The 55,696-nt window shown below is 60.7% G+C and carries 53 protein-coding genes and 9 tRNA genes (2 of these 62 only partly in view); 33 read left to right on the forward strand and 29 right to left on the reverse strand.

Annotation, left to right across the window (positions count from 1 at the left end):
• From aroK to AB5Y93_RS01805, 14 genes are all read left to right on the forward strand, one after another.
• Positions 1–517, forward strand: the 3' portion of a protein-coding gene (gene aroK, locus AB5Y93_RS01740; protein ID WP_010673824.1) for a shikimate kinase AroK. It extends 2 nt beyond the left edge of the window; 517 of the gene's 519 nt are visible here — the last part of the coding sequence; the start codon is cut by the window's left edge — 1 of its three bases falls inside, at position 1; it ends in the stop codon at positions 515–517.
• Positions 518–534: 17 nt separating this feature from the next.
• Complete coding sequence (gene aroB / locus AB5Y93_RS01745) at positions 535–1,617, forward strand: 3-dehydroquinate synthase (protein ID WP_182935372.1); 1,083 nt, start codon at positions 535–537, stop codon at positions 1,615–1,617.
• The gene (locus tag AB5Y93_RS01750; protein ID WP_319859105.1) at positions 1,607–3,163 is read left to right on the forward strand and encodes an SPOR domain-containing protein; all 1,557 of its coding nucleotides are present in this window, start codon (positions 1,607–1,609) and stop codon (positions 3,161–3,163) included. Before aroB ends, AB5Y93_RS01750 begins: the two co-directional genes overlap by 11 nt.
• Before the next feature lie 70 nt (positions 3,164–3,233).
• A complete protein-coding gene (locus AB5Y93_RS01755; RefSeq protein WP_029314124.1) occupies positions 3,234–4,106 on the forward strand; it encodes a Dam family site-specific DNA-(adenine-N6)-methyltransferase in 873 nt (290 codons plus the stop codon).
• A 190-nt stretch (positions 4,107–4,296) separates the two neighbouring features.
• Positions 4,297–4,971: a ribulose-phosphate 3-epimerase gene (gene rpe, locus AB5Y93_RS01760; protein WP_041212569.1), complete on the forward strand. Its 675-nt coding sequence runs from the start codon at positions 4,297–4,299 to the stop codon at positions 4,969–4,971.
• Entirely contained in the window at positions 4,958–5,623 is a 666-nt protein-coding gene (locus AB5Y93_RS01765) for a phosphoglycolate phosphatase (protein WP_049636543.1), read from the forward strand. The genes rpe and AB5Y93_RS01765 overlap by 14 nt, the downstream gene beginning before the upstream one ends.
• A gap of 39 nt (positions 5,624–5,662) precedes the next feature.
• On the forward strand, positions 5,663–6,667 hold the full coding sequence (gene trpS / locus AB5Y93_RS01770) for a tryptophan--tRNA ligase (RefSeq protein ID WP_010673830.1): 1,005 nt from the start codon (positions 5,663–5,665) through the stop codon (positions 6,665–6,667).
• Positions 6,668–6,787: 120 nt separating this feature from the next.
• Positions 6,788–7,003 (forward strand): hypothetical protein, encoded by a 216-nt coding sequence (locus AB5Y93_RS01775; RefSeq protein ID WP_368228710.1) that lies wholly within the window; start codon positions 6,788–6,790, stop codon positions 7,001–7,003.
• Between the two features lie 321 nt (positions 7,004–7,324).
• Positions 7,325–7,906: an aminodeoxychorismate synthase component II gene (locus AB5Y93_RS01780; RefSeq protein ID WP_214004433.1), complete on the forward strand. Its 582-nt coding sequence runs from the start codon at positions 7,325–7,327 to the stop codon at positions 7,904–7,906.
• Positions 7,907–8,185: 279 nt separating this feature from the next.
• The gene (locus AB5Y93_RS01785; protein ID WP_039039586.1) at positions 8,186–9,403 is read left to right on the forward strand and encodes an aspartate aminotransferase family protein; all 1,218 of its coding nucleotides are present in this window, start codon (positions 8,186–8,188) and stop codon (positions 9,401–9,403) included.
• A gap of 75 nt (positions 9,404–9,478) precedes the next feature.
• Positions 9,479–10,498, forward strand: coding sequence for an arginine N-succinyltransferase (astA, locus tag AB5Y93_RS01790; RefSeq protein ID WP_039039587.1), 1,020 nt, complete (start codon positions 9,479–9,481; stop codon positions 10,496–10,498).
• Positions 10,499–10,565: 67 nt separating this feature from the next.
• Positions 10,566–12,035 carry a succinylglutamate-semialdehyde dehydrogenase gene (astD, locus tag AB5Y93_RS01795; protein ID WP_368228711.1) on the forward strand — a complete coding sequence of 490 codons (1,470 nt, stop codon included), beginning with the start codon at positions 10,566–10,568 and terminating at the stop codon, positions 12,033–12,035.
• A gap of 69 nt (positions 12,036–12,104) precedes the next feature.
• Positions 12,105–12,902 carry a DUF1338 domain-containing protein gene (locus tag AB5Y93_RS01800; protein ID WP_202044043.1) on the forward strand — a complete coding sequence of 266 codons (798 nt, stop codon included), beginning with the start codon at positions 12,105–12,107 and terminating at the stop codon, positions 12,900–12,902.
• 181 nt (positions 12,903–13,083) lie between these two features.
• The gene (locus AB5Y93_RS01805) at positions 13,084–13,335 is read left to right on the forward strand and encodes a hypothetical protein (RefSeq protein WP_045525571.1); all 252 of its coding nucleotides are present in this window, start codon (positions 13,084–13,086) and stop codon (positions 13,333–13,335) included.
• Positions 13,336–13,374: 39 nt separating this feature from the next.
• Here the strand turns inward: AB5Y93_RS01805 and AB5Y93_RS01810 are convergent, their stop codons facing one another.
• The gene (locus AB5Y93_RS01810) at positions 13,375–14,001 is read right to left on the reverse strand and encodes an HAD family hydrolase (RefSeq protein WP_368228712.1); all 627 of its coding nucleotides are present in this window, start codon (positions 13,999–14,001) and stop codon (positions 13,375–13,377) included.
• Positions 14,002–14,165: 164 nt separating this feature from the next.
• On the opposite strand from AB5Y93_RS01810, the gene AB5Y93_RS01815 reads away from it, so the two are divergent.
• Positions 14,166–15,530, forward strand: a complete 1,365-nt coding sequence (locus AB5Y93_RS01815) for an MDR family MFS transporter (RefSeq protein ID WP_368228713.1) — start codon at positions 14,166–14,168, stop codon at positions 15,528–15,530.
• Positions 15,531–15,634: 104 nt separating this feature from the next.
• On the opposite strand, the gene AB5Y93_RS01820 is transcribed toward AB5Y93_RS01815, so the two are convergent.
• The 3 genes from AB5Y93_RS01820 to yqfB form a co-directional block, all read right to left on the reverse strand.
• Positions 15,635–16,021: a DUF1622 domain-containing protein gene (locus AB5Y93_RS01820; protein ID WP_010673839.1), complete on the reverse strand. Its 387-nt coding sequence runs from the start codon at positions 16,019–16,021 to the stop codon at positions 15,635–15,637.
• A gap of 61 nt (positions 16,022–16,082) precedes the next feature.
• A complete protein-coding gene (locus tag AB5Y93_RS01825) occupies positions 16,083–17,003 on the reverse strand; it encodes an alpha/beta hydrolase (protein WP_368228714.1) in 921 nt (306 codons plus the stop codon).
• A gap of 87 nt (positions 17,004–17,090) precedes the next feature.
• The gene (gene yqfB / locus AB5Y93_RS01830) at positions 17,091–17,423 is read right to left on the reverse strand and encodes a N(4)-acetylcytidine aminohydrolase (RefSeq protein WP_041215617.1); all 333 of its coding nucleotides are present in this window, start codon (positions 17,421–17,423) and stop codon (positions 17,091–17,093) included.
• A 270-nt stretch (positions 17,424–17,693) separates the two neighbouring features.
• On the opposite strand from yqfB, the gene AB5Y93_RS01835 reads away from it, so the two are divergent.
• Entirely contained in the window at positions 17,694–19,526 is a 1,833-nt protein-coding gene (locus AB5Y93_RS01835; RefSeq protein WP_042878180.1) for an SLC13 family permease, read from the forward strand.
• Positions 19,527–19,788: 262 nt separating this feature from the next.
• Here the strand turns inward: AB5Y93_RS01835 and AB5Y93_RS01840 are convergent.
• The 14 genes from AB5Y93_RS01840 to lolB form a co-directional block, all read right to left on the reverse strand.
• A tRNA-Leu gene (locus AB5Y93_RS01840) sits at positions 19,789–19,872 on the reverse strand.
• Positions 19,873–19,880: 8 nt separating this feature from the next.
• Positions 19,881–19,957, reverse strand: a tRNA-Met gene (locus AB5Y93_RS01845).
• Positions 19,958–19,993: 36 nt separating this feature from the next.
• Positions 19,994–20,068: transfer RNA gene (locus tag AB5Y93_RS01850), tRNA-Gln, on the reverse strand.
• 46 nt (positions 20,069–20,114) lie between these two features.
• Positions 20,115–20,191 (reverse strand) — tRNA-Met (locus AB5Y93_RS01855).
• 39 nt (positions 20,192–20,230) lie between these two features.
• Positions 20,231–20,305, reverse strand: a tRNA-Gln gene (locus AB5Y93_RS01860).
• Between the two features lie 41 nt (positions 20,306–20,346).
• Positions 20,347–20,421: transfer RNA gene (locus AB5Y93_RS01865), tRNA-Gln, on the reverse strand.
• Between the two features lie 42 nt (positions 20,422–20,463).
• A tRNA-Gln gene (locus tag AB5Y93_RS01870) sits at positions 20,464–20,538 on the reverse strand.
• An 8-nt stretch (positions 20,539–20,546) separates the two neighbouring features.
• A tRNA-Met gene (locus AB5Y93_RS01875) sits at positions 20,547–20,623 on the reverse strand.
• A gap of 235 nt (positions 20,624–20,858) precedes the next feature.
• On the reverse strand, positions 20,859–21,950 hold the full coding sequence (gene ychF, locus AB5Y93_RS01880) for a redox-regulated ATPase YchF (RefSeq protein WP_010673843.1): 1,092 nt from the start codon (positions 21,948–21,950) through the stop codon (positions 20,859–20,861).
• A 131-nt stretch (positions 21,951–22,081) separates the two neighbouring features.
• The gene (pth, locus tag AB5Y93_RS01885; protein ID WP_041215615.1) at positions 22,082–22,678 is read right to left on the reverse strand and encodes an aminoacyl-tRNA hydrolase; all 597 of its coding nucleotides are present in this window, start codon (positions 22,676–22,678) and stop codon (positions 22,082–22,084) included.
• A 248-nt stretch (positions 22,679–22,926) separates the two neighbouring features.
• Complete coding sequence (locus AB5Y93_RS01890) at positions 22,927–23,874, reverse strand: ribose-phosphate pyrophosphokinase (RefSeq protein ID WP_010673845.1); 948 nt, start codon at positions 23,872–23,874, stop codon at positions 22,927–22,929.
• Positions 23,875–24,113: 239 nt separating this feature from the next.
• A tRNA-Gln gene (locus AB5Y93_RS01895) sits at positions 24,114–24,188 on the reverse strand.
• Positions 24,168–25,046, reverse strand: a complete 879-nt coding sequence (gene ispE / locus AB5Y93_RS01900) for a 4-(cytidine 5'-diphospho)-2-C-methyl-D-erythritol kinase (protein WP_368228809.1) — start codon at positions 25,044–25,046, stop codon at positions 24,168–24,170. The genes AB5Y93_RS01895 and ispE overlap by 21 nt, the downstream gene beginning before the upstream one ends.
• A complete protein-coding gene (gene lolB / locus AB5Y93_RS01905) occupies positions 25,046–25,624 on the reverse strand; it encodes a lipoprotein insertase outer membrane protein LolB (RefSeq protein ID WP_039039599.1) in 579 nt (192 codons plus the stop codon). The genes ispE and lolB overlap by 1 nt, the downstream gene beginning before the upstream one ends.
• 125 nt (positions 25,625–25,749) lie before the next feature.
• On the opposite strand from lolB, the gene hemA reads away from it, so the two are divergent.
• From hemA to AB5Y93_RS01940, 7 genes are all read left to right on the forward strand, one after another.
• Complete coding sequence (hemA, locus tag AB5Y93_RS01910; protein ID WP_041212583.1) at positions 25,750–27,009, forward strand: glutamyl-tRNA reductase; 1,260 nt, start codon at positions 25,750–25,752, stop codon at positions 27,007–27,009.
• A gap of 50 nt (positions 27,010–27,059) precedes the next feature.
• Positions 27,060–28,148, forward strand: a complete 1,089-nt coding sequence (gene prfA, locus AB5Y93_RS01915; protein WP_039039601.1) for a peptide chain release factor 1 — start codon at positions 27,060–27,062, stop codon at positions 28,146–28,148.
• Positions 28,148–28,981, forward strand: coding sequence for a peptide chain release factor N(5)-glutamine methyltransferase (prmC, locus tag AB5Y93_RS01920; RefSeq protein WP_368228715.1), 834 nt, complete (start codon positions 28,148–28,150; stop codon positions 28,979–28,981). The genes prfA and prmC overlap by 1 nt, the downstream gene beginning before the upstream one ends.
• Before the next feature lie 42 nt (positions 28,982–29,023).
• Positions 29,024–29,407, forward strand: coding sequence for a SirB2 family protein (locus AB5Y93_RS01925; protein WP_042880800.1), 384 nt, complete (start codon positions 29,024–29,026; stop codon positions 29,405–29,407).
• Positions 29,408–29,418: 11 nt separating this feature from the next.
• Positions 29,419–30,219, forward strand: coding sequence for a SirB1 family protein (locus tag AB5Y93_RS01930; RefSeq protein WP_042015581.1), 801 nt, complete (start codon positions 29,419–29,421; stop codon positions 30,217–30,219).
• An 11-nt stretch (positions 30,220–30,230) separates the two neighbouring features.
• Entirely contained in the window at positions 30,231–31,085 is an 855-nt protein-coding gene (gene kdsA, locus AB5Y93_RS01935) for a 3-deoxy-8-phosphooctulonate synthase (protein ID WP_039039605.1), read from the forward strand.
• A gap of 289 nt (positions 31,086–31,374) precedes the next feature.
• A complete protein-coding gene (locus AB5Y93_RS01940; RefSeq protein WP_368228716.1) occupies positions 31,375–32,658 on the forward strand; it encodes a dicarboxylate/amino acid:cation symporter in 1,284 nt (427 codons plus the stop codon).
• A gap of 77 nt (positions 32,659–32,735) precedes the next feature.
• Here the strand turns inward: AB5Y93_RS01940 and grcA are convergent, their stop codons facing one another.
• A complete protein-coding gene (gene grcA / locus AB5Y93_RS01945; protein WP_010673855.1) occupies positions 32,736–33,116 on the reverse strand; it encodes an autonomous glycyl radical cofactor GrcA in 381 nt (126 codons plus the stop codon).
• A gap of 607 nt (positions 33,117–33,723) precedes the next feature.
• On the opposite strand from grcA, the gene ung reads away from it, so the two are divergent.
• Together ung and AB5Y93_RS01955 are read left to right on the forward strand one after the other, a co-directional pair.
• Positions 33,724–34,404: a uracil-DNA glycosylase gene (ung, locus tag AB5Y93_RS01950; RefSeq protein WP_368228810.1), complete on the forward strand. Its 681-nt coding sequence runs from the start codon at positions 33,724–33,726 to the stop codon at positions 34,402–34,404.
• 160 nt (positions 34,405–34,564) lie between these two features.
• Positions 34,565–35,110 carry a hemerythrin domain-containing protein gene (locus AB5Y93_RS01955; protein ID WP_041212588.1) on the forward strand — a complete coding sequence of 182 codons (546 nt, stop codon included), beginning with the start codon at positions 34,565–34,567 and terminating at the stop codon, positions 35,108–35,110.
• A 96-nt stretch (positions 35,111–35,206) separates the two neighbouring features.
• On the opposite strand, the gene AB5Y93_RS01960 is transcribed toward AB5Y93_RS01955, so the two are convergent.
• Complete coding sequence (locus tag AB5Y93_RS01960) at positions 35,207–35,386, reverse strand: DUF3545 family protein (RefSeq protein ID WP_010673858.1); 180 nt, start codon at positions 35,384–35,386, stop codon at positions 35,207–35,209.
• 180 nt (positions 35,387–35,566) lie between these two features.
• Positions 35,567–36,517 carry a transaldolase gene (gene tal / locus AB5Y93_RS01965; RefSeq protein WP_010673859.1) on the reverse strand — a complete coding sequence of 317 codons (951 nt, stop codon included), beginning with the start codon at positions 36,515–36,517 and terminating at the stop codon, positions 35,567–35,569.
• A 724-nt stretch (positions 36,518–37,241) separates the two neighbouring features.
• Here tal and AB5Y93_RS01970 point away from each other — a divergent pair.
• From AB5Y93_RS01970 to yidZ, 4 genes are all read left to right on the forward strand, one after another.
• Positions 37,242–38,672, forward strand: coding sequence for a sodium:alanine symporter family protein (locus AB5Y93_RS01970; protein ID WP_043155782.1), 1,431 nt, complete (start codon positions 37,242–37,244; stop codon positions 38,670–38,672).
• A 179-nt stretch (positions 38,673–38,851) separates the two neighbouring features.
• Positions 38,852–40,003, forward strand: a complete 1,152-nt coding sequence (gene blaMOX, locus AB5Y93_RS01975) for a CMY-1/MOX family class C beta-lactamase (RefSeq protein ID WP_368228717.1) — start codon at positions 38,852–38,854, stop codon at positions 40,001–40,003.
• A gap of 292 nt (positions 40,004–40,295) precedes the next feature.
• A complete protein-coding gene (locus AB5Y93_RS01980; RefSeq protein ID WP_323933479.1) occupies positions 40,296–41,462 on the forward strand; it encodes an MdtL family multidrug efflux MFS transporter in 1,167 nt (388 codons plus the stop codon).
• 10 nt (positions 41,463–41,472) lie between these two features.
• Positions 41,473–42,513, forward strand: coding sequence for an HTH-type transcriptional regulator YidZ (gene yidZ / locus AB5Y93_RS01985; protein WP_368228718.1), 1,041 nt, complete (start codon positions 41,473–41,475; stop codon positions 42,511–42,513).
• Here the strand turns inward: yidZ and ruvX are convergent.
• From ruvX to metK, 7 genes are all read right to left on the reverse strand, one after another.
• Positions 42,510–42,932, reverse strand: coding sequence for a Holliday junction resolvase RuvX (ruvX, locus tag AB5Y93_RS01990; protein WP_010673863.1), 423 nt, complete (start codon positions 42,930–42,932; stop codon positions 42,510–42,512). The two genes, yidZ and ruvX, sit on opposite strands and share 4 nt — an antisense overlap.
• A 112-nt stretch (positions 42,933–43,044) precedes the next feature.
• Complete coding sequence (locus AB5Y93_RS01995) at positions 43,045–43,599, reverse strand: YqgE/AlgH family protein (RefSeq protein WP_103261728.1); 555 nt, start codon at positions 43,597–43,599, stop codon at positions 43,045–43,047.
• Positions 43,600–43,753: 154 nt separating this feature from the next.
• Positions 43,754–44,704 carry a glutathione synthase gene (gene gshB, locus AB5Y93_RS02000; RefSeq protein ID WP_368228719.1) on the reverse strand — a complete coding sequence of 317 codons (951 nt, stop codon included), beginning with the start codon at positions 44,702–44,704 and terminating at the stop codon, positions 43,754–43,756.
• Positions 44,705–44,827: 123 nt separating this feature from the next.
• Complete coding sequence (gene rsmE, locus AB5Y93_RS02005) at positions 44,828–45,559, reverse strand: 16S rRNA (uracil(1498)-N(3))-methyltransferase (RefSeq protein WP_104455513.1); 732 nt, start codon at positions 45,557–45,559, stop codon at positions 44,828–44,830.
• Positions 45,560–45,688: 129 nt separating this feature from the next.
• Entirely contained in the window at positions 45,689–46,381 is a 693-nt protein-coding gene (locus AB5Y93_RS02010) for an endonuclease (RefSeq protein ID WP_039040144.1), read from the reverse strand.
• Between the two features lie 73 nt (positions 46,382–46,454).
• Positions 46,455–46,994, reverse strand: a complete 540-nt coding sequence (locus AB5Y93_RS02015) for a SprT family zinc-dependent metalloprotease (protein WP_368228720.1) — start codon at positions 46,992–46,994, stop codon at positions 46,455–46,457.
• A gap of 67 nt (positions 46,995–47,061) precedes the next feature.
• On the reverse strand, positions 47,062–48,213 hold the full coding sequence (metK, locus tag AB5Y93_RS02020) for a methionine adenosyltransferase (RefSeq protein ID WP_010673869.1): 1,152 nt from the start codon (positions 48,211–48,213) through the stop codon (positions 47,062–47,064).
• Between the two features lie 340 nt (positions 48,214–48,553).
• Between metK and tkt the strand changes: the two genes are divergently transcribed.
• The gene (gene tkt, locus AB5Y93_RS02025; RefSeq protein ID WP_368228721.1) at positions 48,554–50,545 is read left to right on the forward strand and encodes a transketolase; all 1,992 of its coding nucleotides are present in this window, start codon (positions 48,554–48,556) and stop codon (positions 50,543–50,545) included.
• Between the two features lie 208 nt (positions 50,546–50,753).
• The gene (locus tag AB5Y93_RS02030) at positions 50,754–51,587 is read left to right on the forward strand and encodes a hypothetical protein (RefSeq protein ID WP_368228722.1); all 834 of its coding nucleotides are present in this window, start codon (positions 50,754–50,756) and stop codon (positions 51,585–51,587) included.
• 141 nt (positions 51,588–51,728) lie between these two features.
• Here the strand turns inward: AB5Y93_RS02030 and AB5Y93_RS02035 are convergent, their stop codons facing one another.
• Positions 51,729–52,994, reverse strand: coding sequence for a Rid family detoxifying hydrolase (locus tag AB5Y93_RS02035; protein ID WP_368228723.1), 1,266 nt, complete (start codon positions 52,992–52,994; stop codon positions 51,729–51,731).
• A gap of 1,070 nt (positions 52,995–54,064) precedes the next feature.
• On the opposite strand from AB5Y93_RS02035, the gene AB5Y93_RS02040 reads away from it, so the two are divergent.
• Both AB5Y93_RS02040 and AB5Y93_RS02045 read left to right on the forward strand, forming a co-directional pair.
• On the forward strand, positions 54,065–54,937 hold the full coding sequence (locus tag AB5Y93_RS02040; protein WP_368228724.1) for a hypothetical protein: 873 nt from the start codon (positions 54,065–54,067) through the stop codon (positions 54,935–54,937).
• 374 nt (positions 54,938–55,311) lie between these two features.
• Positions 55,312–55,696: the 5' portion of a hypothetical protein gene (locus tag AB5Y93_RS02045; RefSeq protein WP_223929890.1), read on the forward strand. Its footprint extends 17 nt past the window's final position; only the first 385 of its 402 coding nucleotides appear in the window; it begins with the start codon at positions 55,312–55,314; its stop codon lies beyond the right edge, outside the window.

Genomic DNA, 55,696 nt, shown 5'->3' on the forward strand with positions numbered 1-55,696 from the left:
GGCTGAGAAACGCAATATTTTCCTGATAGGTCCCATGGGTGCGGGCAAGAGCACCATAGGTAGACATCTGGCAGAACAACTGCACATGGAGTTTTTCGACTCAGATCATGAGATTGAGCGCCGCAGTGGTGCCGATATCGGCTGGGTGTTCGATGTTGAAGGCGAAGAAGGCTTCCGGATCCGCGAAGAGAAGGTGATCGGTGAGCTCGCCGAACAGCAGGGTATCGTGCTGGCAACGGGTGGCGGTGCCATCAAGAGCCGTGAAACCCGCAACAAACTCTCCGCACGCGGCATCGTGGTCTACCTCGAAACCACCATTGAAAAGCAATTGGCGCGAACCCAGAGAGACAAGCGTCGTCCCTTGCTGCAAACCGAAGAGCCGCCCCGTGAAGTGCTTGAGCGTCTTGCGCAAGAGCGCAACGCCCTGTACGAAGAGGTTGCTGATTTTGTCATCCAGACGGATGACCAGAGTGCCAAAGTTGTCGCTAATCAAATCGTCAAGTTGATTGGTATGTAATTCATTAGAGGACGTCCATGGAAAGGTTGAAGGTCGAACTGGGTGAACGCAGCTACCCGATAGAGATAGCTGCCGGTCTGCTGCAACGCCCCGAGGTACTGGCGCAGACGATCAAGGGCAAGCGGGTCATGATTGTGACCAATACCGTGGTCGCGCCCCTGTATCTTGAACAGATCATTCAGTTGCTGTCCGGTTTTCAGGTGGAACACCTGATCCTGCCCGATGGCGAGGCCTACAAAACCCTGGCGACCTTCGAGCGGATCATGTCTGCTCTGCTGGAAACCAGCCATGGTCGTGATACCACTCTGATCGCTCTGGGGGGCGGTGTGATAGGTGATGTTGTCGGCTTTGCTGCGGCAAGCTACCAACGAGGCATTCCGTTTATTCAGGTGCCTACCACGCTGCTCTCCCAGGTTGACTCTTCCGTCGGCGGCAAGACCGCCGTCAACCATCCCCTCGGCAAGAACATGGTGGGTGCCTTCTATCAGCCCAAGCATGTGATCATCGATACCGACTGTCTCAAGACCCTGCCTGCCCGGGAATTTGCCGCCGGCATGGCCGAGGTGATCAAATACGGCATCATCTGGGATGCCGCCTTCTTCTCCTGGCTTGAAACCAACATGACCCGCCTGCAGCGCCTCGACGGTAATGCACTCTCCTATGCCATTCGCCGCTGCTGCGAGATCAAGGCCGATGTGGTCGGTCAGGACGAGACCGAGCACGGCGTGCGCGCCTTGCTGAACCTGGGACATACCTTCGGCCATGCCATCGAGGCGGAGAAGGGTTATGGCAACTGGCTGCACGGTGAAGCCGTGGCGGCGGGAACCATGCTGGCGGCCGAGACGGCCCTGGCCCGTGGCGACATGACGGCGCAAGAGGTGGCACGAGTCCGCGATCTGCTGTTGGCCGCCGATTTGCCGGTCAAGGCACCGTCCGATATGGATTTTGCCGCCTTCATTCGCCATATGCGCCGTGACAAGAAGGTGCTGGAAGGCAAACTGAGGCTGGTGCTGCCGATCGGGATCGGACAGGCCCAGGTCGTGGCCGATGTGACAGACGAGCAATTGATGGCGGTGATCGAGTCTGGTCGTGACCACTAATAAATTGCTCAAACTGCCTTCTCAGCGGCAGTTGGTTGACCGGCTGCTGCACCTGATCGAGTTCAACCACCCCTTTGTTTTTCTCTCCGGCAAGCCAGGCAGTGGCCGTGGCACACTGTGCGAGTCGCTGCTTGCCCAACTGCCCGATGCGGTGCGGGTGGCCAGCCTCATCGGCAGCCCGTCCATGAAGATGGCGGATGTGCGCCAGTTGCTGTTGCAGCAGGTGGTGGCACGTCCCCTGTTCAACGCGCAGGATGCCCTGGCGGACAGCTTCTTTCGCATGGTGGGTGACAAGCCTGCCAGACTGCTGCTCATCATCGAACGTGCCGATACCTTGCCTGCCGAGCTGGTGGGGGAGTTGTGGGCGCTCTGTCGTCACAACGATACCCTGGCATCTCCTCATAAACTGGCCATCCTGCTCTCGGGTGATGACGCCTGGTGTCGCAACCAGAAGGCGCTCCTCAAGGGACGGGCCATGCCAGCCCTCGAGCTGGAAGTCGCGCCACTGAGCGCTCCTGAGCAACGTATCTTCTTGTATGAGAAGGCCAAAGAGCTCAAGATCCCGACTGCCCTCTTGCCCAAGCCGAAAGTGGAAGAGATCCTGAATGGGGCGGGCGGACATCCGTCAGCCATCATGCAGTTACTGGAGGATACCATGACCGACAGAAGGCCCAAGAAACGTCAGGCCGAGTTGCCCGTCAAGAAGATAGCGATCGTGCTTGCCCTGGTGGCGGGCGGGTTGCTGGCCCTGAGCTATCTGCCCCTGTTCGACAGTGCAGGCCAGGACCCCGCCCAGGCTCCGTCCCAGGGGACGGCGTTGCCCGATCCCGTCTCAAGCGATCCTGTGAGTGTCGGTGCGGCGAGCGGGGCTTTGGGTACTCAGGCGAGCAGTGGCGCCGCTGCCATCCCCTCAGGTAATCAGGTTGCCCGCGATTGGCAGTCCGATGCCAAGCCCTTGCCCAAGAAGGTCGAGAGCGAGACGGTCACCACGGAGTCAACCAACTATGAGGGGCGCCGGGTCGTCATCTCCGACGAAGTGGTCGAGAAATTGATGAACCAGCCGAACGTCAGCGGCGCCTTGCCCACGGCCGTGGTGGATGAGCTGGTGGGGAGCGGTTCCCGTGCGGTCCCGACCGGAACGACGGCCCAGGTCAAGAATCCGGCCCCGAACAGTGTCCCGGCCCGGACAGAGGCTCAACCGGCCAGTGGTGCGCAGACAGCGCCGGTCGCGGCCCCGGCGGCCAAGGTGGCGTTGACGCCGGTGGCGACTCTCAACAAGAAGCCGAAGAATCACTACAGCATCCAGTTGATGGGGGCGAGCAACACCAAGGCGGTAGACAGCTTTGTGGCCGAGCATGGCTTGGCGGGCAAGGTGTGGGTTTACAAGACCCGCTTCCGTGGCAGTCCCTGGTATGTGGTGGTGCAGGGAGACTACGCCAGCAGTGCCCAGGCCAAGGCGGCCATTCGCAAGCTGTCACCTGCCTTGCTCAAGGGACAACCCTGGCCCAAGTCATTCGCCCAGATACAAAAAGAATTGAAGCAATAGCCAGCCACCCGAAGAAGGGGGTAGAATCACCCCCCTTTTTTGGGCATAGCCTTGTCAACACCGGACTTCCATGAAAAAAACACGCGCGTTTTTAAAATGGGCCGGGGGAAAATACTCCCTGGTCGAAGAGATCGCCGAGCGTTTGCCGGCCGGGCGTGTGTTGCTGGAGCCCTTCGTCGGGGCGGGATCCGTGTTTCTCAACACGGATTACGACGCCTATGTGCTCAACGACATCAATCCGGATCTCATTGGCCTCTACAACCACCTCAAGCAGCAGCCGGACAGCTTCATCAGCGAGGCCCGCAAGCTGTTCGTGGCCGAGCACAACCACAAGACCGCCTATTATCGGCTGCGTACCCAGTTCAACCAGACCGCTGCCGGGTTTGAACGGGCTCAGTTGTTCCTGTTTTTGAATCGCCATGGTTTCAACGGCTTGTGCCGTTACAACAAGAAGGGGGGGTTCAACGTTCCCTTCGGTTCCTACAAGAAACCCTACTTCCCGGAGAAAGAGCTGTGGGCCTTTGCCGAGAAGGCGCAGAAGGCGACGTTCATCTGCGAAAGCTATGCCGACGCCATGGCCCGTGCAGAGGAAGACTGGGTGATCTACTGCGATCCGCCCTATGCCCCCCTCTCCACCACGGCGAGTTTCACCACCTATTCGGCAGGCGGTTTCACCCTGGACGATCAGGCGCTGCTGGCCAGGCTGGCTCGCCACACCGCCGCCCATAAAGGGGTGCCCGTGCTCATCAGCAACCATGACATCGAGTTGACCCGCGAGCTCTATCGTGGCGCCCGGCTCGACGAGATCCTGGTCAAGCGCACCATCAGCCGCAACGGCGGTGGTCGCAACAAGGTGGCCGAGCTGCTGGCGCTCTATCCGCCCGGCATCGAGCCCGAACAGGGCTATTATCCCGGTGAGGCGGAGCTGGTTGCCGTCGGCTGAGTGAACAACGGTCCCTGAGGGGGCCGTTGTCATTTCTGATGCTGCCGCTGGTATTCCGTGAGCCGCGCCTGGCATCGTTTGCCGGCGATGGTGCCGGAGCGGCGTGTTCTGTAGATGCGGGTCGTTTTCATCGCCCTTTTGCGATAAAATTGCGCCGTTTTTTCTGCCACGCTGCCAATGGATGACGCTGATGAAAGACTTTCTGATTGCCCCCTCTATCCTCTCCGCCGACTTTGCCCGTCTGGGTGAGGATGTGGCCAAGGTGCTGGCCGCCGGGGCCGACGTGGTCCATTTCGATGTGATGGACAACCATTATGTCCCCAACCTGACCATAGGCCCCATGGTCTGTCAGGCACTGCGCGATTACGGCATCGAAGCGCTCATCGACGTGCACCTGATGGTCAAGCCGGTGGATCGCATCGTGCCTGATTTTGCCAAGGCCGGTGCCAGCCTGATCACCTTCCACCCGGAAGCCTCCGATCACGTGGATCGCACCCTGGGCCTCATCAAGGAGCAGGGTTGCCAGGCCGGTCTGGTGCTGAACCCCGCGACCCCGCTCAGCTGCCTGGAGTACGTGATGGACAAGCTGGACGTGATCCTGCTGATGTCGGTCAACCCGGGCTTTGGCGGTCAGAGCTTCATCCCCGGCACCCTCGACAAGCTGCGTCAGGTGCGCCGCCTGATCGACGAGAGCGGCCGCGACATTCGCCTGGAAATCGATGGCGGCGTCAAGGTCGACAACATTCGCGAGATTGCCGAGGCGGGTGCCGACATGTTCGTGGCGGGCTCTGCCATCTTCGGCAAGCCGGATTACAAGGCGGTGATCGACCAGATGCGCGCGGAGCTTGCCCATGTCCGTCGCTGATCGCCCCTTTGACCTGGTGCTGTTCGATCTGGATGGCACGCTGATTGACAGCGCCCCGCAACTGGCGCTGGCGGTCAACCGTACCCTGGCGGAGCTGGGGTTGGCCGAGGCCGACGAGGCCGTGGTGCGTACCTGGGTCGGCAACGGCGCCGACAAGCTGATCCAGCGGGCTCTCGATTACCGCGACGCCCCGGAGCAGTTTGCCAAGGCCCGCCCCCTGTTCGACCGTCACTATCAGGCCTGTCTGCTGGAAGGCCTGGCCATGTATGACGGAGTGGCCCGGAGCCTGCGCCGTCTGCAGGGGCTGGGTTACCAGCAGGCCGTGGTGACCAACAAACCCAGTCACTTCGTGCAGCCCATTCTGGAGGCCCTCGGCATCAGCGACTGTTTCGCACTCTGGCTCGGGGGCAACTGCGTACCCGTCAAGAAACCGAGCCCGGAGCCGCTGTTGCACGCCTGCCACGAGCTGGGTGTCAGCCCGTCCCGCACCCTGATGGTGGGGGATTCCGAAAATGACGTGCTGGCCGCCCAGGCCGCCGGCATGAAGGTGGTGGGGCTCACCTATGGCTACAACTATGGCCGCCCTATCGCAGACTCCCGCCCCGACTGGGTTTGCGAGCAGTTTGCCGAACTCGACGCCCTGCTGGTCTGATCCAGACCGGGCTGGCGGATAACAAGGATTACTACTCTGATGACTAAACCAATCGTATTGAGCGGTGCCCAACCCTCGGGCCAGCTGACCATCGGCAACTACATGGGAGCCCTGCGTCAGTGGGTCAGCATGCAGGATGACTTCGACTGCCTCTATTGCATCGTCGATCTGCACGCCATCACCACCCGCCAGGATCCGGCCGCCTTGCGCAAGGCGTGCCTCGACGCAGCCGCCCTCTATCTGGCGGTGGGCATCGACCCGGCCAAGAGCACCGTCTTCATCCAGTCCCACGTGCCCCAGCACGCCGAGCTCGGCTGGATCCTGAACTGCTACACCCAGATGGGCGAGCTGTCGCGCATGACCCAGTTCAAGGACAAGTCCGCCCGTTTCGAGAACAACGTCAACGTCGGCCTGTTCGGTTATCCGGTGCTGATGGCAGCCGACATTCTGCTTTATCAGGCCAATCAGGTGCCGGTTGGCAATGACCAGAAGCAGCATCTGGAGCTGACCCGCGACATCTGCACCCGCTTCAACAACCTCTATGGCGAAGTCTTCACCCTGCCGGAACCCTTCATTCCGACCGAAGGGGCCCGGGTGATGAGCCTGCAGGACCCGACCAAGAAGATGTCCAAGTCCGACGACAACGAGGCCAACTTCATCGGCTTGCTGGAAGATCCCAAGCAGATCGTCAAGAAGATCAAGCGGGCGATGACCGACTCGGACGAGCCGGCCGTGGTGCGTTTTGATCCCGAAAACAAGCCGGGGGTCTCCAATCTGCTGACCCTGATGTCCGGTGTGACCGGCCGCTCCATCCCGGAGCTGGAGCAGCACTTCGAAGGCAAGATGTACGGCCACCTCAAGAGTGAAACGGCCGATGCCGTGGTCGCCTTGCTGGAACCCATCCAGGCGCGCTTCCGCGAGCTGCGTCAGGATGAGGCCCATCTGCAGGCCATTTTGGCGGCTGGCGCACAAAAGGCGCGTGAAAGGGCTGAAAAAACCCTGATCAGCGTATATGATGTCGTCGGCTTCGTTCCTCGAGCCTGACATACTGGGAAGGTGTAGTAGAAGAGAGCTGGGTGGATGCCTGGCTTTCTTTGTTTTACACCTTCCGGTTTGTCGCAACCTCCCCCAATGTCAAACACGGGCTTTGCCCCAAGAGAAAGCATGTCTGTCGAATCACAAACCCTGAGTGAAGAGTTGGGTGACAAGGGTCACTGGCTGCGCAAGTTTCGCAAGGCCAAGAGCCTCAATACCTTGCAGTTGATGGTCTCCAACGCCATCGACAAGCACCACAAGACCACGGCCATCGCGGCTGCCATCTATCTGGCCGAGTGCCAGCGGGAACGGGAACTTGAACAGGGCCGTTATCTGGACCGCTGAGGTCCGTTGCCAGCCCTTGCCAAGGTGACTCCTTCCCATCTGCCTGTCACGTCCTGTGCCCTTTTCCCGGTCGCCTCCCGTCTCTTTTACCTTGCCATCCTGACATGGAGCGGCTGATGCTGCCCGGTCGGGGACAGGCCCACCGCCGGGTGGGGTCGACAGGCCCGGATCGCCATTGAAGAGCGGACAGACTGCACAGCAGGTGAGGTGATCGCCGGTTTATTAACGCAAAGAGACATGCCAGAATGCGCGGCGTTTGTCTGCCCGCGCTCGCAACGGGTTGTCCGATCACCGTCTCTGTCTTATTCCCAGGGTTTTTGCATGCTGCTACTCATCGACAACTACGACTCCTTTACCTGGAACCTGGTGCAATACTTCGGCGCTCTGGGGCAAGAGGTGGTGGTCAGGCGCAACGATGAGCTGAGCCTGGAGGAGATAGCCCGGCTTTCACCTCGCCATCTGGTGATCTCTCCCGGCCCCTGCACGCCAAACGAGGCGGGCATCTCTTTGGCCGCCATCTCCCGTTTTGCCGGCGAGATCCCCATCCTCGGCGTCTGTCTCGGCCATCAGTCCCTGGCACAGGCCTTTGGTGCCCGGGTGGTGCGTGCCCGTCAGGTGATGCACGGCAAGACATCTCTCATCCGTCACAAAGGGGAGGGGGTGTTCAAGGGGCTCAACAACCCGCTGCGGGTGACCCGCTATCATTCTCTGGTGGTGGAGGCGGCGTCGCTGCCCGACTGTTTCGAGGTCACCGCCTGGAGCGAACATGCCGACGGCAGCCAGGACGAGATCATGGGGCTGCGGCATAAAACACTGGCGCTGGAGGGAGTGCAGTTCCATCCGGAAAGCATCTTGAGCGAACAGGGGCACCAGTTGCTGGCCAACTTTTTGGCCGTTCCCTGAAAAAAATTGCGATGTCTGTCTCAAAACCGTCATGAGGCAAAAAAAAATTTCCCTGAGACTTTATTCACCCTCCTCCCTGTCCAAATTATCTCTTGCCAACACCCCCTGAGCCGTTATGCAATGCGGTTGCCTAAAATCTCAAAGGCAATCGAACATTGTTCCTTATAGGCGGTTAAGTTACAGACTTTTTACTTTTTTTCTGTGATAATTCCGCCACGTTTACACGGATTTAACTTTTGGGCGGTGGATTATTCTGCCGCGAGATAGCAGGAGAGCAATATGTCAGAGTTGTTGGCAGTGACACGTGAAGTGTTTGATGAAGTGATGGTTCCCAACTATGCGCCGGCCAAAATCATCCCGGTGCGCGGCGAGGGGTCACGTGTCTGGGATCAGGAAGGCCGCGAGTATGTGGATTTCGCGGGCGGGATCGCGGTCAATGGCCTGGGCCATTGCCATCCCAAACTGGTCGAGGCCCTGAAATCCCAGGGTGAGAAGCTGTGGCACCTCTCCAACGTGATGACCAACGAGCCGGCCCTGCGCCTGGCCAAGAAACTGGTCGCCGCCACCTTCGCCGAGAAGGTCTATTTCTGCAACTCCGGCGCCGAAGCGAACGAAGCGGCCCTCAAGCTGGCCCGCCGCTACGCCATCGAGAAGTTCGGGGCCCACAAGACCCAGATCATCGCCTTCCACCAGGGCTTCCACGGCCGTACCTTCTTTACCGTCAGCGTCGGCGGCCAGGCTGCCTACTCCGATGGCTTCGGTCCCAAGCCTGCCGACATCACCCACGTCGCCTACAACAATCTGGAGGAGCTGGCTGCCGTCATCTCCGACAACACCTGCGCCGTGGTGATGGAGCCGCTGCAGGGAGAGGGTGGCATCATCAGCCCCACCGACGAGTTTGCCAAGGGTGTGCGCGAGTTGTGCGACAAGCACAACGCCCTGCTGGTTTATGACGAGGTGCAATCCGGTGTCGGTCGTACCGGCGAGCTGTTTGCCTATATGGGTCTGGGCATCACCCCGGACATCCTCACCAGCGCCAAGGCGCTGGGCGGCGGCTTCCCCATCGGGGCCATGCTGACCACTACCGAGATCGCCTCCCACCTGAAAGTGGGCACTCACGGCTCCACCTACGGCGGCAACCCGCTGGCGTGTGCCGTGGCCGAGGCGGTGATCGACGTGGTCAACACCCCGGCAGTGCTGAGCGGCATCAAGCAGCGCGAGCAGCTGTTCCGCGAAGGGCTGGAAGCCATCAACGCCAAGTACCACTGCTTCAGCGAAGTGCGCGGCAAGGGCCTGCTGCTGGGCGCCGTGCTCAACGATGACTTCAAGGGCCGCTCTCGCGACTTCCTGCTCGCCTCCATCGATCAGGGCCTGATGGCGCTGGTTGCCGGTACCAACGTGGTGCGTTTTGCCCCCTCCCTGGTGATCCCGGAAGCAGACATCAAGGAAGGGCTGGCACGGTTCGAGAAAGCGGTCGCTCAGGTGGTCAACGCCTGATCCAAATTGAGGTGGGGAGCCCTCCCGGCAGGAGCCGGGACCCCACCTGTCGTCAATGAAAGGGAGTTGTCATTTATGTTGGTTATCCGTCCTATCGAGCAGCGCGACTTCGCCGGCCTCAAGACCTGTGCCATCGAATCCGGCACCGGCATGACATCCTTGCCGGTCAACGACGAGCTGCTGCAACGCAAGATCGATGCCTCGACCCAGACCTTCCTGGACAAGCCCGCCGGCAAGGGCGAGTGCCTCTATTTCTTCGTGGCCGAGGATCTGGAGACCGGGGAGATGGTCGGTACCTGCGCCATCGACGCGGCGGTCGGCCTGTCCCAGGCGTTCTACAACTATCACATCGGCAAGGTGGTGCACTCCTCCCCCAAGCTCGGCATCTACAATGTCGTGGAAACCCTCACCCTCTCCAACGACTACACCGGCAATTCCGAGCTCTGCACCCTGTTTCTGCGTGAATGCGCCCGCGAGGGGCTCAACGGCCGTCTGCTCTCCAAGCACCGTTTCCTGTTCATGGCCGAACACCCCGAGCTGTTTGACAGTACCGTCTTTGCCGAGATGCGTGGTGTCTCCGATGGCAACGGCCACAGCCCCTTCTACGAGTGGCTGCAAAAACATTTCTTCTCGATGGATTTTCCCACCGTCGACTATCTGACCGGCATCGGCAAGAAGCGCTTCATCGCCGAGCTGATGCCCAAGTACCCCATCTACGTCAATCTGCTTAGCAACGAGGCGCGCGCCGTCATCGGCAAGACCCACGAAAAGACCCGGCCTGCCCTCAAGATGCTGCAGGATGAGGGGTTCGTGAATCGCGGTTATGTCGACATCTTCGACGCCGGCCCCACCGTCGAATGCGAGGTGAAGAACATTCGCAGCGTGCGCCGCAGCCAGAAGCTGGCGGTGCTGGTGGGTGAGCCCATCGGTGGCCATACCTACCTCATCTGCAACACCAGGTTCGAGCAATACCGCGCCTGCTACGGCAACATCCGGGTCGATCTGGACAAGCACGAAGCCATCATTCCGCCCAAGATGGCGGCCGCCCTCAAGGTGGAAAATGGCGACATGGTGCGCGTCGTCGATCTGGATTGACCCGCCCCGCAGCACAGCATTGAGACAGGCTGCCGAGGCGGCCTGCGTACCCACAGGGAGTGAATTGATGATGTCTTTAGTCCAGTTTATCGATGGCCAGTGGCTGGCCGGTGAAGGCAAGCCGTTCGAATCCATCGACCCGGCCAAAAACGAGCTGATCTGGCGTGGTGAGGCGGCAAGCCAGTCCCAGGTAGATGCGGCCGTCAAGGCGGCCCGCACGGCCTTCTACCATTGGTCCGATCTGGCCCTTGAAGAGCGCCTTGCCATCGTGCGCCGCTATGCCGACCTGCTCGGCGAGCACAAGGAGGCGCTGGCCCTGACCATCGCCCGTGAAACCGGCAAGCCCCTGTGGGAGACCCGCACCGAAGTGGCGGCCATGCAGGGCAAGATTGCCATCTCCATCCGTGCCCATGAGGAGCGTACCGGCACGGTGGAAAACCCCATGCCGGGCGCCAAGGCGTTCGTGCGCCACAAGCCCCATGGTGTCGTGGCCGTGTTCGGCCCCTACAACTTCCCGGGCCACCTGCCCAACGGCCACATTGTGCCAGCGCTCATCGCCGGCAATGCGGTCGTGTTCAAGCCTTCCGAGCTGACCCCCATGGTGGCTGAAGCCATGGTCAAGGTGTGGCAGGAGGCGGGGCTGCCCAAGGGGGTGCTCAGCCTGGTGCAGGGGGAGGTCGACACCGGCAAGGCGCTGGCCGGCAACCCGGACATCGACGGCCTCTTCTTCACCGGCTCCTCCCGTACCGGCCACTTCCTGCATAAGCAGTTTGCCGGCCAGCCGGGCAAGATCCTGGCACTGGAGATGGGTGGCAACAACCCGTTGATCGTGAAAGATGTGAGCGACATCGACGGCGCCGTCCATGCCATCGTGCAGTCCGCCTTCATTACCTCCGGCCAGCGCTGCACCTGCTCGCGCCGTCTGTTTGTCGAGCGCGGCGAGCGGGGCGATGCCCTGGTCAAGCGGCTGGTGGAGGTGGTCGGTCAGATCAGGGTCGGCCTCTATGACGCCGCCGAGCAGCCGTTCATGGGCGCCATGATCAGCGAGAAGGCCGCACTCGGCATGGTCGAGGCGCAAGCCAACCTGCAGCGCCTCGGTGGCGAAAGCCTGCTTGCCCTCAAGCACCTGGAAGCGGGCACCGGCTTTGTCTCCCCGGGCATCATCGACGTGACCGCGGTCAGCGCGCTGCCGGATGAAGAGTACTTCGGCCCGCTGCTGCAGCTCATTCGCTACGACGACTTCGATGCGGCCATCGAGAAGGCGAACGCCACCAGTTTCGGTCTCTCGGCCGGCCTGCTCGGTGACAACGAAGCGGACTGGAACCACTTCTTCAAGCGCATCCGTGCCGGTATCGTCAACTGGAACAAGCCCATCACCGGCGCCTCCAGTGCCGCCCCCTTCGGCGGCATCGGTGCCTCCGGCAACCACAGAGCGAGCGCCTACTACGCCGCCGACTACTGTGCTTACCCGGTCGCCTCCGTCGAAGACAGCAAGGCTGCTATGCCGGATCAGCTGTCTCCCGGTCTGACCTTCTGATAACAAGAAAATGAAAGAGGGGCACTGAACAGGTGCCCCTGTCTGTACCCGCAATCAAAGGAAAGAGAGATGCAAAAGGATATCGACACCCTGTTTGGCCATCTGTGGGACAACTACATTCAGGTCACCCCCAGTGCTCACAAGGTTCATCAACTGCTGGGCGGCGGTGCCCCCATCATCAACGATCACGTGGCGTTTCGGACCTACAACCTGCCCAAGCTCGGTCTCGAGAAACTGGCGGCCCATTTCCGTACCCTGGGGTACGAAGAGAAGGGCGAGTATGTGTTCAAGGCCAAGAAGCTCTATGCCAAACACTTCGAGCATAAAGATCCTGATGCGCCCAAGGTGTTCATCAGCGAGCTGAAGGTGGAAGAGCTCTCCGAAGGTGCCCAGGCCATCATCCACAAGCTGGTGGATCAGGTACCCGATCACCTCACCGACACCCCGGCCTTCCTCTACGCCGGCGCGCCCTGGCAGGTCTCTCACACCGACTACCAGACCCTGTTGGCAGAGAGCGAGTATGCCGCCTGGATGGCCGCCTGGGGTTATCGTGCCAACCACTTCACCGTCAACATCAACCGCCTGAAGGACTTCGACACCATCCAGCAGGTGAATGCGGCGCTCAAGGCGGCAGGCTTCGTGCTCAACACCGTTGGCGGCGAGGTGAAGGGCGATCCCGAGGTGATGCTGGAGCAATCCTCCACCATGGCAGACAAGGCCGAGGTGCCCTTCAGCGACGGCGTGCGCACTATCCCGAGCTGCTTCTACGAGTTTGCCCTGCGCTACCCGCAGGCAGACGGCGTGCTCTACCCTGGCTTCGTCGAAGCGTCGGCCGACAAGATCTTCGAATCCACCAACGCCATGTAATGGCCGCCATGAAAACAACGCCCCGCCTGGGGCGTTTTTTTATGGATTTACGCCGACCTGACACCCTCTTTACCTCCCCTTGACCCATCAGTTCGCGGCGATTCGCTAGCATGATGCCGCCCGCTGCCGTGGGCCATCGCCGCACCGTGCCGGTGTATGCCACCCGTTTTGGAGTCATACCATGAAGATTGTTCTGCCTTTGCTGTTTTCCCTCACTACTCTGACCGCCGCAGCGGGCGATCAGGGCAGCCGTACCCCGCCCAAGCCTCCGCACGAGCTGTCGGCCGAGATGAAAGCGGCGTTTGAGAGCTGCAGGGAGCATGGCAAACCGGGGGAGTCGGAATTTGACAACTGCATGTCAGATCTGGGATTTGAGCGGCCGGACGGCCCGGTACCGGCAGGTGGGAAGGAGGGGGAGAATGAGGCCGAGTAAGCTGGTGCGGGCCTGTCGGTTAGGATGTGCCCGCACCGCTCACACCCGTTGCAGCGTCCCTTCGGTGGCCAGCAAGGTGGTCATGCCGGCGGCCTTGCCCGCCTGAATGCCTATCCGGGTGTCTTCAAACACCAGGCAGTTGGCCGGGTTGGCGCCGAGCTGTTCGGCCACTTTCAGGAAGGTTTCCGGGTGGGGCTTGTGATTGACCACATCATCGGCACTCACCAGCACGGAGATGAAGGCATCGAGCCCGGTCTGACGCAGGATGTGCGCCGCATGTTCCCGGGTTGAGCCGGTGCCTATGCCCATGGGCACCTTGCCGTGGTACTGCCTGACCAGCTCCCACATGGCGGGAAACACCCGGACGTCGTCGATCCGTGCCAGGTAGAGGGCCACCTTGCGCCGGGCAAAGGCTTCCACGTCGATGGTCATCCCGTGCTGCTCTGCCAGCATGGTCACTATCTTGCGGGTGGGGATGCCGCCGTACTCGTTGAGCTGTGCCCGATCAAACGGCAGGCCGAACTCGGCACTGGTGATTTCCCAGGCATCCAGGTGCAGAGGCATGGAGTCCACCAGGGTGCCATCCATGTCGAAGATCAGGGCGTCGTACTCGTCGAATCGGGGCTGTTCACTCTGGTGATGATCGCAGGGGGATGACTGGGGCATGGGGGGCGTCCTCTTCGGCAAAGACTCACCCTAGCAGATCCGGCTTGCAGATGTCGCGACCTTCATCATGGTAGGCAGTGGTTTTGACCATCGGCTAATGATTTATGAGACAATAATGTGCCTTGCACCCCCTGTGCCGATATCTCACATGAGCGAGCTTGCCTATGTCCCCCAAAACCGTCTTCTCGAGCGTGGCCCTGGTGATCGCCCTGGGCTCACTGGAAAAGAGCATCGTCACCACCCCCTTGCCCATCATAGGGGTTGAGCTGAACGCCGGTGCCGCCCTCACCTGGGTCGTGACCGCCTATCTGCTGGCGGCCACTGCGGCCCTGCCCATCTATGGCAAGTTGAGCGACATGTTCGGCCGAGTACGCATGCTCAACATCGGTATCGGCCTGTTTCTGGCGGGATCAGTGGCCTGCGCCCTGGCCCAGGATCTGCCAACCCTGCTGGCCGCCCGCGTGCTGCAAGGGTTGGGGGGCGGTGGGCTGATCGCACTCGCCTTTACCGTGATCGCCGACTGTATTCCGCCACGGGAGGTGGGCAAGTATCAGGGGTATATCTCGGCGGTCTATGCGGTCTCCAGCATCGCAGGCCCGCTGCTCGGTGGCTATTTTACCGAGCAGCTCAGCTGGCGCTGGATCTTCTGGATCAATCTGCCGCTCGGTGCCATCGCCCTCTGGCTGGTGAACCGCAATCTGGGTCACCTCAATGTGCGCCGCTACAGCCGCTTCGACTGGAAGGGAGCGGCACTGCTCATCACGGTCACCACCCTCACCCTGTTGCTGCTCTCGCCGGAGGCGGCCTTGCCCGCCGTCTGGCTCGCGGCTGCGCTGGGGGCGGCCTTGTTGCTGCTCGTCCTGGCTGAGCGACGGGCCCACGATCCCATACTGCCGGCCCACCTGGTGCACCTGCCGGGTTATCTGGTGAGCGTGCTGCTGGCGCTGGCCTCGCAGCTGCTGATGTTTGCCGTGCTGGTCTACCTGCCGTTGCAGATGCAGTGGCAAAAGGGGATGAGCGCCAGTGACAGTGGCGAGATCATGGTGATCTTCATGGTCTGCATCACGGCGGGGGCCTTCGTCGGCGGCAAGCTCATCGGTCGCACCGGTCACTACAAGCGTTTCGTGGTGGCAGGTTTTACCCTGGCAGCGCTGGCCCTGTGGCAGATCCACTTCGACCTCTGGGCCAGACTGGGACTGGCGTTTGCCGGTATCGGCCTTGGTCTGGTGCTGCCGGCGCTGTCGGTGGTGGTGCAAAATGCCCTGCGGCGGGAAGATCGCGGCATCGGCATGTCCCTGTTCAACTTCGGCCGGGAGCTGGGCGGGGCGGTCGGTGTCGCCATCTGCGCCGTGTTGTTCCATGCCGCCCTGCCGGCGGGCAGCAGCCCCAATCTGGCCAGCCTGAGCCCGGCCGAACTGGCACCCGGTTTCAGCGCCACCTATATCGGCATGGCGCTGATCGCCACCGCCGCCCTGCTGGTCACCTTGCTGGCATTGAAGCGCCACGAGCTGGCCAGCAAGCACGCCTGATGGTTGCTATCGGATACAAAGAGGGCTCCCCGCGGGGAGCCCTCTTCATGGGATCAGGCCGGTGCCTTTCCTTCCGTGTCGTGGCCTTGTGCCACTCAGCCCGCTCATCGGGCGTCGGGGCGGGAAGGTGACCTGACAGGCTCGGGTTGCTGGCGCTCGGCCTGGGCATCGAGTTCCTTGCCGAGGAAGTAGTTCAGGAAGGTGCGGATGACCGCGATGATGGCGAGGCGCACCAGCTCCTCCTTGCTGGGGGCCACCGTGGTGGCAAGGATGTCGGCGGCGAGCTGGAACTCCAGCGCCAGGATGAGCCAGCTGCCGAAGCAGAGGCGGATACGGGGAAAGCCGGGCTCGTGATCCCGCACTCTGGCCGCCAGCCAGAGGGTCTTGCCAAGGCCGATGACCACGCAGGCGATGGAGATGATCTCCAGCAGCAGCTGGAACAGCTCCACCCCGTGCATCATGCCCTCTTTCAGGCTCGCTATCTCGAACACTCGGGTTACCTCCCTGATTCAAAAGAGACACTTTTAACACGGCATGGGGGCCGGTTCCAACTCAGAGTCTTCTGAGCATCATGGCTATCTGGTCGATGAGCTGACGAGCGGCAGGGCTGATGGCCGCCAGTTGGAAGTAGCCGTGGATGACGCCATGCTGCCGCTGGCAAGTGGCATCGACGCCAGCCTGCACCAGCTTGCCATACAGGGCTTCCCCTTCGTCGCGCAGCGGATCATATTCCGCCGTGACGATATGGGTCGGCGGTAATCCTGACAGGGCGGGATGGTGGAGCGGGCTGGCTTCGGGATGGCTGGGGGTCAGGCTGCCCAGGTAGGCGTGAAAACCGCTTGCGAGCATGTCCCGGGTGATGAGGTAGTCGTCACCGAGATCGCGGTAGCTTTGGCTCTCGCAGAGGGCATCCAGCATGGGATAGAGAAGCAGCAGAGCCTTGGGCAAGGGGGCGTTGGCAGCCTTGAGCCGCAAGGTGGTGATCAGGGCGAGATGACCCCCTGCGCTGTCGCCGGCAATGGCGAGACGTGCCGGATCCCCATGCCATTTCTCCACCTCGGCCATGATGGCCCGCGTGGCGGCCAGCGCATCGTCGTGAGCTGCAGGATAGGTGTGTTCCGGGGCGAGGCGGGTGTGTACGGCGAAGATCAGGGCACTGGCCCGGTTGCACAGCATCCGCATCTGGCGATCGTGGGTCTCGAAATCCCCGCTGACAAAACAGCCGCCGTGAAAATAGATCAGCACCGGATACGCGGGGTCCGGTTTGTCTGCGGGCCGGTAGCTGCGGATGGCGTGGTGATCGGCCTGCCACTCTTCGATGGCGCCCACCTCTTCCCGCTCACCGCCCAACAGGGCAGAGGCTAGGTAGCCGTCACGGCGCGCCTGCCAGCTCAGCTGGCTCGCCTTGGGACGACCTGCGGCGATGAAGTCTGCCACCATGGCTGCGATGGCCGGTTCGAGTTGTTTTTCCATAAGACACCAATGACTGTATATAAAAACAGTTATTGTGCGCTTTTGGCCCGTGAGCGCAACCGGCGTTAGCTGAGGCAGCTCACAAAATCAGGCTTCAATCAGCACGAATTCAATCACATAGAGGGGCGGCAGTGCGGGGTAGATATCGCGGATCACATCTTTAAGCTCGGGGAGGGTCATGTTCTCCTGACGGGCGTGCTCGTCGCTCAGCGCCTCGAAAGCGACCGCCTTGACCGAGATGACCTCAATGGTGCCAAAAGGCTGGTGTTCCGGGTTGGTGAACAGGGCCAGGCGCTGGCCGGGCTGCCAGTTTGCCTCGCTCTCGTCGCGGATGGTGATGGTCTTTCGGCCAGCCTGGATGTCGGCGACAAAGCGGCTGAAGAAGGTGAATGCCGGGTAGGCCGGAGTGTGCTGGGTCATGTCGTCTCCGAAGGGCAAGGAGTGAGAGGGCGGCTCAGGCCGTGGTGGGCCCATTTTAGGAGGGGCGGGGGGAGCGTGCAGCACTTTTTACCCCGACATGTGAAGGGCGACCGACTGCGTTCACGGACCGGTAAAATGGCCGCAACTGAACCTGAATGTGAGATGATGCGGCCTCCTCTTTCTTGATATGTAACAAATCAGGGGGACGGGCTCTGTGGTCTGATGGCGTCCGAGGCCGGCCGTGGTTGACGTTGAACAAAAGGAGCAAGTGTGAATTCCGAGTTGATCTGGGTGCTCAGCATGCTGGTGGGTGCCATTCTCCTGTTTATTACCAACAAGGTACGCATGGACGTGGTCGCCTTGTTGATCATCATCCTGTTCGTGTTGAGCGGCACCCTGACCCTGCCGCAGGCGCTGGCAGGATTCAGTGATCCCAACGTCATTCTGATTGCCGCCCTGTTCGTGGTGGGGGAGGGGCTGGTGCGTACCGGCATCGCCTATCAGGTGGGAGATGCCCTGGTGAAGGTGGCCGGCAGCAGCGAAACCCGCATGCTGGTGCTGCTGATGGTGGCGGTGGCGACCCTGGGGGCCGTGATGAGTTCGACCGGGGTGGTGGCCATCTTCATCCCCGTGGTGCTGAGCGTGGCGAACCGGATGGGGATCCCGGCGGGCAGACTGATGATGCCGCTCGGCTTTGCCGGCCTTATCAGCGGCATGATGACGCTGGTGGCAACCCCTCCCAACATGGTGGTGAACAGTGAACTGATGCGCCACGACATCCAGGGGTTCGGCTTCTTCGGCTTCACCCCCATGGGGGTCATCATTCTGGGGATGGGGATCCTCTACATGCTGCTGATGCGCACCTCCTTGGTGCGTGAAGGAGAGGAGGGCAAGGGCAAGCAGATGGGACGCAGCACCATGCGGGATCTCATCCGTGACTACCGGCTGGCGGGGCGCGCACGCCGACTGGCGATCCGGCCCGACTCCCCCTTGATCGGCCAGACCCTCGACGAGCTGCAATTGCGTGCCCGCTTCGGGGCCAACGTCATCGGGATGGAGCGCTGGCGCAAGTTCAGGCGGGTGATGGTCAGTGTCACCGGGGTGACCGAGTTCCAGGCCAAGGACGTGCTGCTCATCGACATGTCGGATCCCGAGGTGGATGTGCGGGAGTTTTGCAGCGAGGCGCGGCTAGAACCCATGATATTGCGCGGCGAATACTTCTCCGATCAGGCGCGGGAGGTGGGCATGGCGGAGGTCTCCCTCATCCCCGGCTCCCGGCTGCTCGGCAAGAGCATCCGCGAGGTGACCTTCCGTTCCCGTTACGGCCTGAGCGTGGTGGGGATCCGCCGGGATGGAGAGGCGCTGACCGGCAAGCTGGTGGACGAGGCGCTGCAGATGGGGGATACCCTGCTGGTGGTGGGGAACTGGAGCCTCATTCGTCAGTTGCAGACCCATCATCGCGATTTTCTGCTGCTGGGCCTGCCTGCGGAAGTGGACGAGATGGCGCCGGCTCGCAGCCAGGCCATTCACGCCCTGATTGCCCTCGGGGTCATGATAGTACTGATGGTGACGGATCCCGTGCCCAACGTGATCGCGGCGCTCATCGCCTGCCTGCTGATGGGCAAGTTCCGCTGCATCGATCTGGAGAGTGCCTACAAGTCCATCCACTGGCCGACCCTGATCCTCATCGTGGGCATGCTGCCCTTTGCCCTTGCATTGCAGCAGACCGGCGGGGTGGATCTCATCGTCGGAGCGCTCATCTCGGCAGTGGGGGAGATGGGCCCCAGGGTGATGCTGGCCAGCCTCTTCGCGCTCTGTGCCGTCATCGGGCTCTTCATCTCCAACACGGCGACGGCGGTGCTGATGGCGCCCATCGCGCTGGGGACGGCCCATCAGATGGGGGTGTCGCCTTATCCCTTTGCCATGACCATCGCCATCGCCGCCTCGGCAGCCTTCATGACGCCGGTCTCGTCGCCGGTCAACACCCTGGTGCTGGGCCCGGGCAACTACAAGTTCATGGACTTCGTGCGCATCGGCGTGCCCTTCACCTTGCTGGTGATGGTGGTGAGCGTCATCGCCATCCCCTGGTTCTTCCCGTTCTGACGACAGCAAACGATATGGCGGCCTGCGGGTCGCCTTTTTATTGCCCGCAGTGCTCTGCGAGATGAAAAGGGTGGCATCACGCCGGAGCAGGGCATCACGCCGGAGCAGGGCATTGCGCCGTCGCAGAGGAGAGCACAAGGCGCAGCTGTTGAGACCTGAGGTGGCGTTGCAGGCGCGCGATGGCGTGGAGAGGGGAAGAAGAGCGGCAAACGCCGGATACAAAAAAACCAGCCTAAGCTGGTCTGTTTGGTACTGCTTTCGATGGTGCGGAAGGAGAGACTCGAACTCTCACGCCTAGGGCGCCAGAACCTAAATCTGGTGCGTCTACCAATTTCGCCACTTCCGCAAGAATAATGGTGGCTATGACGGGATTCGAACCTGTGACCCCCGCATTATGAGTGCGATGCTCTAACCAACTGAGCTACATAGCCGTCTTGTGCACGACTTGCGTCGAATACAAGCAAAAATGGCTGGGGCACTAGGATTCGAACCTAGGTATGGCGAGATCAAAACCCGCTGCCTTACCGCTTGGCGATGCCCCAACAGTGTTCTTTGCAATCGTATGATTGAAGGAACGTTTTTCAAACATGGTGGCTATGACGGGATTCGAACCTGTGACCCCCGCATTATGAGTGCGATGCTCTAACCAACTGAGCTACATAGCCGTTTGTTGTCAACCACATAGGTGGAAGAGAACATAAAAATGGCTGGGGTACTAGGATTCGAACCTAGGGATGGCGAGATCAAAACCCGCTGCCTTACCGCTTGGCGATACCCCAACAGCGATGCCTGACAGAGACTATCAAACATCATTCAAAAATGGCTGGGGTACTAGGATTCGAACCTAGGGATGGCGAGATCAAAACCCGCTGCCTTACCGCTTGGCGATACCCCAACGACGATGCCTGACAGAGACCATCAAACATCATTCAAAAAATGGCTGGGGTACTAGGATTCGAACCTAGGGATGGCGAGATCAAAACCCGCTGCCTTACCGCTTGGCGATACCCCAACTAGAAATGGTGGCTATGACGGGATTCGAACCTGTGACCCCCGCATTATGAGTGCGATGCTCTAACCAACTGAGCTACATAGCCAACCGTGCTACCAGTGAGTCGTTGCCTCGTCACTGTGCGGCCGGAATTATGCGTATCTGGCTCTGGGGCGTCAACCCTTTTTTTGTTTGAAAAAACGAATTTGGGTGCGTTTGGCGAGTTATTGGCCGCTGTCGTGCAAAAGCCCAACAATCTGGCTTTTTTTACGACATTCGCACCCAGATCGCGCCTCTGGCCAGATAAAAAAGAGGCCAGCAAATGCTGGCCTCTCATGGGGTTAGACGTTGAACAGGAAGTTCATGATATCGCCATCCTTGACGATGTAGTCTTTCCCTTCCGCGCGCATCTTGCCTGCTTCCTTGGCGCCTTGCTCACCCTTGTAGGTGATAAAATCGTCGAAGGCGATGGTCTGGGCGCGAATAAAGCCTTTTTCGAAGTCGGTGTGGATCTTGCCAGCGGCCTGCGGGGCGGTGGCACCTACGGGAATGGTCCAGGCGCGCACTTCTTTCACACCGGCGGTGAAGTAGGTCTGCAACTTGAGCAGCTCGTATCCGGAGCGGATCACCCGGTTCAGGCCCGGCTCCTCGATGCCCAGATCCGCCATGAACTCGGCGCGGTCTTCGTCGTCCAGCTCGGCGATGTCCGCCTCGATGGCGCAGCAGACGACCACGACAACGGCGTTCTCGGCGGCGGCTATCTCACGGACCTGATCCAGGTAGGGGTTGTTCTCGAAGCCATCTTCCGCCACGTTGGCGATGTACATGGTGGGTTTGAGGGTCAGGAAGTTGAGGTGGCTGACGGCGTCCAGCTCATCCTTGTCCAGCTTCATGCCGCGGATCATCTGGCCGTTTTCCAGGGCAACCTTGATCTTCTCCAGCACTTCCACTTCCAGCTTGGCATCCTTGTCGCCGCCCTTGGCACGCTTGGACTGGCGATTGATGGCGCGCTCGCAGGCATCCAGGTCGGAGAGGGCCAGCTCGGTGTTGATCACCTCGATGTCGTCGGCCGGGGAGACCTTGCCCGCTACGTGGACGATGTTCTCGTCCTCGAAGCAGCGCACTACGTGACCGATGGCTTCGGTTTCACGGATGTTAGCCAGGAACTGGTTGCCAAGGCCTTCGCCCTTGGAGGCACCGGCCACCAGGCCAGCGATGTCCACGAACTCCATGGTGGTCGGCACGACACGCTGCGGATTGATGATGGCCGCCAGCTGGTCGAGGCGGGGATCCGGCATGGGGACCACACCCGTGTTCGGCTCAATGGTGCAGAACGGGAAGTTGGCGGCTTCGATGCCGGCCTTGGTCAGCGCATTGAACAGGGTGGATTTGCCTACATTGGGCAGGCCCACGATACCGCATTTAAAACCCATGGATTGTTACCTTGTTGATGGATGCTTCAAGGGGCCGCGCGGGCGGCCCGTGTCGTGTTGCTTGACCCCGAGGCGAGGGATCTCGCCAGGGGCCGGTCATCTTGAACTGCCTGGCGATGCAGGCTGAAGGCCTAGACTTTCTCGGCCTTGAAACTGTGCAGGCGATTCATGGCCTTGGTCATGTCCTGCTTGAACAGGATGTCGGTGGCGCGCAGGGATTCGTCCAGCGCGGCCTCGATCAGACTCTGCTCACTGCTGGGCGCCTTGGTCAGCACGAAGCCGGCGACCAGCTCCTTGGCGCCCGGATGGCCGATGCCAAGGCGCAGCCGGAAGAAGTTATTGTTGTTGCCCATCCTGGCGATGATGTCCTTGAGGCCGTTATGGCCGCCGTGACCGCCCCCTTGCTTGAACTTGGCGATGCCGGGAGGCAGATCCAGCTCGTCGTGGGCCACCAGGATCTCTTCCGGGGCGATCTGGTAGAAGCGCGCGAGCGCCGCCACGGCCTTGCCGGAGAGATTCATGTAGGTGTTCGGGATGAGCAGCCGCACATCCTGCCCGTCCACCAGGAAGCGGGCGGTGTGGCCGAAGAACTTGGGCTCTTCGCGCAGGCTGACATTGTGCCAGCGTGCCAGTTGCTCCACATACCAGGCGCCCGCATTGTGGCGGGTCTTGGCATATTCGGGGCCGGGATTACCCAGCCCGACAATCAGTTTGATTTGACTTGTCACGCTTGATGTCTTCACTCGCTACTTGCCATGGGCGGATGACCCGGGGCAATGGGACGCAATATTCTAGCCGCCGAGTGGCGATCACTCAACCAAAGTGCGGCAAGGTCGGGGAAAAGCCGGACAGAAGGGCTCGGGTGGGGTGGCTCGTCCGAGGTTTTCGTCTCTTGCCGAGTGGAGGCTGGCGGCTGGCGCCAGGCACCCAAAAAACAAAAACCGCCATTCGGCGGTTTTTGTCACAACAGGGTCTATCAATGCTCGAACATGGCAGAGATGGACTCTTCGTTGCTGATGCGGCGAATCGCTTCGGCCAGCACGGAGGAGAGGGTCAGCTGCTTGACCTTGCCGACTGCCTTCATCTCCGGGGTGAGCGGGATTGAGTCGGTGATGATCAGCTCGTCGATGACCGAATTCTTGATGTTTTCAACGGCGGTGCCGGAGAAGACAGGGTGGGTCGCATAGGCGAACACGCGCTTGGCACCACGCTCTTTCAGCGCTTCGGCCGCTTTGCACAGGGTGCCGCCGGTGTCGATCATGTCGTCGACGATGACGCAGTCACGACCAGCCACGTCGCCGATCAGGTGCATTACCTGGGAGACGTTCGGACGGGGACGACGCTTGTCGATGATGGCGATGTCGGTGTCGTCCAGCAGCTTGGCGATGGCACGGGCACGGACCACGCCGCCGATGTCCGGTGACACGACCACGGGGGATTCGAGGTTCTTGGCCTTCATGTCTTCCAGCAGCACCGGGCTGCCGAACACGTTGTCGACGGGGACGTCGAAGAAGCCCTGGATCTGCTCGGCATGCAGGTCAACGGTCAGCACACGGTCCACACCCACGCTGGAGAGGAAGTCGGCGACGACCTTGGCGGTGATGGGCACACGGGCGGAGCGGACGCGGCGGTCCTGACGGGCATAACCAAAGTAGGGGATAACGGCAGTGATACGGCCAGCTGAAGCACGACGCAGTGCATCCACCATGACGATCAATTCCATCAAATTGTCGTTGGTCGGGGCACAGGTGGATTGAATGATGAAGATATCGCCACCGCGTACATTCTCGTTGATCTGTACGCTGATCTCGCCGTCGCTAAAGCGACCTACGGCAGCATTGCCGAGTTTGATAAACAGGCGATCTGCGATCTTCTGGGCTAGTTCCGGCGTTGCGTTACCAGCAAACAGCTTCATGTCAGGCACGGTTTGAAACCTCGGGGTTGCATCCAGTATGTGGGGAGTCTGATTTTAGACCCGTATCGTTTGGGGGCAAACGATTTAGCAAGATGACGGACAAGGTCTCTGGGCGATGTCGAGGATGGCGTCTCATCACCCGCAGGGTGGGTGGACGGGAATCCACCTTGAGCGCCATCGCGTCAGATTGGCCCAAGACACATCGACGAGGTCAACACCTCCCGATACGGCCTCAACAAGGAGAGAGTTGGCTGGGGTACTAGGATTCGAACCTAGGAATGGCGAGATCAAAACCCGCTGCCTTACCGCTTGGCGATACCCCAATCACTCACTTGTTGCAAAGTGACGAAGAGTGGTGATATGTTCTCGCCCTTGGCGACAAACCCATCCCAGCCTTCCGGCACTCTTGCCAACACCTTCCGAGCAGCCATTTCGTCTTCAAATCGAGCAAAGACGCAGGCGCCAGTGCCCGTCATTCTTGACGGCGCGTATTCTAGCAACCAGCCGAGCGCATTGGCAACCTCGGGGTGGCGCTTTTTCACCAGCAGCTCGCAATCGTTTTTCCACTCTCCTGCCAGCAGATTGTCCAGGGTCATCTTGGGGGTGTTGCGGGGCAGGTCGGGATCCTGGAACACGGCGGCGGTGGCCACATGGCAATCTGGCTTGAGTACCAGGTACCAGGCATCCGGCACCTCGATCTGTTGCAACCGCTCCCCCACGCCTTCGGCGAAGGCGGCCTTGCCCCGCACGAACACCGGCACGTCGGCGCCCAGCTGCACGCCGAGCTCGGCCAGCTCGTCTTCACTCAAGCCGGCTTGCCAGAGGTGGTTCAAGGCAACGAGGGTGGTGGCCGCGTCCGACGAGCCGCCCCCGATGCCACCGCCCATGGGCAGTACCTTCTCCAGCCGGATATGGGCTCCCTGCGGACTGGCCAACCGGCTCTGCAACAGTCGCGCAGCCCGGATGATGAGGTTCTGTTCATCGGGCACGCCGGGAATGGCCGGGCTCAAGGTGAGCTGGTCGCTGCTGGGGATCGGCTCGAATTCGAGCCAGTCGCCGTGGTTGAGAAAGATGAAGAGGGTCTGCAGTTCGTGGTAGCCATCGGGGCGGCGGCCGTTGACGTGCAGGAAGAGGTTGAGCTTGGCCGGGGCGGGCCAGCGGATCGGCGCCTGGTCGTGCATCATGGTGCCAGGGTCCACTCGTTGATCTGCAGCTTGAGACGGCTCTCCTGCCCGGTCATGGTGAGCAGGTGGGGCAGGCGATAGCCGTCCTGATCCCGATAGTCCCCGTAGACGATCTGCCACTGGCCGTCGCGCACGCTGGCGAGGCTGGCATCGGGGTTGAGCTCGAATTCGGCCTGCCCCGGCAATCCCTTGATCCACTCAGGCAGCCCGGCCACCGGAATGTGCCAGCCGGTGAGCTGATAGACCAGGAGCTCGGCATCCTGGCTCTGGTGCTGTTTTCCGTCGTTGTCGAGCAGAGTCACCTCGCCGCCGGTGCGGGAGAGTTCCAGAATATGGGTGCCGATGAGGCTGGTGAGGTTGAGGCGATAGTCGTCGCCGTTTTGCTGCCAGTTGAGGCGGGCGCTGCCCTTCTGGCGGGCGGTGATGATGGCCATCTTGCCCGACAACTGCCAGTGTGTGAGGCGTTCGAGGCGGGCGCGCTCCTGCTGCCAGTTGACCTGATCCCGCTGGGGTTGGGTGGTGGTACAGCCCGCCAGCACCAGCAGGCAGGCGAGGGAGAAGATACGCAACAACAAGGTGGAGCTCCGCAGATGAGGTTTGCGACAGTATAAGGGGCGGCCGTATTGCTTTTAAAGACTTACCCTTTCTCGTACAATTGTCGGCCTCTACACCCTGTGCATGAAACGATCATCACCCACCCATGAGTCTGCTTGCCCTCGGAATCAACCACAACACCGCCAGTGTCGCCTTGCGGGAGCGGGTCGCCTTTGGCCCGGACCGCATCGATCGCGCCCTGCGTGAGCTGGTGGAGCAGCCTGGCGTCAGCGAGGCGGTGATCGTCTCCACCTGCAACCGCACCGAGCTCTATTGCAGCCTAGAGCAGGGGCAGGGGGAGCAGGTGCTGAACTGGTTGCAGCGGTTCCACGCGCTGGAGGCGAGCGAGGTGCTCTCCGCCATCTACCGGCACCAGGACGAGGAAGCGGTGCGACACCTGATGCGGGTGGCCTGCGGCCTCGACTCCCTGGTGCTCGGGGAGCCGCAGATCCTGGGGCAGATCAAGCAATCCTACGCCCACGCCCAGCAGGCGGATGCGGTGAAAGGATCCCTGGAGCGCCTGTTCCAGAAATCCTTCTCGGTGGCCAAACGGGTGCGCACTGACACCGAGATTGGCGCCAGCGCGGTGTCGGTGGCCTTCGCCGCCGTGAGCCTGGCCCGCCGTATCTTCTCCGATCTCTCCCAGACCAAGGTGCTGCTGGTGGGCGCCGGCGAAACCATCGAACTGGTGGCCCGCCATCTGCGCGAGCAGAGCGTGACCCGGATGATGGTGGCGAACCGGACCCTGCAACGGGCCCAGTTGCTGGCAGAGGAGTTCGGTGCCCAGGTCATGACCCTGGAGGAGATCCCGGACTACCTGCACGAGGCGGACATCGTCATCAGCTCCACGGCAAGCCCCCTGCCCATCATCGGCAAGGGCATGGTGGAGCGGGCGCTCAAGGCGCGTCGCTTCAAGCCCATGTTCCTGGTGGATATCGCCGTGCCCCGCGACATCGAAGCCGAGGTGGACGAGCTCTCCGATGCCTATCTCTACACGGTGGACGATCTGCAGGGCATCATCGAGCAGAACCTGGAGACCCGCAAGCGGGCGGCCGCCGAGGCGGAACTCATCGTGCAGGAAGAGCGCGACGAGTTCATGGGTTGGTATCGCAGCCAGCACTCGGTGGATCTCATTCGCGATTATCGCCATCAGTCACAGCAGGTCGCCGACGAAGAGTTGCAGCGGGCCTTGCTGGCCCTGCAACAGGGTGAAAATGCCGAGCAGGCGCTCAAGGCCATGGCTCATCGCCTCACCAACAAGCTGATCCACGCACCGACCCAGGCCCTGCGCCAGGCTGCCGCTCAGGGGGACAGCCACAAGCTGGCCCAACTGCGTCAGGTGCTGGGATTGTCACAAGAATCATAGTGTTGGGACGGCCCTTTGCCGTCCCGTCCTCCATCGAGAATCCAAGAGTCATGAACCCCTCATTGATCAGAAAGCTGGAAGGCCTCATCGAGCGCCATGAAGAAGTACAGGCCCTGCTCGGGGAGCCCGGGGTCGCCTCGGATCAGGACAGATACCGCGCCCTGACCCGGGAATACGCCCAGCTGGAAGATATCGTTCACGCCTTCCAGCGTTTCCGCCAGGCCGAAGAGAACCTCGACACCACCCGGCTGATGCTGGAGGAAGAGGATGCCGAGCTGCGGGAGATGGCGCAGGAGGAACTGCCGCTCGCCAAGGCGACCTTCGAGGAGCAGGAGCAGGCGCTTCAGGTGATGCTGTTGCCGCGCGACCCCAAGGATGACAACAACTGCTATCTGGAGATCCGTGCCGGTGCCGGTGGCGACGAGGCGGCCATTTTCGCGGGGGATCTGTTCCGCATGTACTCCCGCTACGCCGAGCGTCAGGGGTGGCGTGTCTCCATCGTCAGCTGCAATGACGGCGAACACGGTGGCTACAAGGAGGTGATCGCCAAGGTGGATGGTGAGCACGTCTACGGCCGCCTCAAGTTCGAGTCCGGCGGCCACCGGGTGCAGCGAGTCCCCGAGACCGAATCCCAGGGCCGGGTGCACACCTCCGCCTGTACTGTGGCCGTGCTGCCCGAAGTGCCGGAAGCCGAGCAGGTGGAGATCAACCCCTCCGAGCTGAAGATCGACACCTTCCGCGCTTCCGGTGCCGGCGGCCAGCACGTCAACAAGACCGACTCCGCCATCCGCATCACCCACCTGCCCACCGGGCTGGTGGTGGAGTGCCAGGACGAGCGCTCCCAGCACAAGAACCGCGCCAAGGCGATGTCGGTGCTCTCCGCTCGCCTGCAGGCGGCCGAGGACGAACGCCACCGCGCCGCCGAGCAGAGTACCCGCCGCAACCTGGTGGGCTCCGGGGATCGCTCCGAGCGCATCCGCACCTACAACTATCCCCAGGGGCGTCTCTCCGAGCACCGGATCAACCTCACCCTCTATCGTCTGGGCGACATCCTGGAAGGGGATCTGGACTGCGTGATCACCCCCCTGGTGCAGGAGTATCAGGCGGATCAGCTCGCCTCCCTGGCCGAGAGCAACTGATGCAGATCCAGCAGGCCCGCGCCCATATCATGGCGACCCTGGCCTCCGGGGAATCCCCCCGTGCCGACGCCGATGCCCTGCTCTGTCATCTGCTGGATTGCCGGCGCAGCTATCTGATGACCTGGCCGGAGCACGAGCTCGATGCCGCCCAGCAGGCGACCCTGGCGGGCTGGCTTGCCCGTCGCCTCAATGGTGAGCCCATTGCCCACCTCATCGGCGAGCGGGAGTTCTGGTCGCTGCCGCTGAAAGTGAGCCCGGCCACCCTGATCCCGCGCCCGGATACCGAGGTGCTGGTGGAACAGGCGCTGGCCCGCCTGCCGGGTGGCCCCTGCGCCCTGCTGGATCTGGGCACGGGCACCGGTGCCATCGCCCTTGCGCTCAAGTCTGAGCGACCGGATGCCGATGTATGGGCGGTGGACAGGATGCCGGCCGCGGCCGCGTTGGCCCGCACCAACAGCGCAGCCCTGGGGTTGCCCATCGAGGTGCGCGACGGCAGCTGGTTTGCGCCGCTGTCGGATGCACCGCGCTTTGCGATGATCGTCTCCAACCCGCCCTATATCGACGGGACGGACCCCCATCTTCACGAGGGGGACGTGCGCTTCGAGCCGCGCTCCGCCCTGGTGGCGGAGGAGCAGGGGCTGGCGGATATCCACCTCATCGTCACCCAGGCGCCCGCCCATCTGGTGCCAGGTGGCTGGCTGTTGCTGGAACACGGCTGGGATCAGGGGGAGGCGGTGCGTCAACTCCTGCTGCAACAAGGCTACGTCCAGGTGGAAACCGTGCGCGATTACGGCGATAACGAGCGGGTGACCCTGGGGCGCCTGGCTCAGTGATATGACGGGCGGGCCCGGTCTGCCCCTGTTCAAGGAAATCTTATGTATGTTGTTCTCAAGCATCTGCACCTCACCCTGATTGCCGGGGCCGTGCTGATGTTTATCCTGCGCTTTTACTGGTTGCAGACCGGCTCCGCGCTGGCAGGGGGCGCCCGCACCCTCAAGATCAGCGGCTGGCTCAACGGCCTGGTGGTGCTCTCCGGTGCGCTGCTCTGCATGGTGCTGGGTCTCAACCCCCTCAACAACGCCATTCCCTGGCTGGCCGAGAAGCTGACGTCCATCCTGGTGGTGGCGTTTCTGGCCATGATGGCGCTGCGCCTGGCCCGTAGCAACGGCATCCGCTGGTTTGCCTTCCTGGGCGCACTGGGGTGGATCTTCTTTATCGCCAAGCTTGCGGTGCAAAAGCAGGCCAGCCTGTTCGGCTAGGAAGGATGACGATGATACGTGTGGATGAGTGGACCGACTTCGAGGCTCACGATCTGGCCGAGCTGGCGCTGTCGGTGAGCGACGAGATCCGGGGCCATGGCGGCACGGGAGAGGCCGAGCTTGCCCTCCTCGATGCCTGGCTGGACGAGACGATTGCCGAGGGAGACTGCGACGAGGTGCGCCGTCAGCTGTTGCAGGGTTTCTACCAGACCCTGGGCTTTCGTGGCGACTGGCAGGATTACTTCTCGTCTGCCAACTGCGATCTGGACCAGGTGCTGGCAAGGCGCAAGGGGATCCCGGTCAGCCTCGGCATCCTCCTCATCCAGCTGGGTCGCAAGATAGGTCTGGATGTGGAGGGGATCTGCTTCCCCGGCCATTTCCTCCTGAGTTTTGCCGGTCTGGACGGGGAGGTCTATGTGGACCCCTTCAACGGTGATGAACTGAGCCGGCACCGCATCGAACTGCTGCTGCGCGGTGCCCTCGGCAACCTGGCGAGTCTGAGCGATGATCATCTGCAGCCATCGGGGCAGTGGGAGATCATCGAGCGCTTGCTCAATGTCAGCAAGGGCGCCCTGCTGCGTGAGGAGCGCATGACGGAGGCGTTGCGCTGCAGCGAGCTGCTGCTGCGCATGAAGCCCGGCGATCCGCTGGAGACGCGGGATCGGGGCTTCATCTATGAGCAACTCGATTGCCCGCGCTTTGCCGCCGACGATTTCGAATACTTTATTGAACAATGCCCTGATGATCCCGTGGCCGATGTGCTGAAAACCCAGCTGGCCACCCTGGACCTCAGTCCCAAACCCCTCCATTAAGGATCCCTGAGATGGAACAGAAGAATATCAAGGTCAACCAGATCGACGTCGCCAACGACAAACCTTTCGTGCTGTTCGGCGGCATGAACGTGCTGGAATCCCGCGACATGGCGATGGCGGTGTGCGAGAAGTACGTGGAAGTTACCAGCAAGCTCGGCATCCCGTTCGTGTTCAAGGCGAGCTGGGACAAGGCCAACCGCTCCTCCATCCACTCCTATCGCGGCCCGGGTCTGGAAGAGGGGATGAAGATCTTCCAGGAGCTGAAAGCGACCTTCGGCATGCCGGTGATCTCCGATCTGCATGAGCCCCATCAGGCCAAACCGGTCGCCGAGGTGGTCGACGTCATCCAGCTGCCCGCCTTCCTGGCGCGCCAGACCGATCTGGTGGAGGCCATGGCCCGCACCGGCAACGTCATCAACATCAAGAAGCCGCAATTCCTGAGCCCAAGCCAGATGAAGAACATCACCGACAAGTTCGAGGAGTGTGGCAACGATCGCCTGATCCTCTGCGAGCGCGGTGCCAACTTCGGCTATGACAACCTGGTGGTGGACATGCTGGGCCTGGGCGTCATGAAGAAGAGCACCGGCGGCTATCCGGTCATCTTTGACGTCACCCACTCCCTGCAGTGCCGTGATCCCCTGGGAGCGGCCTCCGGCGGTCGCCGCGAGCAGGTGACCGAGCTGGCCCGTGCCGGCATGGCGGTGGGCCTGGCCGGTCTCTTTATCGAATCCCACCCGGATCCGAAAATTGCCCGCTGCGACGGCCCGAGCGCTCTGCCGCTGGAGAAGCTGGAAGGCTTCCTCAAGCAGATGAAGGCCATCGACGATCTCGTCAAGGGCTTCGAGCCCCTCGATACCTCCGCCTGATCGCGATTTTTACTATCAAAAATGCCCCGCCATGCGGGGCATTTTTATTTCCGTCATTTTCATTTGGTGCTCTTCGGCGTCCATTGCGACCATGTTTCTGTGGTGTTAATGATGTTAAATATGTTGTGTGATTGATGTCTCTTATTTGCTTCTTATGACATGCAAAAGTAGCGACCGTCAGGATGGCAAAAAGGTATGAAGCGGGTGAGATAACCCTATTTCTCGCCGCAGACTGCTGCATGCGTTATTTGCTGTCAGTGGAGTCACACTTATTAACAGGACGTTGAGCATGCACAAGAAAATTGTCAGTAGCCTCTATTTTCAGGTGATATTGGCAATCACCATCGGAATATGTCTGGGACATGTCTATCCGAGTCTGGGCGCAGATATGAAACCCCTTGGTGATGGCTTCGTTAAATTAATCAAGATGATCATCGCCCCCGTCATTTTTTGTACCGTGGTCACCGGCATTGCCGGCATGGAAAGCATGAAGGCGGTGGGCAAAACCGGTGCCATTGCGCTGATCTATTTTGAAGTGGTGAGCACCCTGGCCCTGATCATCGGTCTGTGCGTGGTCAACGTGCTGCAGCCGGGGGCCGGTATGAATGTGGATCCCTCCTCACTCGACGCCAGCGCCATCTCCGTCTATGCGGATCAGGCCCAGTCCCAGGGGATAATTCCCTTCCTGCTGGATGTGATACCGGCCAGCGTCATCGGTGCCTTTGCCGGCGGCAATATACTCCAGGTGTTGCTGTTTGCCGTCCTGTTCGGATTTTCCCTGCATCATATCGGGGAGAAGGGAAAACCCATCTTCAATATCATCGATGGTTTCTCCCAGGTTATTTTCGGCATCATCAACATGATCATGAAACTGGCGCCAGTCGGGGCATTTGGCGCCATGGCATTCACCATAGGGAAATACGGTATTGGTTCTTTGGTTCAGCTGGGGCAATTAATTGCTAGCTTCTATCTGACCTGCTTGCTGTTTATTTTTCTGGTGCTCGGCAGTATCGCCAAAGGCAATGGCTTCAGCATTGTGCGCTTTATTGCCTATATCCGGGAAGAGCTGTTGATCGTGCTCGGAACATCCTCGTCGGAATCCGTATTGCCGCGCATGCTGGTGAAAATGGAGGCGCTGGGCTGCAAGAAATCGGTGGTGGGTCTGGTGATCCCGACCGGTTACTCATTCAACCTGGACGGCACCTCCATCTATCTGACCATGGCAGCCGTCTTCATCGCCCAGGCGACCAACACCCCGCTGGACCTGTTCCATCAGCTCACCCTGCTGGTGGTGCTGCTTATCTCCTCCAAGGGGGCGGCCGGAGTCACGGGGAGTGGCTTCATCGTGCTGGCAGCCACCATCTCGGCGGTAGGGCATCTGCCGCTGGCCGGGCTGGCGCTGATCCTCGGGATTGATCGCTTCATGTCGGAGGCGCGCGCCCTGACCAACCTCATCGGCAACGGGGTGGCGACCCTGGTGGTGGCCCGTTACTGCGATCAGCTCGACGAGGCCACCATGCAGGACGCCCTGGCGAAACCCGTGGTGGCAAGGCCGGTGGACCTGCGTAGCTGACCCAGGTTCCGGCGGCGATCATCACCCATGAAAAAACGGCCCGAGGGGCCGTTTTTTATCTCTTTACGCAGGGCGCCTTACAGGCTCTGAGTGAAGGTGCGGGTGACCACGTCACGCTGCTGCTCCGGGGTCAGGGCGTTGAAACGCACGGCGTAGCCGGAGACGCGGATGGTGAGCTGCGGGTATTTTTCCGGGTTGGCGATGGCGTCTTCCAGGGTTTCGCGGCGAAGTACGTTGACGTTCAGGTGCTGACCCCCTTCGACCACAGGCTCTTGCTGAACCGGCAGTTCACGGTATTCGAATTGACCCAGGTCGGAGAGGCTGACTTCCTGATCGGCGGCAAAGCTGTCGCCCTTGGCGCAGATGCAGCGAGCCTGTTGTTTCTCTTCGTCCAGCAGCCAGAAAGAGTTCAGCAGAGCGGCGTTGGCGGACTGGGTGATTTGGATGCCCTTGATCATGGTATGACTCCTCATAGGAAAGCGGATTCAACGGTAAGCACATTACCCTGATGTTTTTAAACCACCTCTTGGAAGGAATGATTTAACGGGGCCTTGCCTTACACCTTTACTTCGTTGGGGCCATATATACCACGACGGTAATATTACGAAAATTGATCCAAATCAATAAAACCCCATTTTGCGTGCATTGAAAGGGATTAAATCATTGAGTTGAATCAAAAACAGATCATTTTTCTGTTTTTGTAAGATATATGAATTATGCATTTTTTATTATTCATATCTAGTAATTTAACTACACCTTTAGGGTTTATTTCTGGCGTCAGCGAAAACCGGCCTGCCCAGAGGCCTGTCCGAAGGACGTCCTGTTATTCCTGTGTCGACGCAGTACCGGTCATTGCCCGTGAACGCCGCCGCCACTTCCCAGGCTGGCAAGGCTGAGCCTGACCTCCATGCGGTTGCGTCTTGGGGGCGAGGACCCTATCCTGAGCCCCTTGCTCTATTGACCGAGGAGATAGCGGTGCCAAGCTGGACAGAAGGCGGGGAGTGGGGAGAGGCTGGCATGCCAGCCAGGATGGAAGGAGTGGATCCACAACGAGAGGAGACGGGTGTGCTGACCTGGAAAGATGTGATTGGTTCGGAGAAAGAGCAGGCGTATTTCATGGACACCCTGGCCACCGTCAGGGCCGAGCGGGAGGCGGGCAAGGTGATCTATCCCCCGGCGACCGAGGTCTTCAATGCCTTCAAACTGACCGAGCTGGATGACGTCAAGGTGGTGATCCTGGGGCAGGATCCCTATCACGGCCCGGACCAGGCGCACGGCCTCTGTTTCTCCGTCTTGCCCGGAGTGCGCACGCCGCCGTCCCTCGTCAACATCTACAAGGAGATGCAGCGGGATCTGCCGGGTTTTGTCACACCCAATCACGGATTCCTGGAATCCTGGGCCAGACAGGGAGTGCTGCTGCTCAATACGGTGCTGACGGTACAGGCGGGCATGGCGCACTCTCACGCCCACCTGGGGTGGGAGACCTTTACCGATCGGGTCATCGAGCGAATCAATGCCCATTGCCAGGGCGTCGTCTTCCTGCTGTGGGGCGCTCATGCCCAGAAGAAAGGGCGCTTCATCGACCGGTCGCGCCACCATGTGCTGAGCGCCCCCCATCCCAGCCCGCTCTCTGCCCATCGCGGTTTCATCGGTTGCGGCCACTTCTCCGAGGCCAATCGCCTGCTGGTCCAGCAAGGACTCAGTCCCATCGACTGGCTCTCGGTCTGCGCCGATCCGGCGGCCTGACGCCGTGCATGCACAGGGGAAATGGTGTCCCCTGTGCCCCCTGTGGTGAGAGGCTGGTGCAGCCGCTGTCTGCATCCGACTTGATTGAGTGCAAAGTTCAGGCAATAAATGACCGTATACTCGAGACAGACGTTTTCTCATTTCAGTGCAAGGAGTGCCCATGTTATCCAGTCTGCATAAGGACCACCTCAACATCACCCGGTTGCTGACGCTGCTCAAGCAAAAGCTGGCGGCCATTCGCAATGAGCAGCCGGTGAGCTACTTCCTGCTGCGGGATGTGGTGGATTATCTGCGCGAGGTATCCGACAAGTACCACCACCCGAAGGAAGACATGATTTATGACTACTACCTGAAATACAGGGTGGTGGAGGGGGAGGTGGCCAACCGGCTGCACGAGGAGCACGCCCGTCTGCTGGATGCAGGGACCGAGCTCAAGGAGATGGTGGAGATGATCCTGATGGATGCGGTCATCCCGCTGGATCAGTTCGTGGCCCGTCTGGAGCAGTTCATCGAGCAGCAGGAGGCGCACATGAACTATGAGGAAGGGGTCATCTTCCCCCATCTGCGCGACTCCCTGACCGAGGATGACTGGCGTCATCTCGAACAGCTCTGGCAGAACCGGGCCATCAATGATCCCCTGTTCGGGGCTGAGGTAAGCCAGCACTTCCAGGCGCTGGCCAAACAGCTCTCGCTGCCTGCAGCCTGACAGGAGGTTCACCCATAAAAACAGCGCCCCGGTCAATCCGGGGCGCTGTTTTTATGGCTCCACTCGTTGGAGTGAAACATGGGCGACGTGGGCGTATCAGAGCTCCAGGTCGTCCGATCCTTCATAGGCGATGTCGATGGCCTGCAGCTCCTTTTGCAGGCGGTGCTTGTCTTTAAGCGCCTCAATCTCACGCCATTTGCGTTTTTTTCCCGTTGTCCCGCGGCTACGTGAACCCAGCTCAACGACCTCGTCAAAATCGAAGTTGAACATGTCCATGGCTCCCTCCTTGGTTTTATGGTTTTCACCATCCGTATAACACGACGCCTTTGAAAATAAAACGTTTTTATGACGAAGTTGTGACAACCGGAAACAGGCACAAAAAAACCGGGCTGCCCTTTCGGGAGCCCGGTTTTTGCGGCGCCACTTCGCTCTGTGAGAGCCGTGTGGCGAGCGGCCTTACAGGTGGCTTGCCAGCATGGTTTCCAGCTTGCCCTGGTCGATGGCGAACAGGCGGATGCCTTCCCCCAGCTTCTCGACGGCCATGGCGTCCTGGTTCAGCTCCCAGCGGAATTCGGCTTCGGTCATCGGGGCCGGTTTGGCTGTGCGCTCGCCGGTGTAGTCCAGTTTGCGCACCACGGTGCCTTCGGCCTTGCTCAGCTCTTCCAGCAAAGCGGGGCCAATGGTCAGGCGGTCGCAGCCGGCCAGTTCCAGGATTTCGCCGGTGTTGCGGAAGCTCGCGCCCATGACCACGGTCGGGTAGTCGTGCTGCTTGTAGTAGTTGTAGATGGCGGTGACGGAGACCACGCCCGGATCTTCACTGGCGGTGTAGTCACGGCCGTTCTTGGCCTTGTACCAGTCGAGGATGCGGCCCACGAAGGGGGAGATGAGGAAGGCGCCGGCTTCGGCACAGGCGCGGGCCTGGGCGAAGGAGAACAGCAGGGTCAGGTTGCACTGGATACCCTCTTTCTCCAGCACCTCGGCGGCACGGATCCCTTCCCAGGTGGAGGCCAGCTTGATCAGGATGCGATCATTGCTGATGCCGGCTTCGTTGTAGAGGCGGATCAGCTTACGGGCCTTGGCGATGCTGGCGTCGGTGTCGAAGGAGAGGCGGGCGTCCACTTCGGTGGAGATGCGGCCCGGGACGATTTTCAGCACTTCGAGGCCGATGTTGACCGCCAGCTTGTCGCCTGCGTCGATGATTTGCTGTGCCTTGTCCTGGCTCTGGGATTTGGCCCAGGCAATGGCGTCCTGGATCAGGGCTGCGTACTCGGGGATCTCGGAGGCCTTGAGTACCAGAGAGGGGTTGGTGGTGGCATCGATGGGCTGGTAGCGCTTGATGGCTTCGATGTCGCCGGTATCGGCAACCACTGTGGTCAGGGCTTTCAGCTGGGTCAATTTATCGGCCATGGCAAATATCATCTCTTTATGAGGGAGCAATCCCAGGGTGGTGGGCATGAGACGGCAGTTCTGAAATTAAATTACAAGATCCCGGCGGCTCAGGCTCAGAAAGGGGCGATGGGCAGGCCCCATCGTCATTGCCTGCCTAATTAATACGGATGTGGCGCATCCTGCAATAGGGGGGCTTGTATGCGAATCAGCCAGGTGGTGAAAGCGGTACCGGCTGTCGAGTGAAAGTGTTTGATAAAAAACGAGTTTTATTCATGGTGTGGCGGCTGGCTCCGACATGGAAAAGCGCAATTATTTTGGTGGATTCATGAATTTGTGCGGGAGGTCACATAAATAGTTCTGTCAGCTACTTGAAATTTAATTACGTGTAAAACGTTTTGCGTTACAACCCCTTGCCGATGAGGCATGAGAGGCAAACGCTTGTCTCCCTGATGTCGTTTCACTCAGCGGTTTTTACCCCCATGGGATGAGTTGTAAAATGGTTCTCTATTGGCTCTAATTTGTGAGGGGCTGGGTTGCACATCAATTTTTGTTGATTTATTGCGTGCTAAATGAAGCTTTTTTGCATCAAATTGCTCGTTTTTTGTCTCCCCAGTGAGCCCTGTCACTATTCTGAATTCCCTCCCTATGCTAGATTCCGCCCCTTCGGCGCAATGCTGGTTCGGAAATTGACAGAGAGCGGTCAGCGCAGACTGGCCATGGATGTGATAACAACGAGAGAATTATGGACACCTTGATTGCAATGATTAACGACCTGATGTGGGGAGCCGTGCTCATTTACCTGCTGATCGGGGTCGGTATCTTCTTTACCTTCCGCCTGGGCTTTATCCAGATCCGCCACTTCGGCCACATGTTCTCGGTCCTGCGCAACAGTCGCAAATCCGACAGCGCCGGCATCTCCTCCTTCCAGGCTCTGTGTACCAGCCTGGCGGCTCGTGTCGGGACGGGCAATCTGGCCGGTGTGGCCGTCGCCATCTATCTGGGTGGCCCTGGCGCCGTCTTCTGGATGTGGCTGATCGCCTTCATCGGCATGGCCACCGCCTTCGTGGAGAGCACCCTGGCCCAGCTCTACAAGGTCAAGGATGAGGATGGCAACTACCGCGGCGGCCCCGCCTACTACATGGAGCGCGGCCTCGGCATGCGCTGGATGGGGGTGGTCTTCTCCCTCTGCCTGCTGCTGGCCTTCGGTCTGGTGTTCAACGCGGTGCAGGCCAACTCCATCAGCCTGGCCATGAACGTTGCCTTCGGTATCCCTGACTGGGTGAGCGGTCTGGCCCTGGTGGTGCTCTCCGGTCTCATCATCTTCGGCGGCATTCGCGGCATCGCCCGCTTTGCCGAGCTGGTGGTGCCCTTCATGGCGATCGCCTATATCCTGATGGCGCTGTTCGTGGTGTTCATGAACATCAGCGAGCTGCCGGGTATCTTCGCCCTCATCATCAAGTCTGCGTTCGGCATCGAGCAGGCAGGTTCCGGCGCCATGGGCTATGCCATCTCCCAGGCGATGATCAACGGCATCAAGCGCGGCCTCTTCTCCAACGAGGCGGGCATGGGCTCTGCCCCCAATGCTGCCGCCACTGCCACCCCCTATCCGCCGCACCCGGCCTCCCAGGGGTATGTGCAGATGCTGGGGGTCTTCCTCGATACCATCGTCATCTGTACCTGTACTGCCGCCATCATCCTGATGTCCGGCCAGTTCGAGCCGGGTTCCGGCGTGACCGGTGTCGAGCTGACCCAGCGCGCGCTCTCCTCCCAGGTGGGCGGCGGTGGCAACATCTTCATCGCAGCGGCCATCTTCTTCTTCGCCTTCACCTCCATCGTGGCGAACTACTCCTATGCGGAGACCAACCTGGTGTTCCTCGAGCACAACCACAAGGGCGGCCTGATGCTGTTCCGGATGTTCGTGCTGGGCATGGTGATGTTCGGCTCCGTGGGCGAACTGCCGACCGTGTGGGCTCTGGCGGATGTCTCCATGGGGCTGATGGCCATCGTCAACCTGGTGGCCATCCTGCTGCTCTCCGGCGTCGCCATCAAGCTGGCCAAGGACTACAACGACCAGCTCAAGGTGGGCCGCGTGCCGACCTTCGATGCCAACAAATACCCCGAGCTGCGCAGCCAGCTTGAAGAGGGGATCTGGGACAACCCGGGCAAGAAATAAGCCCGCGTTGCAAGGTGATTGAAGGGGAGCCATGGCTCCCCTTTTTCATGGGTAAAAAGAGGGGGCGGCTTCACACAGACTTCACAGAGCCTCATCGGCAGCACACCTCGCGGGACTATGCTGGGCTCATCACTCGCCGCCATGGCGATACCTTGCTAACGACAGTCAGGAGACATGCAATGCAACAACGACAATCCATCCTGTGGGGCGCTCTGGCCACCCTGATGTGGGCCGGTCTGGCTCATGCCGGTGACAAGGCGGTGACCGATCCCCTGCGCCCCGTGGTGGATGCCAGCATCCGGCCGCTACTCAAGGAGCACAGGATCCCGGGCATGGCGGTGGCCGTGCTCAAGGATGGCAAGGCCCACTATTTCAACTACGGTGTGGCCGATCGGGAGCGCGCGGTCGGTGTCAGCGAGCAGACCCTGTTCGAGATAGGCTCCGTGAGCAAGACCCTGACCGCGACGCTGGGGGCCTACGCCGTGGTGCAGGGGGGCTTCGAGCTCGATGACAAGGCGAGTCTGTTCGCCCCCTGGCTCAAGGGATCCGCCTTTGACAACATCACCATGGGGGAGCTGGCTACCTACAGCGCGGGCGGCTTGCCGCTGCAATTCCCCGAGGAGGTGGATTCGCTCGAGAAGATGCAGGCCTACTACCGCCAGTGGACCCCAGCCTACTCGCCGGGTTCCCATCGCCAGTACGCCAACCCCAGCATCGGGCTCTTTGGCTATCTGGCGGCGAGCAGCATGAAGCAGCCGTTCGATCGCCTGATGGAGCAGACGATCCTGCCGGGGCTTGGCCTGTACCATACCTACCTCAATGTGCCCGAGCAGGCCATGGGGCACTACGCCTACGGCTACTCGAAGGAGGACAAGCCCATCCGCGTCACTCCCGGCATGCTGGCGGACGAGGCCTACGGCATCAAGACCAGCTCGGCGGATCTGCTGCGCTTTGTGAAGGCGAACATCAGCGGGGTGGATAATGCGGCCATGCAGCAGGCCATCGACCTGACTCACCAGGGCCAGTATGCGGTGGGGGAGATGACCCAGGGACTGGGCTGGGAGCGTTACGCCTATCCCGTCAGCGAGCAGACGCTGCTGGCGGGCAACTCCCCGGCGATGATTTACAATGCCAACCCGGCGGTGCCCGCGCCCGCTGCGGCAGGGCACCCTGTGCTCTTCAACAAGACCGGCTCGACCAACGGCTTCGGGGCCTATGTGGCCTTCGTGCCGGCCAAAGGGATTGGCATCGTCATGCTGGCCAATCGCAACTACCCCAACGAGGCGCGCATCAAGGCGGCTCACGCAATCCTGACGCAACTGGCCAGGTAATGGTGCGCCTTCGCTGAGCTTTGAGGGCACACCGCATCGCGGCGTGCCCGTTACCTCGGACCCGACCCCTCAAGCGCGACCTGGCAGGGGGCGGGTCGATGAGCATGCCAATCCGGACCTCTCCTGCGGGAGATGTCCGGATTGGCATCCACCGAGTGCCATCTCGTCACTAGGCCCCGGCAGGCCGCCCGCTCTATAGTGCCCGGCATCTTCCTCTGCTTTTGCAGGATTGAGTTGTCAATCTCGCTGACAGCGCACCTGTGATGGTGAAACCTGCTGCTATGGAGCCTTCATGGGTATGTTTCTGCTGTGTACTTTTCTGATGATCATCCTCTATCCCCTCGGGATCGATCTCTATCTGGTGGCCGTCCCCCGCATTGCGCAAACCCTGCAGGGGAGCGAGGCGCAGATCCACACCGCTTTTTCCATCTATCTGCTGGGCATGGCGGCTACCGTGCTGCCGGGGGGCATGCTGGCGGATCGCCATGGCAGGCGCCCCGTGGTGCTGGGGGGCGCCCTCATCTTCGTGGTCGCCTCCCTGGTGGCGGCGGAGGCGACCGGCATCGCCCAGTTTTATCTGGGGCGTTTCTGGCAAGGGGTGGGCGCTGGAGCGCTCTACATCATGACCTTCACCGTGCTGCGGGATGTGCTGAGCCAGGCGCGCCTCGCGATGGCTCTCTCCCTCATCAACGGCGTGATCTGCGTCATTCCGGTGCTGGCTCCCGTACTCGGTTATCTCATCCTGTCGCACTTCGAGTGGCGCGGCATCTTCGTGGGCATGGCGCTGGTGGCCGCCATCAGTGCCCTGGTCAACCTGCGACTGCTCAAGGAGACCCGCCCCGCCCGCCAGCCTGCGGGGGCATCGCCGCTGGCCCTGCTGGGCACGGCCCCCTTCATGCAGCGCGCCTTGCTGACCAGCGCCAGCGTGGCCGCCATCCTGGTCTATGTGAGCGTCTCGCCCCTCGTCCTGATGACCACGTTCGGCCTGCCTCCCGAGCAGTACACCCGGCTGATGATGGCGATGGCCGGGGTGAGCATGTCCGCTTCCTTCCTGACCCCCTTGCTGCTGCGCTGGCTCGGCAAGGCAAGGGTGCTGGCGCTCTCCCACCTCGCCTACCTGCTGGCCTTGCTCGCCCTGCTGTGCAGCAGCGGGCCTGAAGGCGGCCTGTCCTGGCTGCTGGCGGGGTTTGCCCTGGTCTGCATCGGGTTTTCCTGCGGGTTCGGGGTGGCGATGGGGGAGGCGCTGGATGTGTGCGGGGATCAGGTGGCATCGGCCAGCGCCCTGCTCTGCATCATGCAGATAGGGTTGTCCGGGCTCTTCATCTGGGGGATGGGCCATCTGGGGATGCCTGCGCTCTGGATGCTGATCCTGGCACTCCTGCTGGCGCTGCTCGGTTACCTGGTGGTCAAGGTGCTGCTACCATGGCGTGCGGTACGGCGAGTCCGGGCTCGGGGATAGGAGAGAAGCGATGCGCAATCTGGGTGAACTCGATTTGAACCTGCTGGTGGTCTTCAGGCACCTGATGCAGGAGCGCAGCGTGGCGGGGGCGGCCAAGAAGCTGTGTGTCACCCCGTCGGCGGTGAGCAAGGCGCTCGGCAAGCTGCGGGACTGGTTCGGGGACCCCCTCTTCGTGCGCGTGCGCCAGGGCTTGCAGCCGACCAATCTCTCCCTGACCCTGGCAGAGGAGCTCAAGACCTGGTTCCAGCTCACCGAGAGCATCAGCACCCTCAACAGCGAGGCGATCCCCGAGGGGGCCCGCTTCAGTATGGTGATGGAGTCCCCCTTTGGCATCAGCTTCCTGAGCGAGCTGCCCACGACCATCTACCAGAAGTACCCCCACTCCGTGGTCAGGATGCTGGGCTGGGATCACCACTCCCTCAACGACATCGTCAACGGGGAGGCGGATCTCGGCTTCTGCGCCCGGGAGACCCACGGCCGCTCCCATGCCAGGGTCAACCGGCTGCCCTATTACATCGATCACGAAGTGCTGTTCTGCGATCGTCCCGTGGTGTTCCTGCGCAAGGATCACCCCTTGCTCGGGCAGACGTGGTCGCTGACCCGCTTTCTGGCCTGCCCCCAGGTGAGCGTGGTGTGGGAGGCCAGCGACAGCTGGGCACTGGATGATCTGCTGGAGGACGAAGGCCACAGGCGGCAGGTGCCCATCATGGTGGCGAGCTTCGAGCAGGCGCTGCACATCGCCGCCCAAAAGAGCCACGAGCTGATCGCCGTGGTGCCTTCATATTGCGCGGACTATGCCGCCAGACATCACCCCGACCTCATCCCCATGCCGTTGCCGCTGGAAGAGTCTCTCTATGCCCAGCTGGAGATCGCCTTCATCCTGCTGTGGCACAAGCGCCACAATCAGGATGCCAAGGTGATGTGGTTGCGGGGGGAGATCCGGCGGCTCTATGGCCTGGCCGCGGCGGGGATGACGCGTTTTGCCTGGGGCGGGCCCATGGAGAGCGGGGCGGCGAAAGAGAAGCAAGGGGGAGGAGGCACCCCGGTTTAGTCGTACTGCTCTTCCATCCAGGCTTCGACGATGAGCTGGGCGGAGACGCCGTCCACGCTCCCCTTGTCCAGCGCCTTGTAGCCGCCACGTTCAAACAGGCGGGCGCGGGCATCCGTGGTGGTGAGCCGCTCGTCCTTGAACTCCACCGGCTTGCCGAAGCGGCCGTGCAGGCGATTGCCGAACTTGCGGGCCCGCACCGTGATCTCCTGGTCCGTGCCATCCATGTTGAGCGGCAGACCGACGATCAGCAGATCCGGTTGCCACTCCTTGATCAGCTTCTCTATCTCGTCCCAGTTGGGGATGCCGTCGTTGGCCTTGAGGGAGCGAAGGGGGCGGGCGCTGCCCGTGAGCTCCTGGCCGATGGCGACACCGATGCTCTTGGTGCCGTAGTCAAAGCCCATGATGCTGCGTGATGACATGGGGTCTCCTCGAAATGGATGGATAAATGAAGGGGGAAGACCCCTCCCTGTCTCCCCCTGCTCATGGGGGGAGGTGAGCGTGCCGCCTCCCCCGGAGGGGAGGGCCGGGGTGTCAGCTATGCCCCACCTGGCTGGAGAGGTGCAGGGGGTTGACCCCAATGCTCGCTGCGGCTTGCTGCCAGCGCAGGTGGATGGGGGTATCGAAGACCAGCTTGGGATTGGGGGGGATCACCAGCCAGGCGCCATCCACCAGCTCCTGCTCGAGCTGGCCTGCACTCCAGCCGGCGTAACCGAGCGCCACCAGCCAGTGGTCCGGCGCCTCGTCGGTGCCCAGGGTCTCCAGGATGTCCTTGGAGGTGGTGACCATCATCTCGTCGCTCACCTGCAGGGTGGAGTTGAAGCCCGGGCGGAAGCTGTGCAACACGAAGCCGCGATCCCCGTGCACCGGCCCCCCCTGCAACACCGGCTGTTTCATCTCGGCGGTGGCGGGGGGATTGAGGTTGAGCTTGGTCAGCATGGCGTCCAGGGCCATGTCGACCGGAATGTTGACCACCAGTCCCATGGCGCCTTCGCTGCTGTGTTCACACAGATAGACCAGGGAGCGCTGGAAATAAGCGTCTGTGAGGCTCGGCATGGCGAGCAGAAAGTGATTTTGCAGTGTTTGCATGGAGCGTATGTATCTCTAAGCGTGCAAAGGTATTTGGGGTGATTATGGCAGTTGATGGCGGCGGGCAAAACCGCTTTTTGCCGGCAGGAGGGCGGCAGTCAAAGGGGCCCTCACGGCCCCTTGTGTGTGTTTCCTCGCCGCGGCAACGAAGGGGTCAGCGGCCCAGTCGGCGCTCGATGGCGTCCATCAGCATGCCGGTAATGGAGATGTCGAAGGCCGCCTCAATCTCGCGGATGCAGGTCGGGCTGGTGACGTTAATCTCGGTCAGGCGATCGCCGATGATGTCGAGGCCGACGAAGATGAGCCCCTTCTCTTTCAGCGTCGGGCCCACCGCGCGGGCGATGGCCCAGTCCGCTTCACTCAAGGGGCGGGCCTCGCCACGGCCACCGGCCGCCAGGTTGCCACGGGTCTCACCCTGGGCCGGAATGCGGGCCAGGCAGTAGGGAACCGGCTCACCGTCCACCACCAGTACCCGCTTGTCGCCATCCTTGATGGCGGGCAGATAGGTCTGCGCCATGCAGTACTGGCTGCCGTGCGAGGTTAATGTCTCGATGATGACACCGACGTTGGCGTCATCCTCCTTCATGCGGAAGATGGAGGCGCCGCCCATGCCGTCCAGCGGTTTGAGGATGACGTCTTTGTGCTGGGCGTGGAAAGCCCGCAGCTTGTCTGCTCTGCGAGTGACGAGCGTGGTCGGGGTGTGCTCGGCAAACCAGGCTGTGTAGAGCTTCTCGTTGGCGTCGCGCAGGCTCTGGGGCTTGTTGACGATGAGGCAACCCTCATCCTCGGCCCGTTCCAGCATGTAGGTGGCGTAGATGAACTCGGTGTCGAAGGGGGGATCCTTGCGCATCAGGATCACGTCCAGGCTGGAGAGCGGCTGATCCACCACCTCGCCCAGCGTGTACCAGTCGGCATAGTCATATTTGACGGTGAGCGGACGCATGGTGCCGAAGGCGCGACCGGCCTCCATGTAGAGATCCTTCATCTCCAGATAGAACAGCTCGTAGCCGCGCTTTTGCGCCTCTTCGAGCATGGCGAAGCTGGAGTCCTTCTTGATGTTGATGGCCGAGATGGGGTCCATCACGATGCCGAGTTTAATGGTCATCCGAGTTTCCTTCCTAATGGCTCGATGGGATGTGATGACCCCCTCCCTGCCTCCCCCTTCACAAGGGGGAGGGGCCTGTTGCTCCCTCCCCTGCGAAGGGGAGGGCCGGGGTGGGGTCGGCTGTCAGGCCAGATCGCCAAAGCGGCACTGAAGCGCAGTAATCGCCGTCAGGGCGGCGGTTTCGGTGCGCAGCACCCGCGGCCCCAGCAGCATCTCCTTGAAATCTTCCTGCACGGTACGGGCGATCTCGTCGCTGGACAAGCCCCCTTCCGGGCCGATCAGCAGGCGCACGCCGTGCTCGGGGATGGGCAGGGTGTTGATGCTGTAAGGGGCGCGCGGGTGCAGGTTGAGCTTGAGCTCCTGAGTCTCTTCCGCCAGCCAGGCGTCCAGCTCCATCGGCATGCGCACCTCGGGCACGGTATTGCGGCCGCACTGCTCGCAGGCGCTGATCACCACTTTTTGCCACTGCTCGCGTTTTTTCTCCAGCCGATCGGCGGGCAGCTTGACGCCGCAGCGCTCGGAGAAGAGGGGCGTGATGCAGGTGACGCCGAGCTCCACGGATTTCTGGATGGTGAAGTCCATCTTGTCGCCGCGGCTGATCACCTGACCCAGGTGGATGGCCAGCGGTGACTCCACCGAGCGGGTCTCGCAACTGTCGATGGTCACTTCCACCGACTTCTTGCCGACGTTGGCGATGGTGGCGGGGTACTGGTGGCCGTCGCCGTTGAACAGCTCGAGCTGCTGGCCCGGCTGCATGCGCAGCACGCGGCCGATGTGATTGGCACCGTCTTCCGACAGGGCGAGGGTCTGGCCAACCTGCAGGCTGGCCGGTTCATAGATACGTGGAATGCGCATGGCTGATAGTCAGTCTCTTGCTTGGAAACCCTTCAATACCCTACTGCACGGCGGCGAGCAAGGCTCGCGAGACAGAGAGTGAAGGGATTCAGGAGGAGGGGGACGCTCCCCCTCCCTGGTCAAATGGGGTTACTGGCACTGCTTTTCAATGAAGGGATTGGTATTGCCCTGCAGCTTGCCGATACGGCGATTGCGCTCGCACTCCCAGCGATCAGCCGGATACTGCCTGTCCCAGGCTTCGTAAAGCTTGCGCTGCTGGGCCGCCAGACGCAGTCCGTACTGCTGGCTCATGTAGAGGTAGGCGCGGGCGATCTGGCCACGCACCGGCCCCTTGGGCGGCTGCACCTGGCGTTCCTTGAAGTCCACCAGCATCTGGCACTTGCCGTACTGGTTGGGTTTGCCGTTCCAGTCGCTGAAGCGGAAGTTCGCCCGATCGCCGTTCACCTCGCCGATGGCGGGGAAGAGGTTGTGCATGTCTCCCTCCATCCTGTTGAACTCGTCGCTCTTGCCGCAATTCTTGCGACCCCCGTCCTGCCAGCACTGGAGCTGGTGGCCGAACTCCCAGGCGGGCACCACGTGCTCCCATTCGATGCGGGAGGCCCGCTCGGCCTGTTTGCGCGGCAGGTAGCCGCAGCTCTCCCAGTCGGGGGCCATCTTCTTGCCGCTGAACTTGATGTTGCAGCCGCAGTAGAAGGTGACGGGGTGGCTCTGGTAGAGCTTGTTCAGATCCTGCTTGGCGGCGCGAAAGGTCTGGATGTTGTCGGCATGGGCCGGGGCGCTGACCAGCAGGGCCAGGCAGAGGGAGAGCAGAGGGCGAAACATGAATATCCTTGGCAATGAGACAGTTGAATGAAGTAAGCGCGCACCCTATCACAGGAGCGCGACACGGGGTGACTCAATCCGCCGTCGTGTCGCGCTGCCACACCAGGGGCTGGCGACAGCGGCGGCAGTGATAGCGGGCCTCGCCGCGTATCACCTTGTTGTGGCGGCGCACGGAGAGGGGATGCTGCTGGCAGGCGCAGGCATACACGAAGGTGCGCTGGGCCAGCACCCCCAGATCAAAGCTGTGGGTGGTGCTGGGTTCGAGACCGAACAGCTCCCGCATCACCGACTGCCACTGGCGACCGTGGGGCAGTACCCGGCTCTTGCCGCGCCCCTCTCCCCAGAGCGCATAGACCAGCAGGTGCGCCACCTCGTGGGGCACCACTTCCCTTAAAAACGCCTGCTGATTGGCCTGATAGAGCGCCGGATTGAAACGCAGCTCCCAGGTTTGCAGCCGCGCAGACCCTGCCGCCCGGCCCCGCATGTTGCAGTGGACTTGCGGGCGCGGGAAGGTGCGGCCAAGGCGCGTTTCAGCCTGCACAAAGCAGGCCTCGACGCGCGTGAGCAGCGTCTCGATGAGGGTGGGGTCAAGCCGGGTGGCAGTGGCAGGCATGGGATCCTCGGGACGGACACAAAAGCAAAAGGGGAGCCAGGCTCCCCTTTTATCACAACCTCGAGCCTTACAGGCCGGCGGCAGCGCGCAGCAGCTCGGCCTTGTCGGTCTTCTCCCAGGGGAACTCGTCGCGGCCGAAGTGGCCGTAAGCGGCGGTTGCCTGGTAGATCGGGCGCTTCAGATCCAGCATCTCGATGAGACCATAGGGGCGCAGCTCGAAGAACTCGCGCACCAGCTTGACCAGCAGGGCTTCGGCCACCTTGCCGGTGCCGAAAGTTTCGACGCTGATGGAGGTGGGCTCGGCCACGCCGATGGCGTAGGAGACCTGCACTTCACAGCGATCCGCGAGGCCTGCGGCCACGATGTTCTTGGCCACGTAGCGGGCGGCGTAGGCGGCGGAGCGGTCCACCTTGGACGGATCCTTGCCGGAGAAGGCGCCACCACCGTGACGGGCCATGCCGCCGTAGGTGTCGACGATGATCTTGCGACCGGTCAGACCGCAGTCACCCATGGGGCCGCCGATGACGAAACGGCCGGTCGGGTTGATGAAGTACTTGGTGTCCTTGTTGATCCACTCGGCGGGCAGCACCGGCTTGATGATCTCTTCGCGCACAGCTTCCACCAGATCGCTGTGGCTGATGGAGTCGCAATGCTGGGTGGAGAGCACCACGGCATCGACACCCAGGATCTTGCCTGCGTCGTCGTAGGCGAAGGTCAGCTGGCTCTTGGCGTCCGGACGCAGCCACGGCAGGGTGCCGTTCTTGCGCACTTCTGCCTGACGCTTCACCAGCAGGTGGGAGTAGGTGATGGGCGCGGGCATCAGCACGTCGGTTTCGTTGGTGGCGTAGCCGAACATCAGGCCCTGGTCACCTGCACCTTGCTCCAGCGGGTCGGTACGGTCGACGCCCTGGTTGATGTCCGGAGACTGTTTGCCGATGGCGTTCAGCACGGCGCAGGAGTCGGCGTCGAAGCCCATGTCGGAGTGGGTGTAACCAATCTCGCGCACGGTGTCGCGCACGATCTGTTCGATGTCGACCCAGGCAGAGGTGGTCACTTCGCCGGCTACCATCACCATGCCGGTCTTGACCAGGGTTTCGCAGGCGACGCGCGCCTTGGTGTCCTGCTGCAGGATGGCGTCCAGCACCGCATCGGAGATCTGGTCGGCGATTTTATCGGGATGGCCTTCGGAGACCGACTCGGAAGTAAACAGCTTTGCCATGTTTGGTTCTCGATTCGTAAGGGTTATCGCCTTGGCCATAACCGGATAATGACAGGATGACTGTAGAGGTATCTACATCTGGACGTCTATTTTAAATAGGTCATCCGGTGATTGCCAGCACTATTTGGGGGTGGAGCCGCCCGGGGCAGGATGGGGAAGGGATCTACCTCCATGGAGGTGAGTCAGGGGGCGGATTGAATCGTTTTCCCCGCCCAGAAAAGCGATTGTGCTCCCAAAGCCACTTTATTCGCCCAGATAATATTTGCACGCCGCGCCCCCTGCTGGGACAATAACGCGCCTTAATCTTGGCCATCAAATGAAGCAATCGCAGGAGATACAGATGCCTTCTCGTAAAGAGCTTGCCAATGCCATTCGTGCATTGAGTATGGATGCCGTTCAAAAAGCCAACTCCGGTCACCCGGGCGCCCCCATGGGAATGGCGGATATCGCTGAAGTGCTGTGGCGCAGCCACCTCAAACACAACCCGAACAACCCCAAGTGGGCCGACCGCGACCGTTTCATTCTCTCCAACGGCCACGGCTCCATGCTGCTGTACTCCCTGCTGCACCTCTCCGGTTATGACCTCTCCATCGACGATCTGAAAAACTTCCGCCAACTGCACTCTCGCACCCCGGGTCACCCGGAGTACGGTTATGCGCCGGGCGTTGAAACCACCACCGGTCCGCTGGGTCAGGGCATCACCAACGCCGTGGGCATGGCGATCGCCGAGAAGGCCATGGCCGAGCAGTTCAACCAGCCGGGTCACGACATCGTCGACCACTACACCTACGCCTTCATGGGCGACGGCTGCTTGATGGAAGGTATCTCCCACGAAGCCTGCTCCCTGGCCGGCACCCTGGGCCTGGGCAAGCTGATCGCGTTCTGGGATGACAACGGCATCTCCATCGACGGTCACGTAGAAGGCTGGTTCACCGACGACACTCCCAAGCGCTTCGAAGCCTACGGCTGGCACGTCATCCCGGCCGTTGACGGTCACAACCCGGAAGCCATTAACGCCGCCATCGAAGCCGCCAAGGCCGAGACCGGCAAGCCGACCCTGATCTGCTGCCGCACCATCATCGGCTACGGTTCCCCGAACAAGTCCGGCTCCCACGACTGCCACGGCGCACCGCTGGGCAACGACGAGATCGCCGCCGCCCGTGCCTTCCTGAAGTGGGACCACGCGCCGTTCGTCATCCCGTCCGACATCGCCGCCGAGTGGAACGGTCAGGAGAAGGGCGCCAAGCTCGAATCCGACTGGGCTGCCAAGTTCGCCGCCTATGAAGCCGCTCACCCGGCCTTGGCTGCCGAGTTCAAGCGCCGCACCACTGGCGAGCTGCCGGCCAACTGGGCTGCTGAATCCGCCAAGATCATCGAAACCCTGCAGGCCAACCCGGCCAAGATCGCGACCCGTAAAGCGTCCCAGAACTCCCTGGAAGCCTTCGGCAAGCTGCTGCCGGAATTCATGGGCGGCTCCGCGGATCTCGCGCCGTCCAACCTGACCATGTGGTCCGGCTCCAAGTCCCTGACTCCCGAGAGCGCCGCAGGCAACTACATCCACTACGGCGTGCGCGAGTTCGGCATGTCCGCCATCATGAACGGCATCGCCCTGCACGGTGGTTTCATCCCCTACGGCGCCACCTTCCTGATGTTCATGGAGTACGCCCGCAACGCCTTGCGCATGGCCGCCCTGATGAAGCAGCGCGCCATCTTCGTCTACACCCACGACTCCATCGGTCTGGGTGAAGATGGTCCGACTCACCAGCCGGTCGAGCAGATCGCCTCCCTGCGTCTGACCCCGAACATGAGCACCTGGCGCCCGTGTGACCAGGTAGAGTCCGCCATCGCCTGGAAACACGCCATCGAGCGTACCGACGGCCCGACCTCCCTGATCTTCTCCCGTCAGAACCTGGCCCAGATGGACCGCACCGCCCAGCAACTGGCCGATGCCGCCAAGGGTGGTTACGTGCTGAAGGATTGCGCCGGTACCCCGGAGCTGATCCTGATCGCCACCGGTTCCGAAGTGGAGCTGGCCGTGGCTGCCTATGAGCAGCTGGCTGCCAAGGGCCGTGCCGTGCGCGTGGTCTCCATCCCGTCTACCGACGTGTTCGATGCCCAGTCTGCCGAGTACAAAGAGTCCGTCCTGCCGGCCGCCGTCACCAAGCGCGTGGCCATCGAAGCAGGCATCGCCGACTACTGGTACAAGTACGTCGGTTTCGGCGGCAAGATCATCGGTATGACCACCTTTGGTGAGTCTGCACCGGCCGAGCTGCTGTTCAAGGAATTCGGCTTTACCGTGGAAAACGTGGTTGCGACTGCAGAGTCCCTGTAATAGCTGACCATTGGGCCACTCTGGCCCAATAGCCGGAAAATAAAGCGCCCTCCATCGCAAGATGGGGGGCGTTTTTATTTCTTACTACATTTTATTGGCTTGAAGAAAGTCATGCTTATTTTGTTTAAAAATCTGTATAGTATTTCCATTTTTTGACCTCTAGTAATATTGTGTTGTTAGATCAGGAACATAAGATGGGAGGGTTTAAGTGTTATTTGAAAAACCTAATATAAAAAGACCTATTTCTTTAGATACTGTTTGTTTATTTCTAGTTGTTATCATTGCAACGGCATATATAACCTATGGCGTTTGTGTAGTTTATGGTTTGGTTGGTACCTTTGACAGTAGCTATAAAATAACATTCTTGGACATTATTAATGGCTTTGCCCAAATAGCGACCTCATTAGCTTTCGGATTAGCATTGCTGCAATATAGAAAAAGTGTCATTCAACAAAGACAGCTTATTATTGCTTCGGAGGCAAGAGTACAAATAGATAAAATGGTCGTGGTTATTGAAAACATCAAAGTGGGTAATGACAGCAATTTAATTAATCTTGACCAGTCAATGACTCAGTTGTCAAACATAGCAAATAACTTCGATGAACTATATAGTGCGATGAAGGAGGATATTCATAAAGCAATCGTGAGAATGCAATGGCAAGATATGCATTTCAACTATTTACGACGAGCTTTCAATGAGATAGACCCTATAGTAATTATTAGAAACGAATCATCGATAAGTGATGCAGAATTAGATTTAGCTATGGTTGATGCTCAAGAGGAATCAGAAAAAGTAATTGATGTTTACAAAAAGTATGCTTTTTTAAAAACATTGGTAAATCACCACAGTATTTCTGATAAGTTTTCATTTAAAAATAAATTCAATTCTTTAGATATGTTTGTAGTTTCTTTTTTGAATGATAAAAATTTAGACTGTTTATTCTATGGTTTAATGTCTCATGTTGACATTAGAGCTTGCGCACCTATATTAGCTGTAGCTGAGCCAAGTAAATGGGCTTTGGAAAAAATCCCGAATAGATAAACAAAGTTAATTTGTAGAATAGATTAGCGAAGCGCAATCGGACGTTCGTGTTTTTTATATCGATGTCATAAAAATAATATCCCTCCCTGTTACCAAAAAAGAGACCGGCATATAGCCGGTCTCTTTTTATTTCAACAAACCTTACACCTGCGGCGGTGTGCTTTCCGCGTTGGACATCACCGCATCCATCTGGATTCGTGCGCCGGCGGGCAGTTCGCTCACGCCAATCACGGTGCGGGCAGGCAGATAGGCCGGGAAGTATTGGGTGTAGATGGCATCCACCTCCGCCAGATCCGCGATGTTGGCAAGCTGGATATTGACCTTGACGATATCGTCCATCACGTGGCCGATGCTCTCCACAATAGTCTTGATATGGCCGAGGCACTGGGCGGTCTGCTCCTTGACGCAACCGGTCAGCACCTTGCCGGTGGTCATGTCGAGCGGCAACTGGCCGGCGATATGGTTGTAGTGGGAGAAGGCGACGCTCTGGCAATGGAGCGGGCTTCTCGGTGCCTTGTCGGTATTGCGGGCACGAATCACCAGGTTGTGCCTGTCTTCCACCAGCTGTGGCGGGGTACCGTCACCGTGGGAGATGACCGCATCCATCTGCACCCGGGCGCCCAGCGGCAGGGCGACGGCACTGACCACAGAGCGGGCGGGCAGATAGGCGACGGCGCGGGCGATGGCGGAGTCCGGGAAGAAGGTGGTGTAGACCTCGTTGACGGCGTCGAGATCCGCCAGATTGGTCATATAGACAGTCACCTTGACGATGTCGTCGAAGGGCACGTCGATGCTCTCCAGCACGGTTTTGATATTGCGCAGGCACTGGGCCGCCTGCTCGCGGATGCCACCGTCAACCAGAGCGCCGGATGCGGGGTCGAGGGGCAGCTGGGCACCGATATTGTTGTAATGGGAGAAGGCGACGCTCTGGCTGGAGAGCGGATCCTGCGGGGCGTGGTCGCTGTTTCGGGAGATCTTGAGCAGCGGGCAGGGGGCCTGGGGGAAGGTGCCTTCCCCGTTGGAGAGCAGGGCGTCCATCTGCACCCTGGCGCCGAGCGGCAGACTGGCGACGGCGAGCACTGTGCGGGTCGGCAGCGAGTGGGGGAAGAATTCACGATAGACGGTGTTGACGGCATCGAGGTCGGCGATGTCCGCGAGGAACAGGGTCACCTTCACCATGTCCTCCATGCCGTGGCCAATGCTCTGGACGATGGCCTGGATATTGGTGAGACATTGTCTGGCCTGGGCCTGGATATCCCCTGCGACCAGCGCGCCCGTTTTCGGATCGACGGGGAGCTGGGTGGCAATATTGTTGTAGTGGGAGAAGGCCACGCTCTGGGTATAGGGCCCCAGATCCTGAGGCGCATTGGGGGTATTTCTGGCGGATTTGATGATGGTACCACTCATGGCGATACTCCTTTTTCGTTTTTGATGTAGGGTCCGGGCCGCATTGTTCTTCCCTGGCCGAATACGGCACGCTGATGACTCGTGATATTGCGGCAACAGTTGCCCGTTCCCGCCGCAGGGCGACGGAGAAAAGGAGAACGATCATCACAGTGTCGAGCCCTGTTTCGATGCAGACAGCGCGTGCAACAGACAAGGGAGAGAAGTTGGCCTGGTGATTCAGACGGGAGAATTCTAGGGGGCGGTTATCCGGGGATGCAAACCGGGATCCTGTTTCTATGAGGTGGCTCAACAGAGTGAAAAATATTCATTTTGCGATTCAATTCATGACGGGTATGCCAGATAAAGGTGATGATGATCCCGCTTTGCGATGAAAGCGGAACCAGATAGCGCCATATTGTCGCGTATCAGGGTTACAGCCTGTGAATCTTCCGTTAATACTTTTGGCTAAATTGCAGCTTATTCTCCCGGTTTTGCATAGCTATCTATTTATCGCTCTCTCGACGCCCTGTTCAGCGCCGCCAAAATATGCTGCGGTGAGCACACTGAAATAACATTCACCCTCTTTGCATGGCCACAGGTCATGACATAAATACGGGAGAAAGAGAGGGCGCTCTTTAGCCCCTGCGGCGGAGGCTGACATGGGCGGGTCGCCACACCGCCTATGCCATATCTTTTCAGTGGCGCGAACGCAGCCCGCCAACAAGGCTCATAAGCAAGGCGAGGGGGTCTTCCCCTTGCCTGCCCCGACTTGCCGCCCCCCGATGCATATCACTCCTGTCATGACCCTCCCTGTGAGGGGGCCTCGGAGTCCGCCCTGCTTTGCCGCCCTGGCGTATCCCGCACTCCTTGCGATGCAGCCGGCTCATCTTCACCGCACCATCCTTATTTGTGTTCTTTGTCATCAACTGCCGTTATTGCGACCTGGGTCGGGGTTTGGGTGGATTATTAACTGTATGATTAATAATGAAATCAGGGACCCTGCCGACGAGCAGCACGGGTCGGCACTCATCTGCCCGGGAGTGGCACATGCGATCGCATCGCGATCCCCGTCATCTGACTTCGGAGGTTTTATGCTTGGATTCATTCTGGGTGACATGTACAGCCGCACCAGCGGGTTTCGGCCACCCCCCCGCCTAGGCAAGCACTTCCCCCTCGCCCCCGACTATCAACTGCGCGGTCGCACCGGTGCCGCCATCCTGACCATGGAGACCCTGCTCGATACCCCCTATCCCCAGAAGAAGTTCAGGGCCCTGATCTATGGCGCCTTTATCGAGCGCCAGCGTCGCCTCTTTGCCGAGCAGGTGGTCATCGGCCGGATGGAGGAGGGCCAGGACCTGGCGATCGCCATTGATCTCGCCTTTATCAGCACGGCGGTGCCCATCGGTCTGCTCGCCATCTCGGAGGAGATCGCGCTGCTGACCACGCCCCGTCCCACCCAGACCCATCCCCATCAGGCGGCCTTGAGCCAGGCGCTCGACTGTACCGCCATGCTGATGTTCTATGCCAAGGTCATTCGCCAGCGCAATGCAGTGCTTGAGCACATCGGCCACCAGTTCGGCTACAGGCCACAGGCCGGGTTGGTGGCCAGGGTGGGCCACGGCGGGGAAGATGACTATGCCGCCTTCATGGTCAATGTGATGACCTGCATCGCCCATTCGGGCTCCTTCAAGGAGGCGCTGGAGAATGGCGTCAGGATGGGCATGCACGAGCCCGCCTTCTTCTGTATCGTCGGCGCCCTGGCCTCGACCCTGTGGGGAGTGCCCAAACCCTGGGCCCATGAGATCTCCCGTTTCATCCAGCGCCAGCACCCCCACTATCTCCAGATCCTGCTGCGGTGCGAAGCCAGGGTGGGCCGCAGACAGATCAACCTGGAGCCTCCCAAACCGCCGCTCTGTGCACCGGTCAAGCGCCAGGTAAACCGCTTCCTGAAGTGGGCCTTCTAGGGGCCATGGGAGTGCTCTCGATGTGCGGGCCCATGGCGCCATCCCATCGGCCCGCCCCTCCTGAGGGTCATCACGGGGCTGTTATCTCACTGACCCCTGCTCCCCGGCTACCTTGCCCATGAGAGGATGGTCAGGAAAGCCAACGGCTGCACGGGGGACAAGGGTCGGGCAGAAGGTGATCCACCTCGCCTTTTGATGTGAACGTCTTTTGATGTTTGGCGCCATACGATACCATGCTGCGTGTGTTCCTGTTGGGGGAGGCGCCGCCCATCGCCCCCGTGGCTGGCTGCTGGTCCGTCATGATCACGGGATGCACAATCCGGGGCCGCCACGGCAACCCCTTATCGCCATAGCCAACAGGACGGAGTATCAGGATGGCCATTGCCATTGAACAGTCGGACAACACACTGAGGGTCAACAAGGATCGCTACGATCTGGGCCGCATCGTCGGCGTGCAGGTAAAAGCACTCGGCTGGATGGATAGGCTCAAGAAGACCTTGTTGCTGGGAGTGGTCACCTCCAGTGTGCTCTTTTACTTCACCCCTTCCTACGAGCAGGCGGGCAACTGGCTCATCGTGCTCTTCCTGCCCCTGGTGGGTTTTCTGTCTGGCGCCCTGATGGGGCTGCTCTCCAGCGCGAAATATGAGTTTTGCATCGAATTTTCCCACGCCGACGAGACGGGCGTGCAGTGGATCACCGCTGCCAGGAGCCGGCATGTCGCCGACTATGAGACCTTCAAGGCGCAGGCGGCCAGGTTGA

Source organism: Aeromonas sp. R10-1 (assembly GCF_040908465.1).
Classification (GTDB): domain Bacteria; phylum Pseudomonadota; class Gammaproteobacteria; order Enterobacterales; family Aeromonadaceae; genus Aeromonas; species Aeromonas caviae.

Coding starts and splice junctions, on each gene's coding strand:
- AB5Y93_RS01805 (WP_045525571.1), top strand. CDS start 13,084: ATGAAGATTGTTCTGCCTTTGCTGTTTTCCCTCACTACTCTGACCGCC.
- ychF (WP_010673843.1), bottom strand. CDS start 21,950: ATGGGTTTTAAATGCGGTATCGTGGGCCTGCCCAATGTAGGCAAATCC.
- AB5Y93_RS01825 (WP_368228714.1), bottom strand. CDS start 17,003: ATGGAAAAACAACTCGAACCGGCCATCGCAGCCATGGTGGCAGACTTC.
- tkt (WP_368228721.1), top strand. CDS start 48,554: ATGCCTTCTCGTAAAGAGCTTGCCAATGCCATTCGTGCATTGAGTATG.
- yidZ (WP_368228718.1), top strand. CDS start 41,473: ATGCGCAATCTGGGTGAACTCGATTTGAACCTGCTGGTGGTCTTCAGG.
- aroB (WP_182935372.1), top strand. CDS start 535: ATGGAAAGGTTGAAGGTCGAACTGGGTGAACGCAGCTACCCGATAGAG.
- rpe (WP_041212569.1), top strand. CDS start 4,297: ATGAAAGACTTTCTGATTGCCCCCTCTATCCTCTCCGCCGACTTTGCC.
- AB5Y93_RS01800 (WP_202044043.1), top strand. CDS start 12,105: ATGCAAAAGGATATCGACACCCTGTTTGGCCATCTGTGGGACAACTAC.
- AB5Y93_RS02035 (WP_368228723.1), bottom strand. CDS start 52,994: ATGAGTGGTACCATCATCAAATCCGCCAGAAATACCCCCAATGCGCCT.
- blaMOX (WP_368228717.1), top strand. CDS start 38,852: ATGCAACAACGACAATCCATCCTGTGGGGCGCTCTGGCCACCCTGATG.
- AB5Y93_RS01995 (WP_103261728.1), bottom strand. CDS start 43,599: ATGCAAACACTGCAAAATCACTTTCTGCTCGCCATGCCGAGCCTCACA.
- AB5Y93_RS01955 (WP_041212588.1), top strand. CDS start 34,565: ATGTTATCCAGTCTGCATAAGGACCACCTCAACATCACCCGGTTGCTG.
- rsmE (WP_104455513.1), bottom strand. CDS start 45,559: ATGCGCATTCCACGTATCTATGAACCGGCCAGCCTGCAGGTTGGCCAG.
- hemA (WP_041212583.1), top strand. CDS start 25,750: ATGAGTCTGCTTGCCCTCGGAATCAACCACAACACCGCCAGTGTCGCC.
- tal (WP_010673859.1), bottom strand. CDS start 36,517: ATGGCCGATAAATTGACCCAGCTGAAAGCCCTGACCACAGTGGTTGCC.
- ispE (WP_368228809.1), bottom strand. CDS start 25,046: ATGCACGACCAGGCGCCGATCCGCTGGCCCGCCCCGGCCAAGCTCAAC.
- yqfB (WP_041215617.1), bottom strand. CDS start 17,423: ATGACCCAGCACACTCCGGCCTACCCGGCATTCACCTTCTTCAGCCGC.
- AB5Y93_RS01925 (WP_042880800.1), top strand. CDS start 29,024: ATGTATGTTGTTCTCAAGCATCTGCACCTCACCCTGATTGCCGGGGCC.
- astA (WP_039039587.1), top strand. CDS start 9,479: ATGTTGGTTATCCGTCCTATCGAGCAGCGCGACTTCGCCGGCCTCAAG.
- kdsA (WP_039039605.1), top strand. CDS start 30,231: ATGGAACAGAAGAATATCAAGGTCAACCAGATCGACGTCGCCAACGAC.
- grcA (WP_010673855.1), bottom strand. CDS start 33,116: ATGATCAAGGGCATCCAAATCACCCAGTCCGCCAACGCCGCTCTGCTG.
- AB5Y93_RS01755 (WP_029314124.1), top strand. CDS start 3,234: ATGAAAAAAACACGCGCGTTTTTAAAATGGGCCGGGGGAAAATACTCC.
- metK (WP_010673869.1), bottom strand. CDS start 48,213: ATGGCAAAGCTGTTTACTTCCGAGTCGGTCTCCGAAGGCCATCCCGAT.
- prmC (WP_368228715.1), top strand. CDS start 28,148: ATGCAGATCCAGCAGGCCCGCGCCCATATCATGGCGACCCTGGCCTCC.
- AB5Y93_RS01940 (WP_368228716.1), top strand. CDS start 31,375: ATGCACAAGAAAATTGTCAGTAGCCTCTATTTTCAGGTGATATTGGCA.
- AB5Y93_RS01960 (WP_010673858.1), bottom strand. CDS start 35,386: ATGGACATGTTCAACTTCGATTTTGACGAGGTCGTTGAGCTGGGTTCA.
- gshB (WP_368228719.1), bottom strand. CDS start 44,704: ATGACCATTAAACTCGGCATCGTGATGGACCCCATCTCGGCCATCAAC.
- AB5Y93_RS02010 (WP_039040144.1), bottom strand. CDS start 46,381: ATGTTTCGCCCTCTGCTCTCCCTCTGCCTGGCCCTGCTGGTCAGCGCC.
- AB5Y93_RS01810 (WP_368228712.1), bottom strand. CDS start 14,001: ATGCCCCAGTCATCCCCCTGCGATCATCACCAGAGTGAACAGCCCCGA.
- trpS (WP_010673830.1), top strand. CDS start 5,663: ATGACTAAACCAATCGTATTGAGCGGTGCCCAACCCTCGGGCCAGCTG.
- prfA (WP_039039601.1), top strand. CDS start 27,060: ATGAACCCCTCATTGATCAGAAAGCTGGAAGGCCTCATCGAGCGCCAT.
- astD (WP_368228711.1), top strand. CDS start 10,566: ATGATGTCTTTAGTCCAGTTTATCGATGGCCAGTGGCTGGCCGGTGAA.
- AB5Y93_RS01775 (WP_368228710.1), top strand. CDS start 6,788: ATGTCTGTCGAATCACAAACCCTGAGTGAAGAGTTGGGTGACAAGGGT.
- AB5Y93_RS02015 (WP_368228720.1), bottom strand. CDS start 46,994: ATGCCTGCCACTGCCACCCGGCTTGACCCCACCCTCATCGAGACGCTG.
- ruvX (WP_010673863.1), bottom strand. CDS start 42,932: ATGTCATCACGCAGCATCATGGGCTTTGACTACGGCACCAAGAGCATC.
- AB5Y93_RS01980 (WP_323933479.1), top strand. CDS start 40,296: ATGGGTATGTTTCTGCTGTGTACTTTTCTGATGATCATCCTCTATCCC.
- AB5Y93_RS01970 (WP_043155782.1), top strand. CDS start 37,242: ATGGACACCTTGATTGCAATGATTAACGACCTGATGTGGGGAGCCGTG.
- AB5Y93_RS01930 (WP_042015581.1), top strand. CDS start 29,419: ATGATACGTGTGGATGAGTGGACCGACTTCGAGGCTCACGATCTGGCC.
- AB5Y93_RS01815 (WP_368228713.1), top strand. CDS start 14,166: ATGTCCCCCAAAACCGTCTTCTCGAGCGTGGCCCTGGTGATCGCCCTG.
- AB5Y93_RS01780 (WP_214004433.1), top strand. CDS start 7,325: ATGCTGCTACTCATCGACAACTACGACTCCTTTACCTGGAACCTGGTG.
- AB5Y93_RS01785 (WP_039039586.1), top strand. CDS start 8,186: ATGTCAGAGTTGTTGGCAGTGACACGTGAAGTGTTTGATGAAGTGATG.
- AB5Y93_RS02040 (WP_368228724.1), top strand. CDS start 54,065: ATGCTTGGATTCATTCTGGGTGACATGTACAGCCGCACCAGCGGGTTT.
- AB5Y93_RS01765 (WP_049636543.1), top strand. CDS start 4,958: ATGTCCGTCGCTGATCGCCCCTTTGACCTGGTGCTGTTCGATCTGGAT.